49 protein-coding genes are annotated in these 46,477 nt (G+C 44.5%); 38 read left to right on the top strand and 11 right to left on the bottom strand.

Features of this window, described 5'->3' with window-relative positions; all coding sequences use genetic code 11:
- The 19 genes from SPK40_RS17150 to SPK40_RS17060 form a co-directional block, all read left to right on the top strand.
- Positions 1-229, top strand: a 229-nt coding sequence (locus tag SPK40_RS17150) for a DUF6862 domain-containing protein (protein WP_330961323.1), incomplete at its 5' end; no start/stop codon positions are given.
- The gene (locus SPK40_RS17145) at positions 213-995 is read left to right on the top strand and encodes a hypothetical protein (RefSeq protein ID WP_330961322.1); all 783 of its coding nucleotides are present in this window, start codon (positions 213-215) and stop codon (positions 993-995) included. The genes SPK40_RS17150 and SPK40_RS17145, both read left to right, overlap by 17 nt.
- The gene (locus tag SPK40_RS17140; RefSeq protein ID WP_330961321.1) at positions 992-1,342 is read left to right on the top strand and encodes a hypothetical protein; all 351 of its coding nucleotides are present in this window, start codon (positions 992-994) and stop codon (positions 1,340-1,342) included. The genes SPK40_RS17145 and SPK40_RS17140 overlap by 4 nt, the downstream gene beginning before the upstream one ends.
- A 152-nt stretch (positions 1,343-1,494) precedes the next feature.
- On the top strand, positions 1,495-1,668 hold the full coding sequence (locus SPK40_RS17135; protein ID WP_330961320.1) for a hypothetical protein: 174 nt from the start codon (positions 1,495-1,497) through the stop codon (positions 1,666-1,668).
- A gap of 148 nt (positions 1,669-1,816) precedes the next feature.
- The gene (locus SPK40_RS17130) at positions 1,817-2,623 is read left to right on the top strand and encodes an HNH/ENDO VII family nuclease (RefSeq protein WP_330961319.1); all 807 of its coding nucleotides are present in this window, start codon (positions 1,817-1,819) and stop codon (positions 2,621-2,623) included.
- 4 nt (positions 2,624-2,627) lie between these two features.
- Positions 2,628-3,071, top strand: coding sequence for an SMI1/KNR4 family protein (locus tag SPK40_RS17125; protein WP_330961318.1), 444 nt, complete (start codon positions 2,628-2,630; stop codon positions 3,069-3,071).
- 173 nt (positions 3,072-3,244) lie between these two features.
- The gene (locus tag SPK40_RS17120; protein ID WP_330961317.1) at positions 3,245-3,604 is read left to right on the top strand and encodes a hypothetical protein; all 360 of its coding nucleotides are present in this window, start codon (positions 3,245-3,247) and stop codon (positions 3,602-3,604) included.
- Between the two features lie 202 nt (positions 3,605-3,806).
- Positions 3,807-4,361, top strand: a complete 555-nt coding sequence (locus SPK40_RS17115; RefSeq protein WP_330961316.1) for a hypothetical protein — start codon at positions 3,807-3,809, stop codon at positions 4,359-4,361.
- 1,382 nt (positions 4,362-5,743) lie between these two features.
- The gene (locus tag SPK40_RS17110; RefSeq protein WP_330961315.1) at positions 5,744-6,361 is read left to right on the top strand and encodes a hypothetical protein; all 618 of its coding nucleotides are present in this window, start codon (positions 5,744-5,746) and stop codon (positions 6,359-6,361) included.
- Between the two features lie 617 nt (positions 6,362-6,978).
- Positions 6,979-7,359, top strand: coding sequence for a hypothetical protein (locus SPK40_RS17105; RefSeq protein ID WP_330961314.1), 381 nt, complete (start codon positions 6,979-6,981; stop codon positions 7,357-7,359).
- A gap of 232 nt (positions 7,360-7,591) precedes the next feature.
- Positions 7,592-7,753, top strand: coding sequence for a hypothetical protein (locus SPK40_RS17100; protein WP_330961313.1), 162 nt, complete (start codon positions 7,592-7,594; stop codon positions 7,751-7,753).
- Positions 7,754-7,963: 210 nt separating this feature from the next.
- Positions 7,964-8,263, top strand: coding sequence for a hypothetical protein (locus SPK40_RS17095; protein ID WP_330961312.1), 300 nt, complete (start codon positions 7,964-7,966; stop codon positions 8,261-8,263).
- A gap of 153 nt (positions 8,264-8,416) precedes the next feature.
- Complete coding sequence (locus tag SPK40_RS17090) at positions 8,417-8,980, top strand: hypothetical protein (RefSeq protein WP_330961311.1); 564 nt, start codon at positions 8,417-8,419, stop codon at positions 8,978-8,980.
- Between the two features lie 39 nt (positions 8,981-9,019).
- A complete protein-coding gene (locus tag SPK40_RS17085) occupies positions 9,020-9,400 on the top strand; it encodes a hypothetical protein (RefSeq protein ID WP_330961310.1) in 381 nt (126 codons plus the stop codon).
- A 186-nt stretch (positions 9,401-9,586) separates the two neighbouring features.
- On the top strand, positions 9,587-9,925 hold the full coding sequence (locus SPK40_RS17080; RefSeq protein WP_330961309.1) for a hypothetical protein: 339 nt from the start codon (positions 9,587-9,589) through the stop codon (positions 9,923-9,925).
- Between the two features lie 571 nt (positions 9,926-10,496).
- Positions 10,497-10,745 carry a hypothetical protein gene (locus SPK40_RS17075; RefSeq protein ID WP_330961308.1) on the top strand — a complete coding sequence of 83 codons (249 nt, stop codon included), beginning with the start codon at positions 10,497-10,499 and terminating at the stop codon, positions 10,743-10,745.
- Between the two features lie 592 nt (positions 10,746-11,337).
- The gene (locus SPK40_RS17070) at positions 11,338-11,694 is read left to right on the top strand and encodes a hypothetical protein (RefSeq protein ID WP_330961307.1); all 357 of its coding nucleotides are present in this window, start codon (positions 11,338-11,340) and stop codon (positions 11,692-11,694) included.
- Positions 11,695-11,953: 259 nt separating this feature from the next.
- A complete protein-coding gene (locus SPK40_RS17065; RefSeq protein WP_330961306.1) occupies positions 11,954-12,166 on the top strand; it encodes a hypothetical protein in 213 nt (70 codons plus the stop codon).
- 206 nt (positions 12,167-12,372) lie between these two features.
- A complete protein-coding gene (locus tag SPK40_RS17060; RefSeq protein WP_330961305.1) occupies positions 12,373-12,813 on the top strand; it encodes a hypothetical protein in 441 nt (146 codons plus the stop codon).
- 226 nt (positions 12,814-13,039) lie between these two features.
- Here SPK40_RS17060 and SPK40_RS17055 read toward each other — a convergent pair whose 3' ends face one another.
- The 5 genes from SPK40_RS17055 to SPK40_RS17035 all read right to left on the bottom strand — a co-directional run bounded on the left by SPK40_RS17055 (position 13,040) and on the right by SPK40_RS17035 (position 17,025).
- Entirely contained in the window at positions 13,040-13,447 is a 408-nt protein-coding gene (locus SPK40_RS17055; protein ID WP_330961304.1) for a hypothetical protein, read from the bottom strand.
- Positions 13,444-13,662, bottom strand: coding sequence for a hypothetical protein (locus SPK40_RS17050; RefSeq protein WP_330961303.1), 219 nt, complete (start codon positions 13,660-13,662; stop codon positions 13,444-13,446). Before SPK40_RS17050 ends, SPK40_RS17055 begins: the two co-directional genes overlap by 4 nt.
- 475 nt (positions 13,663-14,137) lie before the next feature.
- Complete coding sequence (locus SPK40_RS17045; protein WP_330961302.1) at positions 14,138-14,797, bottom strand: hypothetical protein; 660 nt, start codon at positions 14,795-14,797, stop codon at positions 14,138-14,140.
- Positions 14,798-15,094: 297 nt separating this feature from the next.
- The gene (locus tag SPK40_RS17040) at positions 15,095-16,087 is read right to left on the bottom strand and encodes a hypothetical protein (RefSeq protein ID WP_330961301.1); all 993 of its coding nucleotides are present in this window, start codon (positions 16,085-16,087) and stop codon (positions 15,095-15,097) included.
- A gap of 581 nt (positions 16,088-16,668) precedes the next feature.
- Complete coding sequence (locus SPK40_RS17035) at positions 16,669-17,025, bottom strand: VOC family protein (protein WP_330961300.1); 357 nt, start codon at positions 17,023-17,025, stop codon at positions 16,669-16,671.
- 338 nt (positions 17,026-17,363) lie between these two features.
- On the opposite strand from SPK40_RS17035, the gene SPK40_RS17030 reads away from it, so the two are divergent.
- The 4 genes from SPK40_RS17030 (at position 17,364) to SPK40_RS17015 (ending at position 20,853) form a co-directional block, all read left to right on the top strand.
- A complete protein-coding gene (locus SPK40_RS17030) occupies positions 17,364-18,359 on the top strand; it encodes an AraC family transcriptional regulator (RefSeq protein WP_330961299.1) in 996 nt (331 codons plus the stop codon).
- A 289-nt stretch (positions 18,360-18,648) separates the two neighbouring features.
- The gene (locus SPK40_RS17025; RefSeq protein WP_248143084.1) at positions 18,649-19,128 is read left to right on the top strand and encodes a DoxX family protein; all 480 of its coding nucleotides are present in this window, start codon (positions 18,649-18,651) and stop codon (positions 19,126-19,128) included.
- A gap of 171 nt (positions 19,129-19,299) precedes the next feature.
- Complete coding sequence (locus tag SPK40_RS17020; RefSeq protein WP_330961298.1) at positions 19,300-19,959, top strand: hypothetical protein; 660 nt, start codon at positions 19,300-19,302, stop codon at positions 19,957-19,959.
- 471 nt (positions 19,960-20,430) lie between these two features.
- Entirely contained in the window at positions 20,431-20,853 is a 423-nt protein-coding gene (locus SPK40_RS17015; protein WP_330961297.1) for a hypothetical protein, read from the top strand.
- A 96-nt stretch (positions 20,854-20,949) separates the two neighbouring features.
- On the opposite strand, the gene SPK40_RS17010 is transcribed toward SPK40_RS17015, so the two are convergent.
- Positions 20,950-22,569 carry a methyl-accepting chemotaxis protein gene (locus SPK40_RS17010; RefSeq protein ID WP_330961296.1) on the bottom strand — a complete coding sequence of 540 codons (1,620 nt, stop codon included), beginning with the start codon at positions 22,567-22,569 and terminating at the stop codon, positions 20,950-20,952.
- A gap of 325 nt (positions 22,570-22,894) precedes the next feature.
- On the opposite strand from SPK40_RS17010, the gene SPK40_RS17005 reads away from it, so the two are divergent.
- The gene (locus SPK40_RS17005; RefSeq protein WP_330961295.1) at positions 22,895-24,049 is read left to right on the top strand and encodes a right-handed parallel beta-helix repeat-containing protein; all 1,155 of its coding nucleotides are present in this window, start codon (positions 22,895-22,897) and stop codon (positions 24,047-24,049) included.
- Positions 24,050-24,164: 115 nt separating this feature from the next.
- Here the strand turns inward: SPK40_RS17005 and SPK40_RS17000 are convergent, their stop codons facing one another.
- A complete protein-coding gene (locus tag SPK40_RS17000; protein ID WP_330961294.1) occupies positions 24,165-24,998 on the bottom strand; it encodes an FTR1 family iron permease in 834 nt (277 codons plus the stop codon).
- A 13-nt stretch (positions 24,999-25,011) separates the two neighbouring features.
- Positions 25,012-25,518, bottom strand: coding sequence for a cupredoxin domain-containing protein (locus SPK40_RS16995; protein ID WP_330961293.1), 507 nt, complete (start codon positions 25,516-25,518; stop codon positions 25,012-25,014).
- A gap of 750 nt (positions 25,519-26,268) precedes the next feature.
- Between SPK40_RS16995 and SPK40_RS16990 the strand changes: the two genes are divergently transcribed.
- The 8 genes from SPK40_RS16990 to SPK40_RS16955 all read left to right on the top strand — a co-directional run bounded on the left by SPK40_RS16990 (position 26,269) and on the right by SPK40_RS16955 (position 37,568).
- Positions 26,269-30,333: a hypothetical protein gene (locus SPK40_RS16990; RefSeq protein ID WP_330961292.1), complete on the top strand. Its 4,065-nt coding sequence runs from the start codon at positions 26,269-26,271 to the stop codon at positions 30,331-30,333.
- Positions 30,334-30,850: 517 nt separating this feature from the next.
- Complete coding sequence (locus tag SPK40_RS16985) at positions 30,851-31,927, top strand: toxic anion resistance protein (RefSeq protein ID WP_330961291.1); 1,077 nt, start codon at positions 30,851-30,853, stop codon at positions 31,925-31,927.
- The gene (locus SPK40_RS16980; RefSeq protein WP_248143104.1) at positions 31,917-33,086 is read left to right on the top strand and encodes a toxic anion resistance protein; all 1,170 of its coding nucleotides are present in this window, start codon (positions 31,917-31,919) and stop codon (positions 33,084-33,086) included. The genes SPK40_RS16985 and SPK40_RS16980 overlap by 11 nt, the downstream gene beginning before the upstream one ends.
- A 23-nt stretch (positions 33,087-33,109) precedes the next feature.
- Complete coding sequence (locus SPK40_RS16975) at positions 33,110-33,685, top strand: TerD family protein (RefSeq protein WP_248143105.1); 576 nt, start codon at positions 33,110-33,112, stop codon at positions 33,683-33,685.
- Positions 33,686-33,709: 24 nt separating this feature from the next.
- Complete coding sequence (locus SPK40_RS16970) at positions 33,710-34,288, top strand: TerD family protein (protein WP_248143106.1); 579 nt, start codon at positions 33,710-33,712, stop codon at positions 34,286-34,288.
- A 79-nt stretch (positions 34,289-34,367) separates the two neighbouring features.
- Positions 34,368-34,775, top strand: coding sequence for a hypothetical protein (locus SPK40_RS16965; RefSeq protein WP_330961290.1), 408 nt, complete (start codon positions 34,368-34,370; stop codon positions 34,773-34,775).
- A 216-nt stretch (positions 34,776-34,991) separates the two neighbouring features.
- A complete protein-coding gene (locus SPK40_RS16960) occupies positions 34,992-35,999 on the top strand; it encodes an HlyD family secretion protein (protein ID WP_330961328.1) in 1,008 nt (335 codons plus the stop codon).
- Positions 36,000-36,029: 30 nt separating this feature from the next.
- Positions 36,030-37,568: an MFS transporter gene (locus SPK40_RS16955; protein ID WP_330961289.1), complete on the top strand. Its 1,539-nt coding sequence runs from the start codon at positions 36,030-36,032 to the stop codon at positions 37,566-37,568.
- On the opposite strand, the gene SPK40_RS16950 is transcribed toward SPK40_RS16955, so the two are convergent.
- On the bottom strand, positions 37,550-38,500 hold the full coding sequence (locus SPK40_RS16950) for a LysR family transcriptional regulator (protein ID WP_330961288.1): 951 nt from the start codon (positions 38,498-38,500) through the stop codon (positions 37,550-37,552). The genes SPK40_RS16955 and SPK40_RS16950 overlap by 19 nt on opposite strands.
- Before the next feature lie 28 nt (positions 38,501-38,528).
- Complete coding sequence (locus tag SPK40_RS16945; RefSeq protein WP_330961287.1) at positions 38,529-39,143, bottom strand: TetR/AcrR family transcriptional regulator; 615 nt, start codon at positions 39,141-39,143, stop codon at positions 38,529-38,531.
- Positions 39,144-39,776: 633 nt separating this feature from the next.
- On the opposite strand from SPK40_RS16945, the gene SPK40_RS16940 reads away from it, so the two are divergent.
- From SPK40_RS16940 to SPK40_RS16925, 4 genes are all read left to right on the top strand, one after another.
- Positions 39,777-41,309, top strand: coding sequence for a methyl-accepting chemotaxis protein (locus tag SPK40_RS16940; protein ID WP_248143366.1), 1,533 nt, complete (start codon positions 39,777-39,779; stop codon positions 41,307-41,309).
- A gap of 454 nt (positions 41,310-41,763) precedes the next feature.
- Positions 41,764-41,976 carry a transcription antiterminator/RNA stability regulator CspE gene (cspE, locus tag SPK40_RS16935; protein WP_330961286.1) on the top strand — a complete coding sequence of 71 codons (213 nt, stop codon included), beginning with the start codon at positions 41,764-41,766 and terminating at the stop codon, positions 41,974-41,976.
- Between the two features lie 382 nt (positions 41,977-42,358).
- Positions 42,359-42,502: a hypothetical protein gene (locus SPK40_RS16930; RefSeq protein ID WP_330961285.1), complete on the top strand. Its 144-nt coding sequence runs from the start codon at positions 42,359-42,361 to the stop codon at positions 42,500-42,502.
- Between the two features lie 15 nt (positions 42,503-42,517).
- Complete coding sequence (locus SPK40_RS16925) at positions 42,518-42,721, top strand: hypothetical protein (RefSeq protein ID WP_330961284.1); 204 nt, start codon at positions 42,518-42,520, stop codon at positions 42,719-42,721.
- A 730-nt stretch (positions 42,722-43,451) separates the two neighbouring features.
- On the opposite strand, the gene SPK40_RS16920 is transcribed toward SPK40_RS16925, so the two are convergent.
- On the bottom strand, positions 43,452-43,604 hold the full coding sequence (locus tag SPK40_RS16920; RefSeq protein WP_330961283.1) for a hypothetical protein: 153 nt from the start codon (positions 43,602-43,604) through the stop codon (positions 43,452-43,454).
- Positions 43,605-43,723: 119 nt separating this feature from the next.
- Here SPK40_RS16920 and SPK40_RS16915 point away from each other — a divergent pair, with 119 nt between their 5' ends.
- Positions 43,724-44,095, top strand: a complete 372-nt coding sequence (locus tag SPK40_RS16915) for an NfeD family protein (protein ID WP_330961282.1) — start codon at positions 43,724-43,726, stop codon at positions 44,093-44,095.
- A 166-nt stretch (positions 44,096-44,261) separates the two neighbouring features.
- The gene (locus tag SPK40_RS16910) at positions 44,262-46,475 is read left to right on the top strand and encodes a heavy metal translocating P-type ATPase (protein WP_330961281.1); all 2,214 of its coding nucleotides are present in this window, start codon (positions 44,262-44,264) and stop codon (positions 46,473-46,475) included.
- Positions 46,476-46,477: the final 2 nt, after the last annotated feature.

Raw genomic sequence — 46,477 nt, 5'->3', positions numbered from 1 at the left:
GGATGAAGCCACGCTGCCGACAGGCAATATCGATTACTACCTGAACAAGCAGGAAGTACAAGAGAAATTATCTCAGCTGTCCCGGTGTAACCAACAGGGCGCAGGCTCTGCGGCCTGCCAGCAAGTGAACCAAACCAATCAGCTGGATCACATTCGGGATGCCGAGCTGCAAGCCGCTTGTCAGGACATGAACAGCCCCGGGTGCCGGGGATGTGAAGGGTTTTGTTGACGCGGAAAGCGGCATTGACTATCTGGTCGCGGGCCTTGGACTGATACCGGTAGCCGGTGATCTGCTGAAGAAAGCCAAAGAAGCGTTCAGCGCCGGTCGGGTCGAAGAAGCCAAAGCATTACTGGGTAAAGCGCAGGAGCACCTCCAGCATGTCGATGCGGATTTTGATGATTTGCCCTCATCGAATCAACTGGCTTTAACGGATAAAGGATCGTCACATCCCCCTGAACTGCCACACTCGGGTAAGCAGGATGGGGATGCTGTTGCGCCTCATGAAAAGCCATCAACACCGGAAGCTGAGAGTACGCTGGCGAAGAATGATGCTCAAGGTAGTGATATTGGGGGTGATGATGGTAGGATGCAGGAAGAAGGGAATCTTACCAAGAATGTTCCGATTATTGACCGTCGTTTGGAATTAAATGAGTTATTTGACTACGATCATATACGAACCGGCATTCAGATAGGTGATAAATCATTAATACCTATCCCCAATACAGGTAATGCAAGAATTTTTTCTGATGCGTCAGATTCAGATGTAATGAATTATTTTTTGGAAATAATAGGGATGTCATCCTTACCACAACCAAGGGTGATACCTAAAAAGGGAAATTTATATACAATTAAGACACCTGAAGGGAATTTTAATTTGAGGGATTTTTCATTCTCTGCTAGTAAAACAGGCCCTGCTTGGACTATTGATATTCCAAAAGCTGCGGCTGGCACATCGTATAACCCTGAAATAAAGTTTTTAAAGGAGTTTCCATGATAGTTAAAAACACAGATAAAATATTCGAAGATGCATTTGGTTTGTGGGTGTCAGGATTATTTAGTGCTATTTCTGGTAATAACCCAGAATTGTCATTTGATGAACAGAAAGAGGTTTTTTTTTCGTTATTGAAGATTTGGATGAATGAAGGAAAGATCTTTTTTTGTAGTCCGGAAGATCCACTAGGAACTCGGTGGGATGCTGAAACTGACGATATTATTTTTTATCTCACAAGTCTATGGCCAGAGTCAGCAAAATCAGAAAATGATCCTGACTTAAATGTGTATTTTTATGAAATTCCTGCGATTGTTTGGATTGGTCCGAATGGAGAAATTATTGGATCATAAGAAAATATGAAAGAGTTGATAAAGTTACAAAAGTAAAAATTAACCTATCATTTCAAGTTCTATCAATAGAAGTTGCAAGGACAGGCACTTCAGTGGCGGCTTTTTGACCGCCCCCCACATGCCTCAAAAACACCTAACCTCAGCCCACAACCTTGACCTCTGGCGGTACGGCGGACATCAACGTCGCCAGAAACACCGACGTCACCGTCGATGAAGACGGCAACGACCTTGGCCATCTGGCCCTGACCACCGGCAGCCTGATTTTCCGCGATCTGAACAACACCGATTACCGTCAGGATATGTTCGGGGGGGGGGGGGGGAAATAGTTATCCGGTTGCAGAAACCGTTGTCATCAAAGACCAGTTTGGTTATGGGGCTGCTGACCGACTGAACGATTCAGAAACGTTGGCGATGAATCAGCAAGTGCAGGTCATTGCATAAAATTTGAATCTGTCAGAGGCACAGGCAGCCACATTGTTAGCAACCCAGGGTCTCGAATCGGCAGTCGCGTCTGGGAAGTTCGAACTTGGTTCATTGAAAAACCTGAAGTTCAACAAGAAGCACGGCATCGGGGAAGCGCATACTCAAAACGGAGCGTTGGGGAATCAAACGCCGGGGCACAATGATGTGCCGGGCAGTACAGATAAGAAAAATCAAGATCTGGCACATCAATCTCAGCATTCTGAAGCGCCGGAGCGTCCTCACTCAAGTAGTCAAGAGGCTACGGAGAAGCAGCAGAAACCATCTGAACCCACATTTGAAGCTGAGCCGGAAAGTGTGCTGGCGAAGCAGGATGTTGATGGTCAGGATGGTGTAGGAGCGCAAACCGATGGTAGGATGCAGGGTGAGGGTGTTGTTGACTATAATCGCAATGCGGAGTTCTTTACTAAAGATCCAATTGAGTGGAACGCAACTCGACTAAAAGGAACTCTGCTGACATACAAAGTGTTCCAACGTAACGATATAGATTGGAATCACGTTCGAACTACGGGGGATAAGCGATTCATTGGAAAAACTAATGGTGAGGCTGCGAAGAATGGATTAGCACCACAGCTGCTAGATGGTAACTTTGCGACACTTCACCATTTCGGTCAAAAGTCACCAGGACCCTTGGTAGAAGCAAGTACTCGATATCATGGTGAAGGAAAACCAGGTCAGGATATTTTGCATAGCCAGTTTGGAAAAAGTAAACCGCACCCATCATTACAACCTGATCGCAAGCAATTTGATGTGGATACTCGTGAATATTGGAAATGGCGTGTGAATGAAGAAGGAAAATAATAATATGGCTGACATTAACACTATTAAGAATCGATACGTTTCTGAATTCGGTGAAGAGCCATGCGAAACACAGGATTTATATGATATCGAGTCGGCACTAGGTGTTAAATTGCCTGATGATTTTAAAAAAATTAGTAGTTTCTATCCGGGTGGTTTGCTCGGTGGTGTAAGTCATCATGCAATTTCTACGAAAGGTGAAGCAACTAATATTGTTCAGGAAACTTTAAGGATTCGTGAGGCTATAGGCTTAGATAGAGAGTATGTGGTTTTAGCTGAACCAGCCGAAAGCATAATCATTATGAAAACCATCGGCGAACCTGCAGTTTTATGGTGCGATGCAGTGGAAGTAAAACACATCAATTCCAAATGTTTTATGAACGAACCTGATACCTGGAATAGTTACAGCGCGTTTTTCGAGTATTTGCTAGATGAGGAAGAGGCCGAATAAATAAGTCAGTTTTTCTAAATAAGTAAGGGAAAAAGTTTAGGATCTAGAATTAAAAGATATCTGAAGATAAAGTGAGACACAGCTTAAAAAATACCTATTGCTAGCTCACAACCTTAACCTCCGGCGGCACGGCGGATATCAACGTCACTGGAAACACCGATATCACCGGTGCGGTGATCGCCACCGTCGATGAAAACGGCAACGACCTCGGCAATCTGGCTCTGACTACCGGCAGCCTGACATTCCGCGATCTGAACAATACCGACTACCGTCAGGACATGTCCGGGGGGCTCACGTCCAGCGTGGGTCTGTCAGGTAGTATCAATTGGACTAAAAACACCACCACTCTGCAGTACAAAAACACCTCGTCTTACAGCAAAGACAAGACGCTCGCGACCCTGGGGCAGGGTGAGATCAGCATTGCAGACGACAGCGATCTCACCGCCCTGAACCGCGACACCCAGAACACCAACCGGGATCTGTTCGACGTCGACCGCCAGCAAGGTAATGTGGATGTCACCCTTGACAGCTGACGGAATATATTTGAGACAACATTTTTAGAGCCGTAAATTACTGTAGATGATGAAGTAGAAAGATATCATTACAAGCGTGATGTCGCTTCGTTTTGGTGAATTTTTATGGCAGTTTGATTAATTTTTCCATCAAACTGTCCTCATTGATTAAATGGTTTTCGAATGAAAATGTTTGAATAGATATACATAAGTGAGAATAATCATGTTTAAAAAATCTCTAGCTGTCGGTATTGTGGCAATACTAGCTGGGTGTTCCAGTTCACCATATCAGTACTATGAAGAGTCGACATCAATTGAAAAGGGGATAACGAAATACCAGCTGAACGATGTAAACCTAAAATTAACTTTAGGTCATGGAGCGATTCCTGGAGACACAACTTTTGCTTCTGAGTCTAAGTTGAAAGAAGAGTTTTATGCTGCATTACTAGAAGAAATGAATAAGCAAGGTGTGTTGTCAAATAATAACGATAAAGATGTAATTCAAGCAAGTATCAGTATTCAGTACCAAAGAAACTTTAACTATGGTGGCAAGGCGTTGAACAAACCTGCTGTATCCCACGAAGTTGTTGTACAACGGAATGGCAAACGATTGGCTAGCTTCCAGGAGTCTGGATACACAACAAAATATGCTTATTTTGAAGATGCCGCAGTATCGCTAGAAATAGCTTCCTTCCAATGGGGAGCAGAAGATGAGCCGAGAGATATTCAGATGATTTCCAAACTAATCATTGAAGAATTGAGTGAGCTTGGGAAGTAATTTTTTGGGGAAGAGGGGCTGAGAAATCCAGCTACTTTATAAAAGTTCAGTAAATATTTCAGATCGATTTTTGAGGTTCTACAAGAGGTGATAGTGAAATTTATACATGATTTGGATATTGGTATGATCTAAACCATTCATCCAACTTGGAACTATTCGGAGGTTGACAATTGACTCAACGGAGATAGAACTGGATAAGCTGTGGAGTGATGAGAGATTCGATGAAGACAATTTATCTGAGATAGAAGGGATTTTAACTAAGAAATCTTCGTATGTTGATTTTTTTGTTCGTAAAATCGACATTAATTCATCACAAATGGATGCTTTATATCTAATCATATAAACTGTCATTCCTTTGGAAATTTGTGTTCTATATGCAATAGAACAAGATGCTTGGGATATTGGGGATTTTTCTGAATATGGTTGGTTTCAAGGTGTTGATACATTTAATTTAATATCTCTGTCTGATTATGAATATTGGCTCTCTAATCAGATTTTCAGAGATGGAAGCAATAAATGAGACTGGTTAATATAAAAGTCTTAGCATATTTAAAGAATATTTAGCGTACGTTCTTGCTGTTAAGGGAATAGAAACTGGTTGAGATGTTTCGGGGGAATGGGAAAATCATGAAATAGTTTATAGGAGCAATCATGGACAATTGGAATACGTAGAGATGATTTTGAGAAGGTAGGCTCAAAACAGATTGATAGGTTTTTATAATCAACCTAATTATGATTTAGTTAGTATTAGAGGGGTTCATGTGTCCGATTAGATGTTCAAGTGAAGAATAAAGTCATTATTGTTCTTTCAGAATCTGAGTTGCGCTATCTTTTGGCTTCAGGTTATGGATTGTTTTTGAATATCCCGAAGAAATCATTATCCAATTATATAAACTTTAATGCTGATGAAATTAATGCGCTTCCCTTAAATGCAAAAAATTTTGGACTAAAATGATAGTTCAGTTTAGTTGGGGTTTTTGTTTTGTAAATGTGTGGATTTTACTTATTAAATATTTTTGATTAAATAAGTTGTTAGTTTTACTTATGATGTTTTCTTGGTTGGAAAGAGATTAAATATAGGAAAGTCATACAGGTAGCATTGAAATTTTAGATGTAAATATGACTATAATTTTTGGTAAAATAATTAATTTGAAAATATTTCAGATTCAGACGAAAGAGATTAAATTTGGTACATCTCTACATGGGAAAATCTGGTAGCCATGGTGGAAAAGGTTCAGAGCAATTTCAAAAAGAACTCAGAGACATGATTGATAATAGTAATTCATTAAATGAATTTAATTCCAGAGTTCAACCTCTTAGAGATCCTTGGAGTATCGATCTTTTGCTTCTGCCGGATTTTCCGAGCTCTGGAGGGTAATGGTATGGAATATGATACTTTGAATAAGTGGTGCAATTTTTGTGAAGGGAATCTGATTTTAGAACCTTCGTATTTTTTAACGATGTTTCATGATGTCATCAGTGATAGAGAGATTGAAGAGATTTTTAAGTATTTTCCTTGTGCTTCTGAGTTGATTGATCGAGTCAGGAACGTTCAGGCTGTGATGCATAATCTTGGATGTTTAGATAATCGTGATCCAGTACAGTGCCTGGAACTAGCGGCCCGAGATTTATCGGAAAGATTAAAAGCATCTCTGTTACTTGGCGATGAGGCGTTAGTTGATGTGGCAAAGAGTGTACCGAAAAGATTTATTTCAGATTATTCAATGGTAAGAGCTGCACAAAGTGATACTTGGAATATTGGCCTTATTGAAAATGCTAATGACTACGTGAATTCAGTTATGATTTCCAGAGAACTGCATTATTATGCGATTTTTGAGGCATTTTATGGGATGACGACTTTATTTCCTATAAAATGGTATCTTTGTGCTCCTTTAACGGGCACAACAATAGATTTTTCTAATTTTTTCAAACTCTGGGAATTACATGGTGACTATGCTCTTACTGGAACGGAACTATTAATATCACAGGACTTCAACTAAGCAGATTCTCAAGTGAGAATGAAGAAATTATACTCATATTTACTTGTAGCACACTTTTCGACAATCTAACAAAGTTAACAGTTATATAAAGAACAAATCACTATTGCAGCATTTTTGCGACTAGATTCTACCCACATTTATTACTAGGTATAAGGATGAGTTCATTTCATTCCGTATTATTCATAAGATGTCGTTAAATACACTAGACATGTGGCAGTATTGGTTATCAAAGTTTACAATGAATGGTGAAGTGATGAGTGAAATTATTGATTCTCTTCTACCTGAAGATTATTTTGTTTTTTTATCTTGTAGTGGGGGAAGATATCCACTACAAGATTGTTTTCGCTTTATGAATCACGCTGAAGGTTCTTCTATTTAGAGATTTTATGGATTGAATCGAAATGATGATTATGATTTGGTGAGAAAAATTAAGATCTATGATAACCGTATTTATTCTGATCTTCAATGATGTACTGTTTGCTGGCATTCGCTATGAATTTTAATAATGGTTAGTTTAACTCTGAATCCGAGTATACAGGTTACTTGGATCATCAGATTCTCAAAGAGTTGTATCCAAATGGATCAAATTATGAACCAGAGATTACGAGGTAACATTTATGCAAGATAAATTTTCTCCATACAATGCCAATCTATTACCAGTTGGATTTGAATATCCGGATAAATATCTGAACATATCAGCGCACAATAATTTACCAAATGGGTTCGTCTGGTGGTTTGAGGATGCTAATACGGAAGGGAGTAAACTGGCTTGGGAGTTACGATCGGCGTATAAAGACTGGTTCAATATCGGTGATCGTAACTTGATTCCATTTGCGCAATTTAATGATGATGTAGCTTTTTTTGATGGGAACGATACGACAGGAAACCCCCGGGTTATCGTTATCGACTTAGGTAATAAAAAACGGTCATATGAACTTCTCGATTTTGATGTTTGGTTGTGTGAAGCTCTTAAAGAATCAAAGTCTAAGAAAAAATAAACTTAGGTTAAATGTTGCTTGTCAACCAGACGCAATTTTAGATGTATAAAATTCAAAGACCTGTTCATAAATAAGTCGTGCCTTCAAATTTAAGTCGATGGGCTCATCATATCGATGAGCAACCTTTGCTGTTGTCTCGACATCAGTAGAAAGGTGAATACGTCCAGCGCAGGCGTGAAAGGAGGGGAATTGATTCGACAACAACAGTAGCAGCCAGCAATACAAAAACACCGTGTCTTACAGCAAAGACAAGACGCTCACAATGCTGGGGTTGAGCGAGATCTGCATTGCGGATGACTGTGGCATTATCACCCTGAACCGTGACACGAGTAGCAGAACCATCGGCGTCGATTGCCAGAAAGACAACGTAGGTGTCATCATCATCGGGTTGTGATCTCCAAAGACATGAATTTAGATAATGTTTTGGCTTTCACGGATAGTCGAGTTAGGGATAAACTAGTTGTGACAATAGCTGATTTAACAAACGTGCATGATTACTCATAAATACAAGCAATTGGTATATGGGCAAAATAGCATGGATATGAAGGCATATTGCCACCGTCAGCTCGAAATCCTGAAGGTTCAAATTTAGTGGTACTAAAGAATGAATAAACTCCCTGAAGATTTAAAAGTTCTTTACAATGCTTATCTAGGTGAAAATGCATGGAATGTATTTGTAAGTGGCCTGCGTTCAGCATGTGTCAACCCGAATGACCTATTAGATCTTACTATCCCAGAAGATATAGCAAAAGTTATTCTTTCTAAGGTTGGGCCAATAGAACATACTAGACGTTGGCTTGTTTTGCCTGTACCCGCTCTGTCAAATTATAATCCCTTGGATATTTTAAAAAATTATGAGGAAGGTGAAATCATACTTCGTTCGGTTTTAATGAGAATGCCCTAATCAAGCACCCAAGGGCGTGCTCTTAGCGGCGCTCATCTGACCGCCATCCCCCTAAAACCTTACAAACTTCTAACCTTAGCCCACGGCTTTAACTTCTGGCGGTACGGTAGATATCAAAGTCGTCGGGAACACCGGTGGTCAATATTGGTGAAGATGGCCGCCGACGCATTTAAAGTTGGCAAAGTAGCGGAAGCGCAGAAACTACTGAGTAAAGCGCATGAGCACCTCCATTATGTGGATGCGTGCTTTGACGATTTGCCATCACAAAGTCAACTGGCTTTAACGGATAAAGTATCTTCAGAATCCCTTGAGCTACCACATTCGGGGAAGACAGATGGGGATACAGTTGCGCCGCATGTGAAGCCATCAACGTCGAAAGTTGAGAGTACGCTGCCGAAGAAGGAAGGTCCGGGTAGTGATGCAGGAAGTGATGATGGTAGGATGCCGGGTGAGGGTGTTGTTTCAAAGAGTGCAGCTAACTTTGCTGATAAATCTAAGCAAGCAGGACACTTTGAAATGCATGGAGCTGAATTTGGTGCTAATTCTGCTGATGAATATTTGTCGATTGCCCAAGATATAAAGAAGCATTGCACAAAAGTTCAGTATCCCTATAAGGCGGAAACTAGAACAGGCGATGTTCAGCTAATGGGTAATAATAGAAAGGGGAAATTACAACCCTTCATACTAAGAGCGAAAATGATTTCTGGAAAACATTAAACAGCAATCCTGCTGAAAAACGATCTATCTGGCCGCGTGATGAATAAATATAATGCTTTAGTTAAAACGATAGATGATGCTGTTGAAGAGGAAGTTACATTAAGTTTAAACGGCTTTGAGATAACTTGTTTTATAGGTATTTGTCCTTACCAATTACAAGAAGGAAAAGAGTATCCAGTTTCATTTGAGTTAATGATATTTGATGACTATCTTGTTGAAGAATCACATGAGATAAGATCGAGCTTAGAGAGAATTGATAATAGCTTTTCATATTGGATTACAGGAAAACTTGAAGGAGGAACTATATGTTCCCTGATTTCATTTGAAGATGAAGTTTTACTTTCAGACTTTTTCTATTTGGATGGTGAATTTATTCGATTAAAGGCAAATCGAATAGATGTTGAATTTTTAACTGAATAATAAATGAGGTGTTTATAGTTCTACGTTTGCATAGATGACAGAACCACATATTGATTAACCCTATCCGGGATGTGGATGCTCAACTGGGCCGACCCAATCAACCCAGGCCAGATAGTCTTCGGGTTGAGTACAGTATTAATGGCGAAATTAAGGTCAAAAACTTTAGAAATGTGTCAGGTGGAAAACGTGGATAATATCGTTGAAGAACAAAGGCAGCTTATCGGCCAGTTGTTTAAAATCGTGAAGGAAAGCTGTCCAAAGGATTTTACTTCGGCTAAATGCCGCTTCGAATTCGATCATGGTTATGTGGATGGCAGTGAGAGCGTCGGAGAAACTTTCTATTATACAAGAAATGGCGAGAGTGTTTCGGCTGCTTTGAAGCATTCGTTAGCATTTTCGGTTATAGATTTAGTCCCCCAGCTTCATGCAAAGATGAAAGCGCATACTGGGGGAGATTGGAATGCATTTACTTTGTTTATCAACGAAGATGGCGCAGTGACAACTAAATTCGAGTATCCTGACTAATAACCCACTTATAAAAAGTTTACAAGAACTAGATTACACGGGCAGGCAATTTCGTGGCGGTCATCTGACCGCTAAACCTCTCACACATTCCTCAAATATTTAAACCCTGCTTACGACTTTTACATCAATATTATCGGCGCATTGGTCGCCACTAGCGACGAAAATGGCAACGATTTCGGCAATCTGGCCCTGACTACTGGTAGCCTGACTTTTTAGCGTTTTGAACAACACCGACACCGTCAGGAGATGTCTGGTGATCTGACGTTCAGCGTGGGTCTGTCAGGTAACATCGATTGGACTATAAACACCACCACTCTTCAGTACAAAAACACCTCGTCTTACAGCAAAGACAAGACGCTCGCAACGCTGGGACAAGGTGAGATCAGCATTGTAGACGACAGCGACCTCACCGCCTGAACCGCGACTCCAGTAGCACCAGCTAGGAACTGTTCGACGTCGATCGTCAGCAAGGCAACGTTGATATCCCCCTCAACCATTGGCTGCTGACGAAAGATAGGGGTTAAGAGATTAGGATGGGGTGAAGCGGAATGGCATCTTTGTTGATGCTGTCGTGGATACAGCGCAGAAAGAAAGTTTTGGCCTGCTGGGTGATGCAGCTATTGGTATTGAGAATTTCTTTGCACATCAGGATAACAAACAAAAATTCTTCACGGCTACCAAGCAATTGGTAACGGATCCGCAGAATGAAGCCTTGCCAGTTGTGCTTAAAACCTTGATGGTGAAAAATGAAATGGCGGCTATGCCAACTGTACGTTTTATATCGACGATCGCGAACTTACCTTCCTTGAAGATGTGGTGAACACTTTTGGTCATGAAACCCAGCACCACATTGATACTCAACGCAGTCATCCGGGGGAAGGTGAAACCTAAGATGACAACCGCGAGCAATATGCTGAGGTGAGTGTAGAAACGACCCAAGAATTACCTGAGCTTCAACTACGGCAATGTAGAGAAGGTCGAGTTTGGTTGGCTGGAAGACCAAAACGGCACCCTGGGTAGTGAGCTGATTGCACAAAATTAGAGCCGTTTTGAGCACGACAGGCAAAGCGTCACAATGGATTTCCGTTTGTCGAATGACAAGGAGCAATATGTTCGGCAGGAGAACTGTTATCCGATTGCTGAGACAGTGGTTTTGAAAGACATAGTTGGTTATGGCGGTATGACTGACTCAATGATTCAGAAAAGCTGGCGAGGAAGCAATACGCTAAAGATTTGAATCTCTCTGAAGAGCAGGCAACTGCATTCTTCGCTGTGATTTGCCTCTGGGCGGCAGCCGCATCTGGAAAGTTCGAACTTGGTTCTTTGAAAACCCTGAAGTTCACCAAGAAGCTCGGCATCGGGGAATCTTCTGTTCAAAACGGAGCGTTGGGGAATCAAACACTGGGGCACTGATGTGCCGTGCGGCGCAGATAAAAAATCATGATCTGGCACATGAGCTACAGCATTCTGAAACACCGGAGAGTCCTCACTCAAGCAGTCAGGAAGGTGAGGTTGCTGAGAAGCTGTATAAGTCTTCTGAACCAACATCTGAATCTGAGCCAGAAAGTGTGTTGGCGAAGCAAGATGTTGATGGTCAGGATGGTGATAATGGGGGTGATGATGGTAGGCTGTTGGAAGAAGCAGTTGGAGATGCTAAATGCTTGAGTAATTCTCTGATAGTAGAGGAAGTGGTTAGTGGACATGCCTACCAAAAGCATCTTGTTGAAAGGAATGAGTTTGACAATTTGGATATAACAACAAAGAAATAACATCAAGAATTTGTTGTGCATATTGTTTCTAATCCAAGTACACAAGTTCGTTATGCTTTAAATGGTAAAGTTTTTTCTTGGATAATTTGGCTAAAACTGTTGTGATCAAAAACCCTACTAGTGAAGTAATAACATTTCGGCCAGATGATGGTCCAGATGGAATAGATTGGGATAAGTTTTTGGAGCGATAGGTCCCAAGTGGTTTAAATAGTTATAAAAGTTTACCTGGTTATGATTCAGCCCCTAATGGGAGGTATTAATGCGTTCGATTAAATTGCCAAGTGAAGAAAAAAAAGTCATGGTTGAGTTTTCAGAATCTGAGTTACGCTATCTTTTAGCTTCAGGCTATGGTCTGCTAATGAATGTTCCAATTGAATCATTATCTACTTATACAAATTTTAATGCATCTGAAATTGATGAGTTCACAAATAAAATCAAGAAAATTATGGATGAAAATGATATTTCAGTTTAGTTGGAATTCAGAATATAAGGATATATAGGATTTTCCAGAACAGACATTTGAAGAACAAGTAGTAAACGTCGTTAGAGTTTCTGTCATATTTTTACCCTCCCCAGAGCTTTCGGAGGAATAGGGGAAATAGATGGTTTCGATGACAATTACTTAATTGATGACGTTATTCAACCGATAAAAGTTAAAAAACTCCAACAGATAAGTAGATGACTGAAGATCAACAAATATATCAAGAAATTGGGAAGGCACTGTGGTCAATTATGCCTGGAAGTAAAAAGGAAATGTATTTGTCTGGTAAGATTTACCCTGATACTTATGAGTTATGCCCTGAGTGGATAGAGGAAGATTTAACTGTTGGGCGTTTCGATTTTGATAACTATCCATATGAAGTATGTGAATGTATTTATGAGTTAGCTTGCAAGTTACAAAAATTACCACTATTTGAAAAAGAATCGTGGAACCATTTTAAAGTGACTTTAACTGAACCTGGAAAGATAAAAGTGAATTTTTGTTATGTTCCTCAAGATGATTCTTGGCCGGGTTTATTAATGAAACGGGTTAGTGAATTAACTTTAGAAGAAGCCAAGAAGTACTATATTCCTGAAGAGGATTGGAGAAAGTGTGTTGAAAAGTATAATCAAGACTAAGACCATTTATGGTAAACCTAGTCTGACATTGATTTAGCTGATTTATTGCTCCTCACGGCGTTCACCAGACCGCCAATCTCTATCAAAAGCACTTGAGCTCAGCTCACTTTCTTCTTCTCCAGCAGTAGGGGGGATGTTTGGGTTGTTGGTAATACCGAGACTCCCAGCGAACTGCGGGTGAACTCTGATGAATATATTGAGAATCTTCAAAGCCGGTATTTTACCTTCAATCGCTTACCTTGAGTAACTCTTCAATATACAAATTTTCAAAATCATCGACTTCACTCAGTTTAATTCGTTTCGCAAGAGAAAAATTTTTCCAGGTTTCTTTAAAAACTTCGTTTTCAGCTTCCACATGGCTATTCAGGTTTTCCTTCACCAACATTTTTCTTGTCATAAAATTCACACTGACAACTCGTTCAACGACTGGTCCACGATTTTCACTCTTATCGAAACCAATCAGCTCAAAATCAGCGTTTTTAAAGCGAAATGTGTACGTCCAATGACCATATCTACCATGCATATAATGAAAATATAGATTGCCTTTGCTGATATTGATATTCAGTTCTGGAGGGAAATAAACACCGCCGTCTTCATTTTCAGAAGAAAAACAATCCAGATTTTCCAACATCACCTCGTATCGTTCATTTTTTTATTGGCAATAATAATACCACGTCGGTTCCGATCTAATTCACCACGGTATTCATGATGAATAATCTTATGGCTATCTGTCCCTTTTATGATTAAAACAAATTCATCTTGATTATCTTTATTCAAATCCCCTTGAACTTGGTTCACCACAACATAACCAATGGGGACTAAATCGGTAAGAGTTTTCGCATTTTTCAATGTTTCATTCGCAAAGCGTTTGAAATAAATAATATATAAAAGAAAAGTAAAAATTTTTTCATTTTAGATCTCAAATCTGCTTTGGATAAAAGGAACCAAGCAAATAACATAGAATCTTCATCATCAAACTTCGCGTGCATTGCTCTGTTTGATGAGGTCAATTCGGTTGACCACCATGTCTGCATCTGTTGATGGTTTAGATTTGCCAGTCACTGTTTCAGTATCTATGGAGGGGAGCATCAAGGCAAAATATTGATCTATAAAACAATGATGCGTTCCAAAATTCTTTTAGCTTTGATAAACATGCTCATTGCCATCATCAGGATGAAAGGCTGAAGAACCTTTTATGACTAGTATCGCGTATTGGATAAATTAGGACATATAACGGAGTTTCTGGTTCACTTCCCCATGCAATGACGGGGAAGCAAACGCGATGAATGAGTGAAATAAAAGTAATTATATTTTGAAGTAGTCTTTATTTTTTACCAGGATAAGGAGCCTTAATGATTGTCCAGCTAGATTCCAGACCATCATTGTTGTATGTAGACAGAGAGATACTGTTGCCATTTTGAACCGCGGCAAGTATGCGATCTTCACTATACGATCCATAATTGAAGTTACTTTCAGAATTTTTCATAAGAGCTTCATAACGGTCTTTTTGAGTTATAGCAAGTTGATTACCTTTGAGTGGGCCACTGAGCACTTGTCCACTTCTTTGTTTAGCGAAATTGCTACATCCTTTATTGTCAGTTGGTTTAAAGAAACTCCAGCTCAATCGACCATTTCCAGTAACAGATGGACCTTCAACAAACCAGCTGCATTGCTCTGTATCTAAATAGTGCCCAGCAACGAGTTGATTCGCGCTGGCAAATGCAACTGACTTGATTGAGCTCATATTTTTAAAGATTAGATTACCTTTACTATCCGCTGAAAACTCTGCACTCATATCAAAGAAATGAGTTTCACCAGTATCTTTGTTTGTTACAGGGACACGGAGCATTGTGATTTGATTCCCCGCACCTTGGATGTGTGCCCCTTGGAACGCAATATCTAAGTTGGTGTTGTCTACGTCTGCTGCGATAGTAATAGCTGAAAATAGAGCAGCAGAAGTTGCGAGTAGTGTTTTCTTAAACATGGATATAGACCTTAATCAAATTTAAATTTATTTAGATTTCAAGAGAAATAGTCTGGTTAGGTGTTATCTTGTTGATGTTTATCATGCCTGTTACAAAGTTGCAGGTTTAACCCTGTAATCAAATGCTTGCTCAAAGGTATCGATGTGTGATTGCTTTCGATCATCGATTTCATCAGATCGCCGGTAAACAGACAGTGACTTTTTTGAATGCAAGTCTAACCACGACAGTACCTTTGATTACTGATATACCGTTGGCACATTGAAAGCAGTCATTGAACATGATGGCAGTTTTTCGTTTTATTGTTCTATGGAGTAAGGCGTGTCCTGTTCATGCAAAACTGCCGAGGCTTTATTATTCGATTCAACACTCAGTATTTCTGGTTTGTATTGACTATTCGCAATATCTCCAGTGAACTGACTCTTGTTATATTGAGCTGTAATATTAACTAGCTCTAATTGTTTCTGGTCATATGCGTAGAAAAGTGCCAAGTCTAACTTGTCCGCATTTTCGTACACTTCACGAGCCTGTTCTAGTGGAATATTTAGCACTAAGTCTCGTTGATAGTTTTGATTTGAAGCTTTGAATAGCACGTGCAGCTGCTGTTTTTCTGCGTCGTAGCTTTTCGCTGTGACAATCGGTTTGCCCATCACATCTCGGAATGCGCTCGCAAAAATTTGAGTTTTGTTATCTTCCAGGCTGCTTTTGTGTTGCTCGATTTGATGTTGCATTGCTCGAATTGCCTGATTTCGAGCTTCAACTTGCTGGCGATATTTTTGCTGTGTTGCAGCGATGGCCTGCTGGTGTTCCTGATGGATGAGCTCGATTCTAGCTTCAAATTGCTGTTGGGTTTCGAACTGATCTTTTATCACGTTTGGTGCTTCAGGTAATTCTGGTTCAGGAATGGGAGCAGGGATATCTGTACTACTTAAGCTGGTAAACTGTTTTTCATACAGAGACGCTACAGTACGAATCAAAGCAATTGGATCTTCGCTCTGAATACAGCTAATAGCTTGTTTCATAAAGTGTTGCTTGGTGTTGTTGTCAGCACCGAGTAAAGCTTTCAGAGAAGTGTTGGAGGTATCAGTACCTTCGCGAGTAACCAGAGAACCGTTGATACTTATAGGTGCATCAACTTTTAATTCACCGCCAAGTAACCAAACGTTTGGGTATTCTGAGCAAACTGTTCCATGCAGAGTATTTGAAAACTCAAATTGATTGCTTGGCGTTGCAAAGGCAACAGTTGGAAACAAAGCCAACAAGATACCACTGACAACACGATTTCGCGTCATAGTATTGAAGTCCCGTATAAAATTAATATTAATCCAGGTGCATAATCTATCTGTTCGTTATGTTTCTTACAAGTGTAATCTTTGGTAATGAGAATGGTGGCAGGTCATAAATTTAAATTTTTAAAATATGTCTTGGTAAGCGCTTATTTTGTATGTCTGAACCATTCAGCTTGATTTGTCGACGAGTTTTTTGAACATGCAGTTTGCTGGCTGCCAGTCCGGCGAACAAATTGATGACTTGTATAGAATAACCAGCATAGAAATTCGTCAGTAAGTGTCGTTGTTTTGACCTTTGATTGATGTTTTTGTGAGCACATCAATCAGGGACATGGCATAGCAGAAAGTCGCTCGAGATTTTCGCCTGATGATGAAACATACATCCTTCATGTTGAATTCAATGAAAATTCCAGTTGTCGAAAAGCTAAAGAAGATCTTTTCCGTAAAGTAGATCTGCGATGTGTCCAGTTTCCATCCAATAGCTTAAACACTAAATTCAGCGCTCGTAATGGCGGGATATTTCATTCAGCTTCGATTGAGTGAAACGAAGCACAAAAAAGAGTTGTGATCTCAGTTTGAGCGTTTTATTGAGAAAATGCTCTGCTTGAGATACAGACATTATTTTTGTCCGGGTCTTTCACGTTCGCAAATAAGTACCCATTCCCCTGATGTGTTGCACCAAACTTCAAACCATTTTCTAGTGCCTTCTGTTTAAATGCTTCAACATCGGAGACAGAAAAAACAAGTTTGATACATGCCTGCCCTAATTTAACGGCAGAACCCGCCTGATGGATTAAAATGACTTCTTTACCCTCCGATGTTTTCAGTGAGATCAAGCGATCTTCCCGAGAGGCGATCAGGTCAAAGTGTTTTGTATAGAAATCAGCAGTCTTTTCGACATCTTTTGCATAGATAATGACGCTTGATAGGGAAACTTTCATCGATCACCTTTCTTTGCCAAACTTTTTAGTCAACAACAGTACATTCACATTGAAAACGGGACGTGTCCAGTGCGACCCGTTGGTTCAGTCAGCACGGCTCAGTTTACACGTTGCACGGCACAAGCATGCTACCGCCCTAAACATTGTCTTACTGAAGGATAGATACCTTGTGTAACAGCCATGATATTCACAGAAGGCACCTGTTTCACGTCTTGGTATGTTTTGGATTTCATATCTGTGTTTTGGAACAAGTTCTGACAGGTTTCACGAGTATTGGTTGTCCCAGCGTTGCAGTGTTTTGGAAGGCCGCTAACTTTCTTTCAACAGACTGAGTGTTTATGATTCAGATACTTGAACTGATTCAGCGAGCACAGGATGTGATGCAATATTCCGATTCACTCAGCCAATTTATTCACAAACTGGCACCGCGCGTAGACGTTTTTACTCAGATACAACTAAATGAACCCTGGGGAATTGCGGATTCACAACGCGAGCGGGGCAGTTTCTGTTATCTGCTCGCCGGGCGTTGCAGGGTTGAAATTGAAGGAGAACCTGCCCTCACTTTGCAGGAAGGCCAGATGGTGCTGCTTCCCTATGGGGATGCTTACCGGGTGATGAGTGAAGCGGGTGTCGAGTGCCAGTCAGTCTCTGAGGTGTTCGATGGCAATAGAGCTGATAATGTCAGCTTTGGAGTGATCGGTGGTACTGGTGCCTCCTGTGAGTTGATGTGTGGGGCGATTACGTTTTCCATGATTCAGCATTGGGGGATGGATGCGACGGCGGTCCGTCTGCCTAGGGTTATGGTTATTGATATTCATCACAGCGAGCGAATGAGCCGCTATATGGCGTGGATCTATCAGGAAAACCTGCAACGTCAGTCAGGTCACCAGCTTGCCCTGAAGCATCTGCTCGAGCTGATGCTGCTGGAGATGATCCGTGGTCTGCCGCATCTGGATATTCATCCGGGCTGGCTCCGGGCAATCAATGACAGGTACCTCTCTCCGGCAGTACTGGCAATTCAGCAAGACTACCGCCGGGACTGGCGGCTGGAAGAGCTGGCGGCAATATCGGCCTTATCCCGATCGGCCTTTGCCGAACGGTTTAAACGCCTGACAGGGAGCACCCCCCTGCAGTATATCCGTCAGTGGCGTTGCTTTATTGCAGCCCAAAAGCTGGCAGAAACCACTCAGTCTGTTCAGGAAATTGCGTTTGAATGTGGCTTTCAATCCAGTGATGTTCTGATCCGGAACTTCAAAGAATTTCACCGCACCACGCCAAAACAATATCGAATGAACGCCCAGAACCGTCAGCGTGATTTCAGCGTTTCTCCCTGAAGTCAGGAAAAATCGATAGATCGTCCAGATGCATCGATACTCAGTCCGTATACAGCCCGCCTGTCTTTCTCCTCTTTTTCGGTTGCCTTAAAGTGGCTGGAAAGGAGGAAACACATGATTGATTGGAACCATAAACCAGTGATCAGCATGAATCTGTTAGCGGGTTCGTTGTCTGTCCGTGTTGGCGCTTTGAGGCATGGATAAACGTTGTTTCCTTCTTCCTGAATTGTGGTGGCACGGATGCCCGTTCCCCCAATTTTTTCCATTGAATTTCGGAGGAAATCTGACTATGACGACACCATTGGTGATTTTAATCCTGCTTTGCAGTCCGTTACTTTTGTCTTACTTCGCCGGAAAGCGGGGGGCTGAAGCGCGTGACCGTTTTGCGAGCTATGGTCTGGGTCTGGCTTTTTTGTTCTTTGCGCTCGGACATTTTGTCGCGACTGAAGGGATGGTTGAGATGTTACCGCCCTGGCTGCCTTTGCGGTATGACATTATTTATCTCACCGGGATGTTTGAAGTGGTCATTGCCATCGGGATCTTCCTGTCTGCTTATCGGCAGGTTGCGGGTCAGGTCGCTATTGCCACTCTGATTTGCTTTTTCTCTGCCAATATTTATGCCGCCTGGCATAGCGTTGGACTCGGCGGACATCAGTGGGGTCCCGGGTACTTGCTGATTCGTGCGCCGCTTCAACTGATCCTGATTGGCTGGGCGTACTATTTCTGTGTGAAACGCCCGTCGTATCAATCAATGACTGATTCAATTTGAAAACCAGAGTTTTTCTTTCCTTGTGTCTTCAGATCGAATCTTTGCTGAAGCGAAAATTCTTGCTGGCTTGTGCATTGCAGGCAAAAGAGTTTTTAATTTGTGGCTGATTCAAGTGCGTTAGATTTGGTATTAAACTGTGTTTTCAATCAGTTGGTGATAAAGGAGTTATCAATGACGAAACGTTTGTATATGACGACATCAGAGCTGACAGGAACAGCACAAATAATTCGGTGTGACGCAGATGAAACAGGATACATTGCAGAGCTGGATGCCACTTTGTTTCACCCACAGGGGGGCGGGCAGCCCAGTGACTTGGGGGAGCTGGAAAATGAGCCGGGTGTGAAGGCGACTGTGCTGCAAGTGAAAGAGGTCGATGGGGTGATTTTGCATTGGCTGGATGTGCCGTTGCCGCCCGGGACTGTCATGATGCGTGTGAATCAGGCCGTCCGTCAGCATCATGCGGCGCTTCATAGTGTGGGTCATGTCATCGGGAATATCGGTCAGCAGTACGGATGGAAACCCGTGAAGGCCCATCACTGGCCGGAAGAATGCCGGATTGAATTCATGCCGGAATCAAATTGCTCTGAATTGGAAGCGGCTGAAATTGAAAAGACACTGTCTGATCTGATTGCTCAGGGCCTGACTTCCAAGATCTATACCGATGAAAAAGGATTCCGTTGGGTCGGTTTCGGTGAGTTATCTCCCTGGCCATGTGGCGGAACACATCTGAAATCACTCAGTGAAGTGAATGGCAAGGTGTTGGCTACGGCCAAAGTGAAAAAGAGTAAACTGATCGTGAAGTACAGCATTGAAGCATCGAATATCGGATGAAAGGAATGAAACATGGTACTCGATCTTCATCGCTGTCTGGGCACGAACAAAGCATAAAATGAGCACTTCAGATAATGTCTGATGGTATGAAGCCAGTCGCCCGGCAGGTATGGCTGGCTTTTGACTTACTGATGCCGGGGCGAAAAAGCATTTAAAATTTGAGTACTTTAATCACATCAAGGACTCTTAATTTTTAAAAAAATCAGGCGATTTCAATCAAATAAATTTATTTTTTATATCAGTGGTTTGATTTGTTTTATTCTCGGATTGATATTAGTGAATGCTATTTTAATTTGTTATTATCATGTTTTTAATTTATGTTTTTTAATAATTATCGCTTGATCTTTTCTCGGGTGTTCTTATAAGATGTAAAAAGAATTCAATTCTGGATTCATAATTTAACTTTAAGTGATTCATCAGATGGATATATCTGATTTTGACTTAATATTATAATAATAAGGAAAGTTCCCCATGAAAAAAATATTAAATTTCTTAAACAGGGACTTGTTCCCGATAAAGCTGCATACTGCATCTGTGATTGTATGCTCTGTTTTAGCCTTGTTCTTTGATCTATGGCAGCTTGCGACCAGCTCAAATGAGTTCCTGGTGTGGGTTTCATTGATATGTCTTACCGTGACTGCATTTGGATGGATTCAGGCAACGAGCAGTGGTTTCAATCTCTATTTGTTGGCATATATTGTTCCGGCGGCATTATTGGCCATCGCGCATGTGCTGGGTGGTGAACACTTGGGGATCAATTCAGGTGACTTCATTACAAGTGCTTATGCGTCGCTGATATCAGCGCTGTTTCCCTTGATTGTTCCTTTGATCACTGTGCCTTGTGTTCTCGTGATCAGCTCATTCACCCGGTGGCTTGAGCAGCAATCGGGCTAAGCTGGGAATCGGCAGAACGTTTATTTAAAGCCAGGATGAACATTGCTCATCCTGGCTTTATCTGACTATGGTTGTATTCAGGTTATTGTTTTTAATTTAAGATTGTTCAACGATTTTAAAAAATGACATTTCCTTCCTGAGATTTTGTGTCAGCGCTAAAATGTCGTCGTTTGCCAGCATGGTTTGATTTGCATTGCTGGTATTCTGCTGCACGATTTGGCTAATCGCTTCCAGCCGTTGTGAAATATCTTTCGTGACCGATGATTGCTCTTCTGATGCCGTTGCAACCAGCGTGTTGATATCTGAAATTTGAGAGACTTGCTCTGAAATCGCCTGAAAAGCATGCGACAGCGCCTGGGTATTCGTCTGAGATTCAGCCACCAGTTCTGTATTTAACTTCATATGATCGTCGGCTCGTTTCGATTGCTCCTGAAGCTGACTGATAATCTGTTGAATATGAATGGTCGATTGCTGGGTTTTTGCTGCCAGAGCCCGGACTTCTTCGGCAACCACTGCAAAACCGCGACCCTGTTCGCCGGCACGGGCAGCCTCAATCGCTGCATTCAGTGCCAGCAGGTTGGTTTGATCCGAAATGCTGTTGATGACCTCGACGACCGAACTGATGTTATCCGAATGGAGTTTGAGGTCATTGATGATCGTGGCAGATTCCGTGATGGTGCTGCCCACGCGCTCGGCAATATGATCCGAACGCTGAAGCGTGCTGGTGCTGTCCGTGATGATGCTGATAGCAGTTCCTGTGGCACTGTCGGCCAGTTGCGCATTTTGCGCGACATCAGAGGCTGTTGATGAAAGCTCTGTGGCCGCAGCTGCAACCTGCTCGACTTCAGAGAGTTCTCGCTGCGCGTTTACGGAGTTACCGTGGATCACTTCTGATATTTGTGACTGATTGGCTCCAAGCTGCCCCAGAATATTTTCCGAGGACTGGATAATGGTGACAATGCTGCGCTGCAGCGTGTGCAGAGACTCCGTAATCAAATCCAGCTCGTTATTGGCAGCGGCAATCTGATTGGGCGTAAAATCGCCGTCAGACATCTTCTGAATGGCTCTGGTAATCTCGGGCAGTACTCTGAGTTCTTTGCGGATAATCCAGAACGAAATCATAAAACCCAGGATACAGGCAACAATAAGCAGGGAAATCGCGAGCTGAATATCTGAATCATATTGTTTCTGGCTGGCCTGATAAATTTTCTGAGAGGTGGACAGCTGGATCTGTATGAGTCCATCAATATGCATCGAGATGGGGTCAATCAAGTCATAAACTTTCTGAACGATTTGATCGGCAGTCTCAGGGTTGTTCCGTGCTTCCTGTAATAATGTAACCAGGTCCTTTTTGATGACCTGAATTTCCATGGACAGTTGATTTGCGATCACTGTTTCTTCAGCAGTTAACGTTGTCGAAGAATATTGTGTCCAGGTGTCTGCCACTTTATCTTTTGCATTCAGTACGGAAGCTTCCAGTCCGCTCTGATTTAAACCACCAATATTCCATTTGTTGAATGCATCCACGACCTCTATCGCGAATGCATCTGAAATTGTTTTTAATTGTTGTAATGGGATGACGCGATCCAGATAGATCGAATTCATTGCCTGCAGCGTGCTTTGATTACCAGACATTTGATTCCAGAAAATCAGAAACATAAACACACACAGTGTCGAAGGGACCACAAGAAGTTTTGTGAAAATTTTTCGTTTCATATGAAATCAGAATAATACCGTGGAAGTATAAAGTGTTGAGTGTGTATGGATATCGGCATCATTAATATTTTTTATACTGCATTTCGTCATATTTACGAGTGAATGTCACACTCGTGCTGGTTATTTCAGCAGTTGTCATGAAAGTGAAATTTTCGAATTCATCGGGTTGCTTATACGTGGCAGCACTTTGCACGGGTATGACTGAACGGCACCAATCCTCATTAAAATGTAAACCTTGATGAACCTTCTTAAGATGCGGATAAAGGCTGTCGTTTTATCCAACCATGATCTGCGATCCTGAAATACCAAAGGAATCATGATTTCCATGAAAACAAGCCAGCGAATCAGTATTCCGGTACTGCTACTGACAGTGATTGCCTGTTCCGGTGAATCCGAAACGGGTTCAGATGTCACAACATCGTCCGCCAGTTCAGGGCAAGAGCGTTCGGATTTCAAGTGTGGAACACTGGGCTTGAATGTGAGTCCGGAGCTCCCGACAGACAGAAGCCGCATGATTGAAGTGTCAGATTATGCGGCCCTGGTGACGGCAATTCACAGCGGGTATGCCTACATCAAGGTGCCGAATGGCGTGACGATTGAGATTCCTAACCAGTCAGCTGCGGTTGTGCTGGGGGAGCATCAAACCCTGTTTGGAGAGCGGGGCATTTCAGACAATCCGGGCAGGTTACGGGTTGCGGCAAATCCGAATCCGACGGAAGACAGTTACCCGGTGATCCGATTATCCAGTTATGCGCGGATAACCGGTTTGATGATTGAAGGGCCAGTTCAGGTCAGCAATACCAGTAAATCGACGATTGGATTGCAGAGTCAAAATGATTCGGAAGGGATTGTCTTTGACAATAATGAGATTTTTGGCTGGCCATGGGCCGGAATATCTCTCAAGCGTTCGAAATCGGCCAAAGTCAGTCACAACTATATTCACCACAATATAAAAACAGAGCTCGGTTACGGGGTGGTGGTGCAAAACGGGGAGACGACTGCGGATATTGAATGCAATATCTTTGATCATAACCGGCATGCAATTGCGGGCTCCGGGGCACTCGGAGAGGGATACACCGCTTCGTATAATCTGGTCATGCAAGGCGGCGGAAAAGCGGCATATCATCAGTTCGATATGCATGCGAAAGATGGTTATGGCGGAAGTTATGTGAAGGTATACAACAATTGGTTTAATTACGGTGATTTTGGGACCGCCAACCGTTCTTCGGTCATGATTCGTGCGATTCCGAGTGAGGGGCCGATTGAGGTGAAGGGGAATGTTTTCAAATCTGACGTGATGATTACCAGTACACAGCCCGCAGTCGATGGTGTCGACGGGTCCATTCCGGATGAAGCGGCTCTCAGAGCGAATAATCAGTTTCTGCAGGCTTTTGAGTTTACGCGAGAGGAAAATGGTCAGTGCATGATGCGTGTGGGCAATCAAACGGTGCCGGTCTTTTGCCGGGCTGTTTCTTTGTAGCGCTGCGATTGACACAGATTGAATGTTTCTGTGCCGCCTTTCTGTTTACGGAAATCATCCGTCTGTCGCGACAGCAAAAAAAAAAGAGTGCAGGACTGCACTCTTTTTGTATGGTTCAGGAGGCTTTTGCCTCGCGTTGTATCTGGGAATTTCCGGCCACCACTTTTCGGGTCAGCGTAATCAGTACAATACTTGAGCCGTAACACAGCAGTTGCATCAGGCTTGGTGCGGCTTTGTACCCGATCAGCGTTTGCAGCGCCTGTCCCAGCATGCTGCTCTGGCTGAGAATATCACTGGTATCCCACACCACCGGAATGATTGAAGGGATCAGATCAACCTGCTCTAAAATACCGGCTGCAGAGCTGACTAAGCCTGCTGCCAGGAGCGTAATCAGCCAGGTCGTCGAGCTGAAAAAGTATTTCGCGGGAATATGCACAATACCTTTGTACATGATCACGCTGATCACTAAACCTGCCGCGAAACCCGTGAATGAACCCAGAATAATGCCGGGCACATCTTTTGAGGATGCGAGCATGCCATTCAGGAACAGAACGACTTCGGCACCTTCCCTGAGCACTGCAAGGCCAACAATCAGGGAGAGTGCGTACAGTGGCTGTTCACCGGAAATGATCCTGTGCTTCACGGAGGAAATGTTATTCGCCAATGCTTTGCCGTGAGTCGACATCCAGATGATGTGCCAGGAAAGCATCAGGGCAGCTAACAGCAAAATGGCCGTATTGAGCAGGTCCTGTCCCAGACCATCAAATAAACCAATCAGGTAATTCATGGATGCTGCAACCCAAACAGAACCAATAATTCCTGCAATGATTCCTGAAGTGACCCACCGGGTTCGGTTTGGAATTTGTTTCGTTACCCCAAGAACAATAGAAACAATCAAACTTGCTTCAAACAGTTCTCTGAAAACAATAATTGCTGCACCTGAGTTCACAATATGATCCTGATTATTTAACGATGATGTGGCCAATCATTGTGTCTTCGTGGAATTCACCCACGAATTTATAGGTCCCTTCTTCCATCGGGCGAAGGATTACAAAACCCTGATTGTTACCCGGAATGATTTTTTCAACATGTAATGCGTGGCTTTCAAATTCTTCAGCATTTTCATCCTGGTTTTTAATCACGAGCTTCACTTTTTGTGCTGCCGGAATGGTTAATTCAGCCGGATGAAACTGGTGATCTTTCATGATCAGTTCATATGTTGGCATCTCGGCAAGAGAGGCAAAAGAGGTCAGTAAAAGGGATGCCAGAGCCGTGTTTTTCAGTAACTTCATCATGTGTTTGTTAGCCTTATGTAAAATGAACCGTCTGAGATTATATGGGGAGAACATAAATGTAAATGGGAATGATTGGCGATAGTCTTTTGTTTTTCGCAGGCTGACAGCTAACTTATTGAAATTCATTTGTGATGTTTTAATTTTGCAATCAAAGTTATCTTTTTTGTTACTCATTTTATTTCACATGAGGTTTTTAAGAGTTATTTCACTGCTGAGTTTTGCATATATATGGCCACAGGTTTATAAAAATATCATCCGGCAAGGCCGGATTAAAAATACTGGCACAGTTGTATATCAAATAAAGATGCGGGCGCCACAACAATGGCTGACGCACCGGATTGTGTGGTGTCACCCAGCAGGATGCCGCCGTATTCGCTTCCCTTGGTCCTGTCGGCACTTGTGTGCTTTGCCGCTGACACCATCACCATTGTGAAAATACGCTGCAAACAGGGGGGGAGGGGTGACCAGCATCTTTGGCTGCCCAGAGGAAAAGCGTGAAAAAGATGACGGTAGATGACGGTACAGAAGTGGGCCTGCCATGCGGTTGTTTCATCAAGGTGATTTAGGATAGTTTATTCTGAATCTGCTGTAGTTGCGTCTGAATGGCTTGATTCTGAAAAATGATGATCTTCAAAGTCACATATTTTATGAAAGATAAAACTCATCATCATTGCTTATTTTTAATGGTCAATGCACGAGGCTGTAAATATTACAGGCTGAAATTTCAGAATGACTGTAATCGCTGTTAAATTGACTGCTTGTTTATTTTTAGTGTGCTTCACTGCGTTTTGTTTTTAAATGGATTGTCGGAGGTGGTCGCAAATAAATGAAATAAAATCATTACCTTAGAAGTCGGTCATGCACGCAGAAAAACAATCTGAGACCCAAAGTTTTATTTGTTACCATCCACATCAAACAGCTTCCATGCAACAGGCGCTCAGCCAGTTTTGTGAATGGCTCAATAGTGATCAGGCTTTTGATGATTCTTATACTTCAGTTTGTTTTCAACCTGAAGCCGAGATTAATGAAGCGCTCAAAGATATTCTCCATCAGCCGTTGATGAAAGCCACACTGGCATTGAAATCGATTGATGCCTGGCAGCACAGAGATAATTTGTCTGCGTTACTGAACCCGGAAGAAGTCTTTTTTCTTTTTGCCTGTCTGGACACCGATTTGAAAGAGGCGGTCGTGAAGGCGGGTGATGCAATTCGACAGACTTCGCGAAAGCTGAATCATCCTGAATCGATGCGTTTGAATGACACCGAAGTGTGTGGTGTTGTGCCTTTATATCAGATTGGTTTTGCCTATCCTGAATACGCTTACTTACTGGCAGGCTGTCTGGTGACGGACTGGAATGAGTCTTTTGCCGGTTACGCGCTGAATTTGCCGGCTTTGCTGGTGGCGCATCATGGTTACAGCGAGCATCTGATGAAGGCGTTCTGCTACTGTGATAACGATATCGCCCGTGGACGTATGTTCTCCTCATGCGACCTGAAAGGACCGGACAATCATCTGATTCAGGTGGATTTCAGAAGGCATACCCGTCTGGTGGATATTTTCCGGAAAGACTCAAAAGAGATAGGCAGGTTCCTGAGCCAATTGGCACAGCGTTTTGAGGACCAGACTTATGTCTTTCCGGCCGCGAGTGACCGGCAAACATTTGATGTGGCCCACCAGTTCGCATTGACCGTTTGTCATCCTGATGATCAGGCGGCGTTGAATTACGCAACTGATGATTTGTCGTTTGATTTGCCATTCGTTGAGGATATGTCTGCCGAGCAGTTTGCTGCTGAGATCAAAGCGGTGATTCCAGCGGAGTTCGGGTCTGATGATTTATACCTGGAAACCGAAGTCGACGACGCTGATGACGAGGAAGAAGATGATAAGAAAGATGATTTCGAAATAGGTCAGTGTGTTGCTGCCTGGGAGGATTTCATTACGGGTGCGTTGCCGCAGGGGAAAGCATTGTGGCGTTACGTTGAATCAGGAGAGAACGCGTCCGTTCTTGAGCAAGTCGAACCCTGCGATATCCTCAGTCTGGCGCTTGCAGGACAGTATCATCTGCATCGGCAATTAGTCCGGTTTTCAATACGGCAGGAAGACTTAGACTGTTGCTTGCCTATGCATTTCTTACTTGGGCTAAGCAGTGACTGGTTTATGAGAGGTGTCGTGACCGCTGATGAAGTTGAGTTGAATCGGCACAAGTGCATTCGTTTGCTTGATCTGATTTACAGGCTGAAAAATCAGGCCCCTTTTTCCGATGAAATGGTGTTTATCGTACTTGGAAAAATTGGTCTGATGCCTGCTGAAGATTTCTATACACGATACGGTTGTGATTGGAAGTCTTTCTTTTTGGGGGGATTTAAAGAATTTAAATCCGACAGTGGCATGCTGGGTTACTCGTTTCATTTTTGTAATCAGTTACTTGATGAACATCGGGAGTATGCAAAGTCCTTTTTGACGCAAATCATTCAAGATCCGAAACATAAGTCAGCCGGTATGGCGTTGCTCGCCGGGCTTTACTTTATTCGTTACTATCTCGACAAACACCATCCACTTTTTTCTCACAGTAAAGCGCTTCTGGAGCAAGAACTTGGGAAGGGGATGGTGGCTCACCTGCGTGCCTGGTGTGCAAACGAAGTGGCGTTGGATCATATTGAATGCACGCTTTACGGACGTGATGACGATGAAGATCTGGGTCATTATGAACAACCGATTACAGAGGCCCAGGAACAGGCGTTTATTTTGGTTGAAGACTATCTTCATGCCCGAAACGATGTCAGCAGGGAGGAGTCTGTCAAAGCGCTGCAGACCATTTTGGAACAGAACCAAGATGCGAGTGAAGATACGTTTTGTCACGGTTATTTAGAAAGTAGCAATGGGGCAAAATATTGGTTGAGTGCGGCACATCAATTGGCGAAATATAAAGCCAATATCGGGGAGATCAGTCGCAGGTTTTTATCCCTCTGGATCGAAATTGCACCGGCGCAGGTGGCGAACGTGATTTCAGAACAGTTCCCTGTCGAAACGGATGTGGCTGCAATTGTTCATCATGTGCGGGAGATCGTCGGAGAAGAGATTGGAGAACTTCAGGAAACTGTGGTTCTGATGACGACCCTGATTCAGTCGGAAGACGAGGACGTGAAACCCATTCTGGAAAAGTATGGCGTGCGCTACACCTCTGAAAAACAGTCACCGGATAATTCTCAGAAGATCCATTCAGTCGTCAGTTATCTGAGAAAAGAGGATAAGCAGAAGTTCTTTAAGATGCTTGTCGAACAATACCCATCGCTTCGGTGGTATGAATATTTTGATACCGCATTATTGGATGAGATTCGCGAGCAGATCAGGGATGAGATTATTTCATATCTGATTGCACAAGAGGTGGAATTACCGGACGACGACGCGATTCTGAAACCATTAGAGGATGAAATTCTGACTTTCTTTACCGGGCAAACAAGTCTGGAAGAAGCATTGGACAAACTGCGCTTGTATCAGGTTGAGTCATTCCAAGAAAAGTTCACGAGAGTCAATCTGAATTCTTTATTGTGGCATACGAGCCCGGAACTTCGTCGACGCGTTCTCAAGTTGAGTGCAGCACTGTCTGATCAAGCGTTGCATGATTGTTATGACAGCAGCCAGCTCAGTGAAACCGATTATACGCAGCAGTTGTGTGAGGCCGGAATTACACTGGAAAGACTGCTGGCGTATTTTATCGAACATGATTTATATACGGCGATTCGTTATCTGGCGGAGCAGCATGACTTATTCAGCACGATTCGCGGACTCAGCGAGCACCATAAGCTGAATTTACTGAAATCGCTGTCGGTTCTGGATGGTCAGATGCAATTGGTGGAGCAATTTTCGGATAATGACTCAGCGCAGGTTCGTGATTTGGTCAGTCGGATTCGTGAGGGCCAGTATCATCACCGGATATATGGCACGTTAATCGATCGGGTCGATGAAGGTATTTACACCACGAACGATGATGCACTTGAACTGGTACTTCAGGAAAAACCAAATGCACCAATCAATCTGACTGATTATTTGGTGCTGGAAAGTAACTCCAGAATGGTTGAAGCGGTCATGGGACAGATATTCGGAATGAAACTTGCCTACCGGCCGGAAAAGGACGGACTGACTTATCCGAAAGAAGTTGCGGTGAAATTAAAAGTACATCACCCGGAAGATCACGGTGTGCCTGTGACGGGAATGCATGCTATCAAAGCGAATACAGAATATTTCTTTGGGTGGTCTCTGGCGACGAAACAGTTATGCCGACCTGGTCGTTATGATATTGAGATTTTGGCAGAGAATCAGCAGGTTTTGTTGCGTAAAACCTTTCATGTGGTGATGGTTGCTGAAGCAAAAGGCTCCCGACTACCGGAACTTAAAGCATTACTGAACAGCGATACAGTGCAGCAGGAGATGCTCCCGCCACTGTCATTTGGCAAGGGGGAGATCACGGTTGTTGATCCGGCCCGAGAGAATGAGGCTGTAGTTTTACCGTATTTGCTGGGTGAAGCGCCTGTTCCTGCAACAATTTACCGGGAACAGGATCAGGTGGTTGGTCTGGCTGTCGGGCAACTGGATTCGGTCAAACAATGGCGACATGGTTGTAATGCCTCATATTTGTGGCTTGAACGTCATCTGAAATCACAGACGGTGCTTGTTGGCGATAAAACCACAATGGATAAGGTTTTGGCTGAGCCAGACCAACGTTGGCAACAGGTGCCGGGTGAAGTGCCATTTCGTGTGTACCGGCCTGAAGGTCATGATGAATCTGCACTGATTGCACTCCGTGATAAATACCAGGGACATCATATTTTCTTCGGTTTTGATCAGCAGGAAGACGTGTGTTGTTATTTCATCATGAGTCGTCGGCTGAGCTGGTGGGATCGGCTGGTGAGCTGGTTCTTTCGTCAGGAAGGACACCGTCGCTTTGCCCGTCGGAAACAAAACGAGACTGCATCAGCATCAGGGGCTTAATACGACCGGTTGATACAAATCATCTTTTGTTCGGCCACTGCAGCAGCAGTGGCCATCAGCGATGGATTATTTGAATTTTCTGTTTGCATGAAACTGTGAAAGTCACAATAAAAATGAGTCCTCAGTTAATTTTCACTGAGGATGGTTTTTTATTGATTCAGACTGAAATTGAAATTGGATCAAAATCTCTTATTGAGATGTTTTTGGCGTGATGAATTTCATTTCAATAGAATGAATACGGATTCGATTCATTTTCTGATACGTATAATTCAAATATTAAATTGGATTTTTAAATGTTGAATCAAGCTCTGAATTTGAATGATTTATTCAATGACTGTCATTTTGACGGGGGGAATGGTGAAAATGACAGGCTGTACTTTCATAATCAAAGTTGTCTTAAAAAACAATGAGTAATACGATCATTTTCACCAGATTTCTTCAGGGGTTCTGGGTGTCAATAATCTGAGTGCTTTATCGCCACAGGCTTTTTCAGGCCATGTTAGAGCAGAGTGATCGAATGGTTAAAACGTTTCATAGTACTGCACAAACCAGTAAAGAAAATAAATCTAAGATAAAAGATTTCTCTTCCGTAGAAAGAGCGAAGCCTGAGGCCACATCAACTCAGAACGCTGCTCATCAGGAGAAAAAACTGAATCGTTCACCGGGTGTTCTTTTTTCTCATCAGGTGAAGTCTGTGAACGGCGATATTGACATTCCCTCTGCATGGAAACAAACGGTTGATGCTGAGCGAAGTGCAGAAACCGAGATTTCAAATCATGACTACCTGAAAGTCCGGACTTACTCAGGTGAGATCACGATTGAAAGTACGACCGATCAGATCGAATTTTGTAATCATCTTTCCAAGCGTTTTCAGACGGTTCAGGGTGAACTGTCAGACTACGCCAAACTTGGGAAAGTGGATCAATTAACCGATCTGGGTTCATCCGTGATTGATATTGCGAAAAGTATCGATATTTCTATCTTCAATCCCAAAAAGATGACCAGTCGAATCGCAACATTGATGCGAACGAAAAAAGGAAAAATTGAGTTTGTAAAACACGAATTTGATTTTGCCTGCGATCAGATAGACGCAAAAATTGACTCAGTTTTTCAGGATTTAACGTCAATGAAGTCGACGTTGTCTGAATTTGAAGCGCGGATGTCGGAAGTGCAGTCCATTTATCAGGAGCTGGAGCTGAGAATTCTGGCAGCCCGGGTGAAACTGACCGCATTTACCGCCGAAATCAATTCAGATACATCCGTGAGCCGGTCGTCTGATCCGTTTGCCGCCGATAAGCTTTCGACTCAGAAAGAGGCGATCTCCCGCTGGGAAAGGAAAATTTCAAACCTGCAGGTGCTGCGTCAGTCTTTGCTGATGACCTTGCCTCAGCTCAAGCTTTATTCCTCGAATCTGGTGAATGGTTTCAGCCGGATAGAAGAAATTCGCACCAACATTATTCAGGTGTGGAAACAGCAGTTTTTAACTGCCATTGCGCTTCATGAGAAAAGTGAAGTCTCTCTGTATTACGAACTCAACGATGTTCAGGAAAAGTTATTCGCCAGTATCATGGAGCTGAATAAAAATGACCTTTAAACCTGTTTTTGTAAACACTGCAACGCCTGCGACGGCGGTCCAAACCGCTGAAGTACAACAAGCCCCGGTTGCTCTTGAGCAGGCAGTCATCCAGGCTGCTGTTGATCAGGCGATGGGGCAGTATCAGTCTGAGCTTGAACAATGTCAGATTGATACCCGTGTGTTAAGCACAACCTTAGTCAGCCAGTTGTCTCAAGTGGATGTCTACAGTCCGAATGGGGTTGCGACGCTGGGTGATGCTTCTGCTCAGAAGATCAGCAGCTATTCCGATGACATGCTCAAGCATGTGAAGTGTAAAGATCTGGAGCATATGGCCGGGAACCTGAATGAGGTGATTGGTCTGGCGAAGGGCGTGAATATTGAAGCCCTGATGGGCGAAAACAGTTTCTTCTCGAAGCTGGTTGCGAAGGTGAAGAACACCAAAGAAAAAATTCTGGCGCAGTTCAATTCTGTGAATACACAGCTTGAGCGGCTGGTGAAAGAAATTGATAAACAGCAGTCCAACCTGCGTGAGCGGGCGCATCAGCTGGACAATGTCTTTATCCATAATATGAATGAGTATAAAGAACTGTCTGCCAGTATTGTGTTCGGCGAAGCCAAGCTGTACCTGATTCAGCAGAAAATCGAAGGGTTGGCTGAAGAAGCGGCGACCTCTCCGTTTCTGGCTCAGCAGGTGAGTGATCTGAAAGATATTGCCGCCCGAGTAGAAAAACGCGTGTACGATCTGAAATCACTGCAAATGCTCGCGCTGCAAACGGCGCCGATGATCCGCATGGTGCAGACCAACAACCTGACTCTGGTCGAGAAATTCGACAACATCAAAACACTCACCATTCCGGCCTGGAAGAAGCAATTCACCCTGGCGATCACCATGCTGGAGCAGAAGAAAGCGGTCCAGCTCAGTAACAAGATCGATGACACCACCAATGATCTGATTCGGAAGAATGCCGATATGCTCCGCCAGAACACCCTGGATGTCGCACGCAGCAATCAGCGCTCTGTAGTGGATATCGAGACCCTTGAACATGTTCAGACCACACTGATCAGCACCTTGCAGGATGTGGTCACGATTGAGCAGGAAGGCGCAAGACAGCGTCAGGCTGCCAGCCAGAAAATGGAATCCATGAAAACAGAATTACTGTCTGTTCTGTCCCAATAATCATCAATAGAGAATAAAAAACTATGGCTATTAATTTAGAGAAAGGGAACACCATTAACCTGCAGAAAGCGGAACCGGGACTGGTCAATCTTCGTCTGGGTTTAGGCTGGGATCCGGTCTCAAGCGCGGCTCAGTTCGATATCGATTCTTCTGCTTTCATCTGCCGTCATAACGCACAGGGCGAGCCAAAACTGATTTCTGACGGTCACTTCGTGTTTTACAACAACCTGAAGTGTCCGCAGGGTGCTGTGGTCCACACCGGTGATAACCGTACCGGTAACGGCGATGGTGATGATGAAGTCATCAAAATCAACCTGACCAGCATGTCTCCTGAAGCCGATGAGATTTCTCTGATTGTGACCATTCACGATGCACCGGCACGGAATCACAACTTTGGTATGGTCCGTAACAGCTACATCAAGCTGTATAATGAAGACTCAGGTCAGCTGATTGCACAGTTTAATCTGGGCAATGAATTCAGCAATGAAACGTCTGTTCAGTTCGGCTCTCTGTTTAAAGAAAATGGTCAGTGGAACTTTAAAGCGGTAGGTGCAGGTTACCAGCTGGGTCTGGTGGACTTTGTCAACGGTTACCAGTAATTCACCGATCAGGACGAGAGTTTTATGGCTATTAACCTAGAGAAAAACAGCACGATTTCCCTGACGAAGACAGCGACAGTCGAGCTGAAAAAACTGACCCTGGGACTGGGCTGGAGTCCGGTAAAACCAACCGGATTTTTCAGCGCAATTTTCAGCGATGGTGATATCGATCTGGATGCATCCTGCGTGCTGCTGGATGAGACCGGCGAAGTGCTGGATATCGTCAGCTATCAGAAACTGAAATCAAAATGTAAAAGCGTGCTTCATCAGGGCGATAACCGCACCGGTGAAGGGGACGGCGATGATGAGCAGATTAAAATTAATCTGGAAAAACTGCCGAACAACGTCGCGTATATGGCACTGACAGTGAACAGTTTCCGTGGTCAGCCTTTCAGCAAGGTGGACAACGCTTACTGCCGCGTGATGGACCAGACTCAAACTGAAGTCTGTCGTTTCACGCTGTCGGAGCAGGGGAAGCACACCGGCATTTATATTGCGCTGCTGTCCCGTCAGGGCGGGGAATGGCATTTCTCTGCGAAAGGTGTGCCGGTTCAGGGCACTCACGTTAATGACATGCTCCCGACGATTTGCGGGTCTCTGTAAGCGACCAACGTTTCTGATTCAAAAGCCATGAATGTTTTCATGGCTTTTTTTATTCCTGTCTGATGATTTGAGGATGAAGATGCAACGCTTGTATTCCCCCGGACAAGTCGCCGCCGCAACATTTCTTGGCGGACCACTCGCAGCCAGTTACATGTTGAACCGAAATTTTATTGCGCTCGGAAATCCGCTTAAAGCAAAGGATGTTGCTCAGTCAGGCTGTTGGTTGACAGTAATCTTGACATTTTTTCTCGGGTTGTTATCCGAGGAATTTTCAGGATTTCTCTTACCCTTTGTATTTGCTTTTGCAACTTACCAATACGCGAGAAATAACCAGATATCAAAAGAGGAGATTGAACAATCTCAGGAATATCAATTTTTCTCTGATTGGAATGTTCTGGTTGTTTCTGTTGCTACACTTTTGATTCACATTGCCTTTCTCTGCTTTGTTCTGTCTTTTTATGCTTCAGTCGGTATTTTGAAAGCATAATCATTTCCGGCAGAACGAGCGCGCTGGAAGGCAATGGACGCCTTCCAACTATTCCCCTGAAGCTTCGCTTTGCAATTCCTGCCCTGTTCAAACAGATCTGATCAACGCCGGTTGTTCCATTTTCCGGCCAGTAAGATTCCAGTTAAATTGCTCGCTCATAATCGTACTACTCAGTACATTTTCTGCATCTGTCAGTCAGAAGAAGTTGCTACGATGATGAAAAAAATCTTAATTGCCCTGAGCGCGGTCACAACGCTGTTGCTGGGCGGATGGAAATACTGGGAAGACCAGGATTATGTCACCACAGATAATGCGTATGTGAAGGCTGATATTACTGTCGTCTCCCCTGAAGTGAGCGGGAGTGTGGTTGAGCTGTTCATTCAAGATAACCAATGGGTGCAGGCTGGTGACCCCTTGTTTGCCATCGACAGCCGGGATTATCAGGCCAATGTGAATATCGCGAAAGCTGCCATCGAGGTAGCCAAATCCGCACTGAACAATAATGCGTCACGGATCAGGTTACAACAGGTCAGTATTGAGCAGGCAACGGCTGCAATTAAAGGGGCGAAAGCCAATGCCGCGTTGCAGCACTCTGAAAGGGAGCGGTTCAGTAAACTGCTGCGTTCTTCATCAGTGAGCCAGACCGCTTTTGATAATCAGAATACCAAAGCCATTGAAGCTGAGGTGAAACTGAAAAATGCCTACCTCGTCCTGGAAGCCTCTAAAAAACAATTAGATACCCTGTCGGCGGAGCGTGAGCAACTGAAGGCGCAGCGTCAGCAGGCAGAGTCCAAGCTGGCGCTGAATACCATTGCTTTGAATCGCACCATTGTGAAAGCCCCCGTCGACGGATATATCGCCAATCGCCAGGTTCAAACCGGAAAATTTGTTCAGCCGGGCTTGGGTGTCGTGACGCTGGTACCGAGTGAGGTATGGCTGGAGGCTAATTTCAAAGAAACGCAGTTAGCGCATGTTGTTGTTGGTCAGACCGTCAATGTTGTGCTGGATATGTTCCCGGACAAGCCGCTTCAGGGGGTTGTCGATTCCGTGACACCGGCGACAGGGGCGCAGTTCAGTCTGCTGCCGCCACAGAATGCCACCGGAAACTTTGTGAAGGTTGTTCAGCGGGTGCCGGTGAAAATCAGACTGAATTTGCCAGATCACCTGCAGGGCCGGATATACCCGGGTCTTTCAGCCATTGCCAGTGTCCGGATCATCCGGTAATCCGTACAGATTTACGGAAGGAGCTCGAGTATGAATCGTTCGTTTTCTCTGGCCTTACTGGCGGTCATCGCCATGTTACCGGTGGGTCTGACTTCAGCGATGTTCAGGGCGATGTCAACGCATATGGCCGTCACCAATGGCCTTTCACCGGATGAGATGAGCCACCTCGATATCGGGTTCATGATGACGCAACTGGTGATGCTGTTGCTGGCGCCTCTGATCTTGCGCAGGTGCAGAATCAATGTGGCGCTGCGCAGGGCACTGATGATGGCTGCCGTTTCCCATCTGGTGATTGCGGTGACTGATCATGCCCCCCTTTTACAGGCAGGTGCCTGGCTGGCGCTTGGTGCCTGTGCCAGCCTGATTCTGGTCAGTCTGAACCTGTTGATCCTGGCCAGATGTCGCTACCGGACAATAACAGTGATAACGGCTTTGATCCTGCTGTGTTCGACGTTGCTGCCGATGGGGGTCTATCCCTGGCTGCTGTCCTGGCTGGCGGAGGAAACAGCCTGGCAGTTTCTGTCTTATCTTCTCGCGGGCATGCTGCTGACCGCGCAGTTGATGGCTGAGTGGGTGACGGATATCAGACAGCCGCAGCGTGAGCGGAAGTCGAATGTGCTGCCTTACCTGCTGATGACCGGCTGTCTGGTACTGATTGCCTATTTACTGATGCGGGGCAGTTATTACAACTGGTTTGATCATCCGCGTTTCCGGTGGATGACCGGGGTGACGGCCATGCTGGCTTTGGGAGCACTAGTTCTGATGCAGGCCGGGCAGCGGTCTGGTCATACCCTGAACCGGAAGTTACTGACGAATCTGCACAATAACGTCTTTATGTATAACGGATTTCTGGCCGGATTTGGCGTGATGGCCAGCGGGGCTCTGGTGGCAAACTTTCTTTCTCATGTGATGCATTACAGTCATGAGAATGCGGGACTGATCCAGCTGCCGTCGTTCCTGGCCATGCTGGCCGGGATGCTGCTCAGCGTTGTGGCCGCAAACCAGCATCGCTTCCCGCGCGATATGATCACGCCGATTGGCGTCCTGATGATTATCGGCTCGGTCGTCATGTTCAGTCATTTACCAAGCTATGCTGGCCCGGATGAACTGCTGTTTCCACTTTGTTTACGGGGGCTGGGCGTCGGTTTGCTCAATGTGTCAGTGACCATTGCGATGCTGGCTCATTTTAAGCCTGATCATCGCCCGGAAGGGATCAGTGTGTTTTATATCTTCCGGACACTGGGTGGATTGGCGGGGTCTGCAATTTTTGCCCGTATCATGCAGATCACCCGTTACGAGTCGATGAGTGAACTTGCCCGGACTCTGGATAACGGCGGACAGGCGGTTGAGCAATACACTCAGGCAATGAAGCATCTGGCACTGACTCAGGGATATCTGCCTTCCGGAACGCTGAGTGCAGGACAGCTCAGCCAGACGCTGAAACTGGAAGCATCAACGCTGGCACTCAGTAACACATTTCTGGCTTTCGTGATCGCGATTCTGTTGCTGGCCCCGGTGATGATCATCGGGAAAAAACTGGTTGCGAGGCATCAATCGACGTCTTGCTGATCAGCCAATGACTCTGGCTGAAGTTGGTATTTTGCAGCGGCTTCAGCGAAATGCTCAGCCAGGAAGTCGATCAGTAACCGGACCCGTCTCGGAATTTGTTCACGGTCATGATAAATCAGATTCACCGGCAAACAGCGGCGGTGTTGCCGGCCGAATAACGGCATCAGCGCCTGAGAATTCAGAGCGGAGAGGGCCTGAATATCCGGCAGCATCGCCACGCCGAAGCCTTGCCGGGCCAGGGTCAGTGCCATGTCTGGCGAGTCGACGAGAGTGATGTTGGCGCTTCCCAGATCTAAGGCGCGTAAGGGGGACTGAAACCACCACTGCTTGGGCTGATCCTGCGACAGTTCCCGGAAAATGATCCGGTGGCTGAGCAGATCTTCCGGCTCAGCCGGAGTCCCGAATTCAGCAAGATAATCCGGGCTGGCATAGTAATCGGCGTACATCTGACCAATTGTCTTGCCAATCAGGTTGCTGGTGACAGGTTTATCCAATTGGATCAGCAGGTCAAACCGGCGTTTGGGAATATTGCGCTGCACGACATCCTGCGCATGGAATGCCAGTTCAACCCCGGGATACTGGCGGCAGAAATTTTTCAGGAGCTCACCCAGACACTTCAGGAGCGGGGAAACACAGAGAATGCTGATTTTCCCGGCAACCCCCTGACGATGGTCCGCCATTTCCTGCTCCAGCACCTTGAGCTGTGCGAGGATCTCCCGGCTGCGTTCATAAAATATTTCTCCCGCTTCCGTCAGTGTAAAGTACCGGGCGCTCCGGCTGATGAGCTGAACGTTGAATTCTTCTTCCAGTGCTTTCACTTTCCGGCTGACACTGGATTTTGGCATCGCCAGAAAATCCGCGGTCTGAGTGATCCCGCCTTGTTCGACCACATGCTGAAACAGCTGTAATGAGTCCAGTTTTACGGATGACATGATTTTCTCCCGGTATGCCAGTACAGCGTCATCGCCCGATGTGTGTTGGGTGGTAGATGCGGATAAAAGCATCTACGGCTTGACGGATTTGCAGGGTCAGCTGCTCGTCATCCGGCAATGATTTCCCGAGTAATGCCAGATAGAAAAAATTCTGCTTCAGCATGGCCAGCAGATGCGTGCAGGCTTGATTCGCGGAGGGGATCGTCAGCTGTTGTGTGACGGCTTCTGACTTCAGGTACGAGGCCAGGTGATGATGTTGATTCTCTGGCCCGTTGGCCAGAAAGAAATCTGTGATGTCGGCATCTTGGTGAAAATCTGCCGAAACTATCCGGAATAATCCCAAGACCGGATTTGAGCACAGACGTTTGACGTACCCCAGCCCGAAATGCACCAGACACGCATCAACTGGATGATCCGGGTGTTCCGGAAAACTGAATACTCCCTCAAGCGATTCAAGGTTGTGCGCCAGTACGGCTTTGAACAGTCCCTCTTTGGAGCTGAAATAGCGATACAGCGTTTGTTTGGAGCCTCCGCAATGCTGAACAATCTGATCCAGGCTGGTGTCTCTGTAGCCCTGTTCCAGAAAAAGAACGGTGGCAATCTCGATGATTTTTTTCTGTTTCTCAATAGTCGATGGACGCATCACAACTCTGACTTCAAAATCGTACTCATTAGTACACTTGTTAATTATAAGTTTCTTTGTCGCTTAAAGATACCGCACCGTGATTGTGTTTATGCTTCTGGGGGTTCCGGGCATGTCGTGAAAGTGCGGATTGTTTTGGAAATGTACAGGTCCTCAGGTTGTCTGAGATTTTGATAGCAACGTTTTATTGCTCATATTCAACGGATTGTGTCTGATGCTTCCTGTCTGTCACCGGCGCGTTTTCAGCAGAACGCGACCGGTTGTGTGGGAGTTCAACGCTGATTGTTCATTTTCGTGCTGAAATCGTTTTGAAATTGCTCAGCAAATCGCTCGCACCAGTTGATGACTTTTTGATACAGGTGAATTCCTTTAAGGCATAAAATGTTGTGAAAATGTGCAATCACTTCAAATATTGCAAGCTGACAATTAAATAAGTGGATCGATGCATAAGCTTTTTGCTCAAATTGAGTAACTTATTGGTTTATCGTTGCTGTCCGGACCGCCGCTTTTCTGATGTATAGGCACGCAGGCAGTAGTGATGATGCAGGCCACTTTTATGAAATTCTAATTTGAGTCTTTTTGGCGTCAGGGTTTATCAAAATGAAAAAAATCATCGTCATGGTTGTCTGTGCGATGTTCGCTATCGCTGCGATAGCAAGCATCTCGTCAACCTCCTATATTTCCCATCAGGAAATAGACAGTATCATTCTGAAGCGGTCGCAGGCTCAGGCCGAATTGCTGGCGAAGAATGTGGAATACGTGCTTGAAACGTCCACAAAGCCGATGGCGGATTTGCAGGCCTTTGTGACGTCACTGAAGCAACGAAATGACATCAGTTACGCGGTTGTCATTGATACGAACATCAAGGCTGTGGCGCACAGTGACGCGCAAAAACTGAACAAAGTCTATGACGATAACTACACCGTTGAAGGTGCGGGTCATGGCAAACCGAAGCATTCCAAATGGTATGCCGACGTTCAGAAAGTCTGGGTGTATGACATCATGACGCCGGTTTACTTGAACGGTAAATTATACGGTTCCTTTGACGTGGGGATTCCGATTACTGAAGTGGATAATGCCGCCAAAGAAATTATGTTTGCTCAGCTGACCGCGATTGTACTGATTTTCGTGGTTTGTGCCGTCATTCTGATGTGGCTGCTGGGCAGACTGTTCCAGCCGCTGACCGGTCTGCAGCAGGCGCTGGAAGATATTTCTCAAGGGGACGGTAACCTGACGGTTCGCCTGCCAGTCAAAGGGAACGATGAAATCGCCAATATCTCTGCTGCCTTTAACACCTTTGTCGGCAAAATTAACGACATTATTGTGCAGGTTGTTAACACTGGCGTGGGTCTCGGAAGCACGGCTTCGTCACTGCGCGAGCAATCGGTGCATGCTTTGTCCCGCGGTCAGGAGCAGAGTGAACAAACCCTGCTGGTGGTCACCTCGATGAACGAAATGATCGCGACTATCAACGAGATCTCCAATAACGCAGCGGGTGCAGCTGAATCGGCGGGTTCTGCAAACAGCCAGACTCAGGCGGGTCGTCAGACGCTGCAAACGGCAACGAACACCATCAATCATTTGGCCGAAGAAATGAATAATATGTCGGTGGTGATTGCGACGCTGGCCGATAAAACGCAGTCGATCGGTTCCATTCTGGAAGTGATCCGCGGCATTTCAGAGCAGACCAACCTGTTGGCACTGAACGCGGCCATTGAAGCGGCCCGTGCCGGTGAAGCCGGTCGTGGTTTTGCTGTGGTTGCTGATGAAGTCCGGAATCTGGCGACGAAAACATCGCAGTCCACGGATGAAATTCAGAACATGATTGACCAGCTTCAGCATGAAGCCAAAAATGCCGTGGATGCGATGGAAAGCAGCAAATCGCTGACTGAAGACGGCACCAAGGCGACAGAAAACGCCCTGACAGCTTTGGAAGAGATTTCCCGTCAGGTGGTTGCGATTCTGGACATGAATACGCAGGTCGCCACCGCGACCGAACAGCAGTCCAGCGTGGCGAATGAAATCAACGTCAACATGGATACAGTCAATCAGGCCGTTCAGGCCGGACTGGACGCCAGCACCGAACTGGAAAAAACCAGCCAGGAACTGGCGGCACTGGCTCAGACACTCGATCGTCTGGTCGGCGCCTTCAAACTCACCCGATAACCCGACTCCAGCCGCGGATGCACCTTGCTCCGCGGCGTTTCCTTTCTTATTTTCTTGCTGCTTTGACCCTCGCCCGGATACGTTGAGACGCTATTTTAGGTATTGGATAGCTATTTTCCCATTTGAGTATTTTGCGTTCTGTGCTGGTTTTTGTTACCTCAGAGGAGCAGAAATAAAGCATTGATTGAGATAATCTATTTAGGTAGCTTAAAGGGAGTGAGTATAAACTATTGTTTTTATTGTCAATTAAAAATAAAACAGAAATAACTATCTATTATCTATACAACGTGTATAGTGGCTGCAGCTCAAAAAGCTGAGCTATTAATGAAATATTTAGTTCAAGATCTTCTCAGTTTTCTTTCGATTTAATTCGTTATATTTAGCCTGCGATACCTTTTTCTTCTTCCTGATTTAGTAGCTTTTATTTTTAATGTATTAATGTATCGAGGTATATATGTCAAATAAGACAACTGGTTCCGTAAAATGGTTTAATGAAGCCAAAGGTTTTGGTTTTATCGCTCCAGATAATGGTAGTGCTGATGTTTTTGTTCACTTCAGATCTATCACTACAGACGGTTTTAAAACGTTGGCTGAAGGCCAAAGAGTAGCTTTTGATGTAGAGAATGGCGGAAAAGGCCCACAAGCTACGAACGTTACTTTAGCTTAGTGGATCTTTAGGAAGATTTCGTTTGTTTTCTTATTATGGCGAGATCTTTCTAGCTCAATGTTTGGTAAGTATTTATATGAACCGAAGAGGCAATTGACTGTTGCATTGGTATTAAATCGCTCTCGGGCAGAAAATATCAAAATGACAAAAACTGTTTGTTCACAGTAAATTACCACCTTCATTGTACCGAGACCTCTTGGTCTGCCACTATACCGAAGCTAAATAGCGATGTATTAAAACGCCATATATCATCCAGAGTTCATACAAGGTTCTTTGATTCGAATTTTTCATTTTATGAGTTGACTAACACTGGCAAAATTAAAGACTCTCAATGATTAAGTTTAGGGACGTTTAACCTTCAATCAGAAATGGAAGCTAAACCTTGAAAAAGAAATCACCTAGTGGTAAATCGCGTAAAGATAAGCATGATGACAAAGGCGACAATCCAAATAAGATTCACCAGATAAGACGAAAAATCGAAGATATTCTGTTAGAGCGTGAACAGAAAAAACTATTAGACTTTTGATGGAAAGAGAACGTTATGCGAAAACCAGTAAAAAAAGTTGGCAAAAAAATGCGAAAAAGCGATTTCGAAGAAAGATTTTCAAAAATGGTCGAGGAATACCATAAAGCGAAAGAAGTTCTTGATTCCTTGGAGGAAGGCACTGCTGAGTATGCGAAAAAGAAAAAACAGTGTGATAGCCTCTTCGCGAACGCCGAACGTTTCATCAATTCACATCAGTAGTTGTGCTTGATTTGTATCCTATCTTTTGTGGGTACAGATGTAGCCTTATTTGCATCATCACCATTTAGATTTTAAGAACTAGAATTCAACGTTATGATTGTGGTCGTGTTGTTTGATTACCCAGTAACTCTCATATGTCCACATTAGATTTTCTAGACATTTCTATCTTGACTGGTACCGCGTTGCCAACGCCATATCATAGGGCGTTAATGCTAACAACAAAATCAGTTCCCACATTTGGCTAAGTCTAACGATTCCGAAATGGATGACTTTGTGCTGAAATTTAATTTCACTTATGTCTAATCACGAGTGAGAAGCTAAGTTTCTCCATTCCCAGGGAAAAATTTATGAATGAATTTTTAGGTGGTCGGCGCCGGGAGCGTCTACGACCAGTCCGGCCAACATCAAATAATCTTAGGCAATTCTGGGCACGCTTTGTGCCTGTAATGAGCGACAGGCAAACGGACTGCATTTAAAGGTGACAATTCATAACATGAATTGAAATCAAACATAATTCCTTTGAATCATCCAGGTCATTTAATCAGCTAGTCTTTCCTGACCCCTGTTATTGGCGTAATGCGTGCGATGAATATGGGCGCGATGAATCTGAATGCCAATCTCGTCCGTCTCAGGTAAATCATGATATTTAGCCCCTTTATACATCAAGATTGAGCCTGTTCTGCTCATTACCAATCGATATAGCACGATCAAAAATGGCAGGCAATGGACGTTATAGTCCCATTTTTCCTGCCGGGCATTTTTCCGTCACCAGCGTTCTTTGGTCCATAATGTAGCTGTTTTCGATGGCATCGCCTTTCTCCTGACCGCGCCAGATGATTTTGCCGTTGTCCGGGCTCAGTTTTGTGGCGGTCAGGTAAAGCATCTTGCCTTGTTGTTTCAGAGGACAAACCTTGCTGATTTTCGCTGATAGTGAACCAGCCGACCTCATCTGCCTGTAAAGCTATACTTCATTTAAAGCTTTATATGTGAGTGATATGACTGATGTGCCACCTCCTGCTCGCCCTTCCTTTTCTTGCTTTGCCGTTATTTTGGCTGACGCCACTATCGTTTGCCGTGCCGGTGTATAGCGTCATATTTATGATTTCGATAGTGATTTACTTACTGGCGTTTCGTGCGATGCATTTACCCGTCGTCACAGGTTCAGAAACACTGCTGCACCAAGTAGGTGTTATTAAAGGATGGCAATTCGGTTTTTATCGGGTTTATTTGCACAATGAGCTTTGGAATGCGCTCTCAGATGAGGAACTTCAACTGGGCGAGCAAGTGGAGGTGGTCTCGGTTCAGGGCGTGACGTTACATATACATCGGGTCGGGCCAAAGTTAATGACAGGGCATGGTGCTGACCAGACGTGACCAACTCAATCTGGAGTGATGTGATGACTTCGGTGAAAAAGGGTGACAATTCTTCTCATGACAGCGTTTCTCATGAAAACTCTCTTCAGGAGAGAGAAGGGGAGATCTTCGTAAAATTCATGATGATGGCTCAAGCCAGGATGGCAGTACAGAACATCAGGAACTGATGATTGAAGGTGCAAGCTGTGCCAGTTGCGTCGAAAAAATTGAATCTGCGTTGAAAAATGTTCCGGGTGTAGAGCAAGCGGAGATGAATCTGGCAGAACGAACGGTATCTGTTGCAGGGAATGTCTCCGCTGAAGACTTGATCAAGGCGGTCGAAAAGGCGGGATATCAAGCGAAAGTCGCACTGAGTGGTTCTGAAGACGATGTGCTGGCAGAAAGAGAAGAAGCCGAATGGGCGTATTACAAGCGTCTGATGTGGGAAATGGCTATCGCACTTGCACTCGGTGTCCCTTTGATGGCTTACGGTATTTTTGTTGGCGAGATGACCGTGGCGACGACTATGGAGCGGGCGGCTTGGTTTGTGGTGGGCTTGTTAACGATGGGCGTCATGGTCGTGTCAGGCAGGCACTTTTATCTCGGCGCATGGAAATCCTTTCAAAATCACAGTGCGAATATGGATACGCTCATTGCTTTGGGTACGGGGACGGCTTGGCTGTATTCCATGGTGGTCGTATTCTTTCCTGACGTTGTGCCCCTGATGGCACGTCATGTTTATTTTGAAGCTACAGCGATGATTATTGGCTTGATTGATCTCGGGCTGGCGCTGGAAATCAAGGCGAGAGGACGTACCTCAGAAGCGATCAAACGATTGATTGGTCTTCAGGCAAAAACTGCACGGGTGGTTCGTCATGGTCAAGAGGTAGATATCGTGATTGAACAAGTGCTGCTTGGCGATGTCGTGCGTGTACGCCCGGGAGAAAAAATCCCTGTCGATGGTGAGGTAATCGAGGGTCATACCGCGGTGGATGAATCTATGCTGACAGGTGAACCGATGCCTGTGGAAAAGGCCGAGGGTGATGAAGTTGTTGCCGGGACAATTAATAAAGCAGGTTCCATTCTTTTCAAGGCGACCCGGGTTGGCAAGGACACAGCATTGGCGCAGATCATTCAAATGGTCAAACGAGCGCAAAATTCTAAGCCTCCGATTGGTCGGCTTGCCGATGTGATTGCCGCTTACTTTGTCCCTGTCATCATGATGATTGCGATCGTGAGCGCACTCGTCTGGTTGAATTTTGGGCCTGAACCCGCAGTGGCTTATGCCGTTGTTTCAGCAACGACAGTATTGATTATTGCCTGCCCTTGCGCATTGGGTCTGGCGACGCCCATGTCGGTGATGGTGGGGGTGGGTAAAGCGGCTGAAGCGGGTGTGCTGATTCGTAACGGTGGGGCATTACAAACTGCTTCGAAAATCAGTGCAATGATTCTTGATAAAACCGGCACGATTACACTGGGCTCACCGAAAGTCACGGATGTCTTGGTGACAGGATCGTATCACGAACAGGATGTTTTAAAGTTAGCGGCCACGATGGAGTCTGGCTCAGAGCATCCTCTTGCTCTGGCAATTGTGGAATCTGCCAATGAACGTGGTATTGAGACCGGTAAGTTCACCCGTTTTCAAGCCATTACTGGCCACGGTGTGCAGGCGGAAGTTGAAGGGAAGCGCTTGCTGTTAGGCAATGAAAAGCTGATGCGCGAGCATGGTATCGAACTCGGTCATTTTGTTGAAAAAGCTGAGGCGCTGGCGGCTGAGGCGAAAACCCCGATGTATTTTGCTGTGAATCATCAACTGGCAGGGATGATTGCTGTTGCTGATCCAATCAAAGAAGATTCCGTTGCCGCGATTCAACGCTTGCGTCGCAATGGTATTCGTGTGGTGATGCTGACGGGTGACAATCAGGCGACGGCAAAAGCGGTTGCTGAAAAGGCTGGTATTGATGAGTATTTTGCTGAAGTACTTCCGGAAGATAAATCCCGTAAAGTTCAGGAATTACAAATGGAAGGTGAAGTGGTCGGTATGACTGGGGACGGCATTAATGATGCCCCAGCCTTGGCGATTGCGAACGTGGGGTTTGCTATCGGTACGGGGACTGATGTTGCCATCGAAAGTGCGGATATCACGTTAATGCGTGGCTCGCTGCATGGACTGGCAGATGCGATTGCGGTCAGCAAAGCAACGCTGCGTAACATAAAACAAAATCTATTTGGCGCTTTCATCTACAACATGGCTGGTGTGCCTTTTGCTGCCGGTGTGTTGTATCCATTTTTTGGCTTGTTGCTAAGCCCTGTGATTGCGGGAGCTGCAATGGCTTTTTCATCGCTGACTGTGGTCACAAATGCGAATCGGCTGCGTCTGTTTCAGGTGCATCAACATTAACG

This window comes from Photobacterium sp. 53610, from assembly GCF_036409375.1.
Classification (GTDB): Bacteria; Pseudomonadota; Gammaproteobacteria; order Enterobacterales; family Vibrionaceae; genus Photobacterium.
This window is presented reverse-complemented; position numbering and strand designations above follow the sequence as displayed.

What these genes read in the sequence shown, in the direction of transcription:
- SPK40_RS17140 (WP_330961321.1), top strand. Translation starts at nt 992, where the DNA reads ATGATAGTTAAAAACACAGATAAAATATTCGAAGATGCATTTGGTTTG.
- SPK40_RS17125 (WP_330961318.1), top strand. Translation starts at nt 2,628, where the DNA reads ATGGCTGACATTAACACTATTAAGAATCGATACGTTTCTGAATTCGGT.
- SPK40_RS17115 (WP_330961316.1), top strand. Translation starts at nt 3,807, where the DNA reads ATGTTTAAAAAATCTCTAGCTGTCGGTATTGTGGCAATACTAGCTGGG.
- SPK40_RS17110 (WP_330961315.1), top strand. Translation starts at nt 5,744, where the DNA reads ATGGAATATGATACTTTGAATAAGTGGTGCAATTTTTGTGAAGGGAAT.
- SPK40_RS17105 (WP_330961314.1), top strand. Translation starts at nt 6,979, where the DNA reads ATGCAAGATAAATTTTCTCCATACAATGCCAATCTATTACCAGTTGGA.
- SPK40_RS17095 (WP_330961312.1), top strand. Translation starts at nt 7,964, where the DNA reads ATGAATAAACTCCCTGAAGATTTAAAAGTTCTTTACAATGCTTATCTA.
- SPK40_RS17090 (WP_330961311.1), top strand. Translation starts at nt 8,417, where the DNA reads ATGGCCGCCGACGCATTTAAAGTTGGCAAAGTAGCGGAAGCGCAGAAA.
- SPK40_RS17085 (WP_330961310.1), top strand. Translation starts at nt 9,020, where the DNA reads ATGAATAAATATAATGCTTTAGTTAAAACGATAGATGATGCTGTTGAA.
- SPK40_RS17070 (WP_330961307.1), top strand. Translation starts at nt 11,338, where the DNA reads ATGTGCCGTGCGGCGCAGATAAAAAATCATGATCTGGCACATGAGCTA.
- SPK40_RS17065 (WP_330961306.1), top strand. Translation starts at nt 11,954, where the DNA reads ATGCGTTCGATTAAATTGCCAAGTGAAGAAAAAAAAGTCATGGTTGAG.
- SPK40_RS17060 (WP_330961305.1), top strand. Translation starts at nt 12,373, where the DNA reads ATGACTGAAGATCAACAAATATATCAAGAAATTGGGAAGGCACTGTGG.
- SPK40_RS17045 (WP_330961302.1), bottom strand. Translation starts at nt 14,797, where the DNA reads ATGTTTAAGAAAACACTACTCGCAACTTCTGCTGCTCTATTTTCAGCT.
- SPK40_RS17040 (WP_330961301.1), bottom strand. Translation starts at nt 16,087, where the DNA reads ATGACGCGAAATCGTGTTGTCAGTGGTATCTTGTTGGCTTTGTTTCCA.
- SPK40_RS17035 (WP_330961300.1), bottom strand. Translation starts at nt 17,025, where the DNA reads ATGAAAGTTTCCCTATCAAGCGTCATTATCTATGCAAAAGATGTCGAA.
- SPK40_RS17030 (WP_330961299.1), top strand. Translation starts at nt 17,364, where the DNA reads ATGATTCAGATACTTGAACTGATTCAGCGAGCACAGGATGTGATGCAA.
- SPK40_RS17025 (WP_248143084.1), top strand. Translation starts at nt 18,649, where the DNA reads ATGACGACACCATTGGTGATTTTAATCCTGCTTTGCAGTCCGTTACTT.
- SPK40_RS17020 (WP_330961298.1), top strand. Translation starts at nt 19,300, where the DNA reads ATGACGAAACGTTTGTATATGACGACATCAGAGCTGACAGGAACAGCA.
- SPK40_RS17015 (WP_330961297.1), top strand. Translation starts at nt 20,431, where the DNA reads ATGAAAAAAATATTAAATTTCTTAAACAGGGACTTGTTCCCGATAAAG.
- SPK40_RS17010 (WP_330961296.1), bottom strand. Translation starts at nt 22,569, where the DNA reads ATGAAACGAAAAATTTTCACAAAACTTCTTGTGGTCCCTTCGACACTG.
- SPK40_RS17005 (WP_330961295.1), top strand. Translation starts at nt 22,895, where the DNA reads ATGAAAACAAGCCAGCGAATCAGTATTCCGGTACTGCTACTGACAGTG.
- SPK40_RS16995 (WP_330961293.1), bottom strand. Translation starts at nt 25,518, where the DNA reads ATGAGTAACAAAAAAGATAACTTTGATTGCAAAATTAAAACATCACAA.
- SPK40_RS16990 (WP_330961292.1), top strand. Translation starts at nt 26,269, where the DNA reads ATGCAACAGGCGCTCAGCCAGTTTTGTGAATGGCTCAATAGTGATCAG.
- SPK40_RS16985 (WP_330961291.1), top strand. Translation starts at nt 30,851, where the DNA reads ATGGTTAAAACGTTTCATAGTACTGCACAAACCAGTAAAGAAAATAAA.
- SPK40_RS16980 (WP_248143104.1), top strand. Translation starts at nt 31,917, where the DNA reads ATGACCTTTAAACCTGTTTTTGTAAACACTGCAACGCCTGCGACGGCG.
- SPK40_RS16975 (WP_248143105.1), top strand. Translation starts at nt 33,110, where the DNA reads ATGGCTATTAATTTAGAGAAAGGGAACACCATTAACCTGCAGAAAGCG.
- SPK40_RS16970 (WP_248143106.1), top strand. Translation starts at nt 33,710, where the DNA reads ATGGCTATTAACCTAGAGAAAAACAGCACGATTTCCCTGACGAAGACA.
- SPK40_RS16965 (WP_330961290.1), top strand. Translation starts at nt 34,368, where the DNA reads ATGCAACGCTTGTATTCCCCCGGACAAGTCGCCGCCGCAACATTTCTT.
- SPK40_RS16960 (WP_330961328.1), top strand. Translation starts at nt 34,992, where the DNA reads ATGAAAAAAATCTTAATTGCCCTGAGCGCGGTCACAACGCTGTTGCTG.
- SPK40_RS16955 (WP_330961289.1), top strand. Translation starts at nt 36,030, where the DNA reads ATGAATCGTTCGTTTTCTCTGGCCTTACTGGCGGTCATCGCCATGTTA.
- SPK40_RS16950 (WP_330961288.1), bottom strand. Translation starts at nt 38,500, where the DNA reads ATGTCATCCGTAAAACTGGACTCATTACAGCTGTTTCAGCATGTGGTC.
- SPK40_RS16945 (WP_330961287.1), bottom strand. Translation starts at nt 39,143, where the DNA reads ATGCGTCCATCGACTATTGAGAAACAGAAAAAAATCATCGAGATTGCC.
- SPK40_RS16940 (WP_248143366.1), top strand. Translation starts at nt 39,777, where the DNA reads ATGTTCGCTATCGCTGCGATAGCAAGCATCTCGTCAACCTCCTATATT.
- cspE (WP_330961286.1), top strand. Translation starts at nt 41,764, where the DNA reads ATGTCAAATAAGACAACTGGTTCCGTAAAATGGTTTAATGAAGCCAAA.
- SPK40_RS16925 (WP_330961284.1), top strand. Translation starts at nt 42,518, where the DNA reads ATGCGAAAACCAGTAAAAAAAGTTGGCAAAAAAATGCGAAAAAGCGAT.
- SPK40_RS16920 (WP_330961283.1), bottom strand. Translation starts at nt 43,604, where the DNA reads ATGCTTTACCTGACCGCCACAAAACTGAGCCCGGACAACGGCAAAATC.
- SPK40_RS16915 (WP_330961282.1), top strand. Translation starts at nt 43,724, where the DNA reads ATGTGCCACCTCCTGCTCGCCCTTCCTTTTCTTGCTTTGCCGTTATTT.
- SPK40_RS16910 (WP_330961281.1), top strand. Translation starts at nt 44,262, where the DNA reads ATGATTGAAGGTGCAAGCTGTGCCAGTTGCGTCGAAAAAATTGAATCT.